Source organism: Micromonospora sp. NPDC005710, assembly GCF_040630995.1.
Taxonomy (GTDB): domain Bacteria; phylum Actinomycetota; class Actinomycetes; order Mycobacteriales; family Micromonosporaceae; genus Micromonospora.
Genome location: NZ_JBEXYP010000033.1, coordinates 1 through 48366 on the forward strand (window position 1 = coordinate 1; position 48366 = coordinate 48366).

General features: G+C 69.3%; 40 protein-coding genes and 2 pseudogenes. 27 read left to right on the forward strand and 15 right to left on the reverse strand.

What is annotated here, in order from left to right:
• Window positions 1-588, forward strand: a pseudogene (locus tag ABZ406_RS28980) (RICIN domain-containing protein); the annotation flags it as partial.
• Window positions 589-1102: 514 nt separating this feature from the next.
• Complete coding sequence (locus tag ABZ406_RS28985) at window positions 1103-2407, forward strand: RICIN domain-containing protein (RefSeq protein ID WP_357768357.1); 1305 nt, start codon at window positions 1103-1105, stop codon at window positions 2405-2407.
• Between the two features lie 72 nt (window positions 2408-2479).
• Here the strand turns inward: ABZ406_RS28985 and ABZ406_RS28990 are convergent, their stop codons facing one another.
• Window positions 2480-3250 (reverse strand): FadR/GntR family transcriptional regulator, encoded by a 771-nt coding sequence (locus ABZ406_RS28990; protein ID WP_357768360.1) that lies wholly within the window; start codon window positions 3248-3250, stop codon window positions 2480-2482.
• Between the two features lie 250 nt (window positions 3251-3500).
• Here ABZ406_RS28990 and ABZ406_RS28995 point away from each other — a divergent pair, with 250 nt between their 5' ends.
• The 8 genes from ABZ406_RS28995 (at window position 3501) to ABZ406_RS29030 (ending at window position 11453) form a co-directional block, all read left to right on the forward strand.
• On the forward strand, window positions 3501-4658 hold the full coding sequence (locus tag ABZ406_RS28995) for an extracellular solute-binding protein (protein ID WP_357768363.1): 1158 nt from the start codon (window positions 3501-3503) through the stop codon (window positions 4656-4658).
• Between the two features lie 10 nt (window positions 4659-4668).
• Window positions 4669-5643 (forward strand): sugar ABC transporter permease, encoded by a 975-nt coding sequence (locus tag ABZ406_RS29000; protein WP_357768366.1) that lies wholly within the window; start codon window positions 4669-4671, stop codon window positions 5641-5643.
• On the forward strand, window positions 5643-6470 hold the full coding sequence (locus ABZ406_RS29005; RefSeq protein ID WP_357768368.1) for a carbohydrate ABC transporter permease: 828 nt from the start codon (window positions 5643-5645) through the stop codon (window positions 6468-6470). Before ABZ406_RS29000 ends, ABZ406_RS29005 begins: the two co-directional genes overlap by 1 nt.
• Window position 6471: 1 nt before the next feature.
• Window positions 6472-7695, forward strand: a complete 1224-nt coding sequence (locus tag ABZ406_RS29010; protein ID WP_357768371.1) for a mandelate racemase/muconate lactonizing enzyme family protein — start codon at window positions 6472-6474, stop codon at window positions 7693-7695.
• 104 nt (window positions 7696-7799) lie between these two features.
• On the forward strand, window positions 7800-8825 hold the full coding sequence (locus ABZ406_RS29015) for an alcohol dehydrogenase catalytic domain-containing protein (RefSeq protein WP_357768374.1): 1026 nt from the start codon (window positions 7800-7802) through the stop codon (window positions 8823-8825).
• On the forward strand, window positions 8822-9583 hold the full coding sequence (gene kduD / locus ABZ406_RS29020; RefSeq protein ID WP_357768376.1) for a 2-dehydro-3-deoxy-D-gluconate 5-dehydrogenase KduD: 762 nt from the start codon (window positions 8822-8824) through the stop codon (window positions 9581-9583). The genes ABZ406_RS29015 and kduD overlap by 4 nt, the downstream gene beginning before the upstream one ends.
• Window positions 9580-10452, forward strand: coding sequence for an amidohydrolase family protein (locus ABZ406_RS29025; RefSeq protein WP_357768379.1), 873 nt, complete (start codon window positions 9580-9582; stop codon window positions 10450-10452). The genes kduD and ABZ406_RS29025 overlap by 4 nt, the downstream gene beginning before the upstream one ends.
• Window positions 10452-11453, forward strand: a complete 1002-nt coding sequence (locus ABZ406_RS29030) for an aldo/keto reductase (protein ID WP_357768382.1) — start codon at window positions 10452-10454, stop codon at window positions 11451-11453. The genes ABZ406_RS29025 and ABZ406_RS29030 overlap by 1 nt, the downstream gene beginning before the upstream one ends.
• A gap of 89 nt (window positions 11454-11542) precedes the next feature.
• Here the strand turns inward: ABZ406_RS29030 and ABZ406_RS29035 are convergent, their stop codons facing one another.
• Window positions 11543-15091, reverse strand: a complete 3549-nt coding sequence (locus tag ABZ406_RS29035) for a ThuA domain-containing protein (protein ID WP_357768385.1) — start codon at window positions 15089-15091, stop codon at window positions 11543-11545.
• 524 nt (window positions 15092-15615) lie between these two features.
• On the opposite strand from ABZ406_RS29035, the gene ABZ406_RS29040 reads away from it, so the two are divergent.
• From ABZ406_RS29040 to ABZ406_RS29065, 6 genes are all read left to right on the forward strand, one after another.
• Complete coding sequence (locus ABZ406_RS29040; protein WP_357768388.1) at window positions 15616-17127, forward strand: sugar ABC transporter ATP-binding protein; 1512 nt, start codon at window positions 15616-15618, stop codon at window positions 17125-17127.
• A complete protein-coding gene (locus ABZ406_RS29045) occupies window positions 17124-18095 on the forward strand; it encodes an ABC transporter permease (protein ID WP_357768391.1) in 972 nt (323 codons plus the stop codon). The genes ABZ406_RS29040 and ABZ406_RS29045 overlap by 4 nt, the downstream gene beginning before the upstream one ends.
• Before the next feature lie 2 nt (window positions 18096-18097).
• Window positions 18098-19081: an ABC transporter permease gene (locus ABZ406_RS29050; protein WP_357768394.1), complete on the forward strand. Its 984-nt coding sequence runs from the start codon at window positions 18098-18100 to the stop codon at window positions 19079-19081.
• Between the two features lie 13 nt (window positions 19082-19094).
• Window positions 19095-20279, forward strand: coding sequence for a substrate-binding domain-containing protein (locus tag ABZ406_RS29055; protein WP_357768397.1), 1185 nt, complete (start codon window positions 19095-19097; stop codon window positions 20277-20279).
• A gap of 6 nt (window positions 20280-20285) precedes the next feature.
• A complete protein-coding gene (locus ABZ406_RS29060; protein WP_357768400.1) occupies window positions 20286-21137 on the forward strand; it encodes a sugar phosphate isomerase/epimerase family protein in 852 nt (283 codons plus the stop codon).
• Between the two features lie 81 nt (window positions 21138-21218).
• The gene (locus ABZ406_RS29065) at window positions 21219-23612 is read left to right on the forward strand and encodes an RICIN domain-containing protein (RefSeq protein ID WP_357768403.1); all 2394 of its coding nucleotides are present in this window, start codon (window positions 21219-21221) and stop codon (window positions 23610-23612) included.
• A 63-nt stretch (window positions 23613-23675) separates the two neighbouring features.
• Here the strand turns inward: ABZ406_RS29065 and ABZ406_RS29070 are convergent.
• Together ABZ406_RS29070 and ABZ406_RS29075 are read right to left on the reverse strand one after the other, a co-directional pair.
• Window positions 23676-24632: pseudogene (locus ABZ406_RS29070) on the reverse strand (family 43 glycosylhydrolase); the annotation flags it as partial.
• Window positions 24633-24689: 57 nt separating this feature from the next.
• Entirely contained in the window at window positions 24690-25715 is a 1026-nt protein-coding gene (locus tag ABZ406_RS29075; RefSeq protein ID WP_357768406.1) for a LacI family DNA-binding transcriptional regulator, read from the reverse strand.
• A gap of 368 nt (window positions 25716-26083) precedes the next feature.
• Here ABZ406_RS29075 and ABZ406_RS29080 point away from each other — a divergent pair, with 368 nt between their 5' ends.
• The 5 genes from ABZ406_RS29080 (at window position 26084) to ABZ406_RS29100 (ending at window position 32227) form a co-directional block, all read left to right on the forward strand.
• Window positions 26084-27439 carry an extracellular solute-binding protein gene (locus tag ABZ406_RS29080; protein ID WP_357768409.1) on the forward strand — a complete coding sequence of 452 codons (1356 nt, stop codon included), beginning with the start codon at window positions 26084-26086 and terminating at the stop codon, window positions 27437-27439.
• A complete protein-coding gene (locus ABZ406_RS29085; RefSeq protein ID WP_357768412.1) occupies window positions 27436-28389 on the forward strand; it encodes a sugar ABC transporter permease in 954 nt (317 codons plus the stop codon). Before ABZ406_RS29080 ends, ABZ406_RS29085 begins: the two co-directional genes overlap by 4 nt.
• Window positions 28386-29210, forward strand: coding sequence for a carbohydrate ABC transporter permease (locus ABZ406_RS29090; protein WP_357768415.1), 825 nt, complete (start codon window positions 28386-28388; stop codon window positions 29208-29210). Before ABZ406_RS29085 ends, ABZ406_RS29090 begins: the two co-directional genes overlap by 4 nt.
• Before the next feature lie 3 nt (window positions 29211-29213).
• Complete coding sequence (locus ABZ406_RS29095) at window positions 29214-30368, forward strand: serine hydrolase domain-containing protein (RefSeq protein ID WP_357768418.1); 1155 nt, start codon at window positions 29214-29216, stop codon at window positions 30366-30368.
• 308 nt (window positions 30369-30676) lie between these two features.
• Window positions 30677-32227 carry a pectate lyase gene (locus ABZ406_RS29100; protein WP_357768421.1) on the forward strand — a complete coding sequence of 517 codons (1551 nt, stop codon included), beginning with the start codon at window positions 30677-30679 and terminating at the stop codon, window positions 32225-32227.
• Window positions 32228-32343: 116 nt separating this feature from the next.
• Here the strand turns inward: ABZ406_RS29100 and ABZ406_RS29105 are convergent, their stop codons facing one another.
• From ABZ406_RS29105 to ABZ406_RS29120, 4 genes are all read right to left on the reverse strand, one after another.
• Window positions 32344-33654: a radical SAM protein gene (locus tag ABZ406_RS29105; protein WP_357768424.1), complete on the reverse strand. Its 1311-nt coding sequence runs from the start codon at window positions 33652-33654 to the stop codon at window positions 32344-32346.
• Window positions 33655-33716: 62 nt separating this feature from the next.
• Entirely contained in the window at window positions 33717-34121 is a 405-nt protein-coding gene (gene sodN, locus ABZ406_RS29110) for a superoxide dismutase, Ni (RefSeq protein ID WP_357768427.1), read from the reverse strand.
• Between the two features lie 85 nt (window positions 34122-34206).
• Window positions 34207-35019: an inositol monophosphatase family protein gene (locus tag ABZ406_RS29115; RefSeq protein WP_357768430.1), complete on the reverse strand. Its 813-nt coding sequence runs from the start codon at window positions 35017-35019 to the stop codon at window positions 34207-34209.
• A gap of 21 nt (window positions 35020-35040) precedes the next feature.
• The gene (locus tag ABZ406_RS29120) at window positions 35041-35490 is read right to left on the reverse strand and encodes a hypothetical protein (RefSeq protein WP_357768433.1); all 450 of its coding nucleotides are present in this window, start codon (window positions 35488-35490) and stop codon (window positions 35041-35043) included.
• 289 nt (window positions 35491-35779) lie between these two features.
• Here ABZ406_RS29120 and ABZ406_RS29125 point away from each other — a divergent pair, with 289 nt between their 5' ends.
• Entirely contained in the window at window positions 35780-36541 is a 762-nt protein-coding gene (locus ABZ406_RS29125) for a GNAT family N-acetyltransferase (RefSeq protein ID WP_357768436.1), read from the forward strand.
• Between the two features lie 23 nt (window positions 36542-36564).
• A complete protein-coding gene (locus tag ABZ406_RS29130) occupies window positions 36565-37293 on the forward strand; it encodes a tetratricopeptide repeat protein (protein ID WP_357768439.1) in 729 nt (242 codons plus the stop codon).
• On the opposite strand, the gene ABZ406_RS29135 is transcribed toward ABZ406_RS29130, so the two are convergent.
• Genes ABZ406_RS29135 through ABZ406_RS29145 form a run of 3 tightly spaced genes read right to left on the reverse strand, consistent with a single transcriptional unit; the run spans window position 37290 to window position 40105 of the window.
• Window positions 37290-38009 carry an NADPH-dependent F420 reductase gene (locus tag ABZ406_RS29135; RefSeq protein WP_357768442.1) on the reverse strand — a complete coding sequence of 240 codons (720 nt, stop codon included), beginning with the start codon at window positions 38007-38009 and terminating at the stop codon, window positions 37290-37292. The two genes, ABZ406_RS29130 and ABZ406_RS29135, sit on opposite strands and share 4 nt — an antisense overlap.
• A gap of 25 nt (window positions 38010-38034) precedes the next feature.
• A complete protein-coding gene (locus tag ABZ406_RS29140) occupies window positions 38035-39063 on the reverse strand; it encodes an LLM class flavin-dependent oxidoreductase (RefSeq protein WP_357768444.1) in 1029 nt (342 codons plus the stop codon).
• Window positions 39056-40105, reverse strand: coding sequence for an LLM class flavin-dependent oxidoreductase (locus tag ABZ406_RS29145; protein WP_357768449.1), 1050 nt, complete (start codon window positions 40103-40105; stop codon window positions 39056-39058). Before ABZ406_RS29145 ends, ABZ406_RS29140 begins: the two co-directional genes overlap by 8 nt.
• Window positions 40106-40179: 74 nt before the next feature.
• On the opposite strand from ABZ406_RS29145, the gene ABZ406_RS29150 reads away from it, so the two are divergent.
• On the forward strand, window positions 40180-40692 hold the full coding sequence (locus ABZ406_RS29150) for a MarR family transcriptional regulator (protein ID WP_357768452.1): 513 nt from the start codon (window positions 40180-40182) through the stop codon (window positions 40690-40692).
• A 200-nt stretch (window positions 40693-40892) separates the two neighbouring features.
• The gene (locus ABZ406_RS29155; protein WP_357768465.1) at window positions 40893-42761 is read left to right on the forward strand and encodes an ATP-binding cassette domain-containing protein; all 1869 of its coding nucleotides are present in this window, start codon (window positions 40893-40895) and stop codon (window positions 42759-42761) included.
• A gap of 9 nt (window positions 42762-42770) precedes the next feature.
• On the opposite strand, the gene ABZ406_RS29160 is transcribed toward ABZ406_RS29155, so the two are convergent.
• Together ABZ406_RS29160 and ABZ406_RS29165 are read right to left on the reverse strand one after the other, a co-directional pair.
• A complete protein-coding gene (locus tag ABZ406_RS29160) occupies window positions 42771-43274 on the reverse strand; it encodes a nitroreductase family deazaflavin-dependent oxidoreductase (RefSeq protein ID WP_357768455.1) in 504 nt (167 codons plus the stop codon).
• 181 nt (window positions 43275-43455) lie between these two features.
• A complete protein-coding gene (locus ABZ406_RS29165; RefSeq protein WP_357768458.1) occupies window positions 43456-44019 on the reverse strand; it encodes a hypothetical protein in 564 nt (187 codons plus the stop codon).
• Between ABZ406_RS29165 and ABZ406_RS29170 the strand changes: the two genes are divergently transcribed.
• Both ABZ406_RS29170 and argS read left to right on the forward strand, forming a co-directional pair.
• Window positions 43982-44467 carry a hypothetical protein gene (locus tag ABZ406_RS29170; RefSeq protein ID WP_357768461.1) on the forward strand — a complete coding sequence of 162 codons (486 nt, stop codon included), beginning with the start codon at window positions 43982-43984 and terminating at the stop codon, window positions 44465-44467. The two genes, ABZ406_RS29165 and ABZ406_RS29170, sit on opposite strands and share 38 nt — an antisense overlap.
• A 122-nt stretch (window positions 44468-44589) precedes the next feature.
• Window positions 44590-46308, forward strand: a complete 1719-nt coding sequence (gene argS / locus ABZ406_RS29175; protein WP_357768468.1) for an arginine--tRNA ligase — start codon at window positions 44590-44592, stop codon at window positions 46306-46308.
• A 21-nt stretch (window positions 46309-46329) separates the two neighbouring features.
• Here argS and ABZ406_RS29180 read toward each other — a convergent pair whose 3' ends face one another.
• Both ABZ406_RS29180 and ABZ406_RS29185 read right to left on the reverse strand, forming a co-directional pair.
• Entirely contained in the window at window positions 46330-46671 is a 342-nt protein-coding gene (locus ABZ406_RS29180; protein ID WP_030333934.1) for a metalloregulator ArsR/SmtB family transcription factor, read from the reverse strand.
• 202 nt (window positions 46672-46873) lie between these two features.
• Window positions 46874-48067, reverse strand: coding sequence for an endo-1,4-beta-xylanase (locus ABZ406_RS29185; RefSeq protein WP_357768463.1), 1194 nt, complete (start codon window positions 48065-48067; stop codon window positions 46874-46876).
• Window positions 48068-48366: the final 299 nt, after the last annotated feature.

The following is a 48366-nucleotide window of genomic DNA, read 5'->3' on the forward strand; positions in this document are numbered from 1 at the left end:
ATCACCACCTGGGGCGTCCGCGACTGTGACTCGTGGCGTGGCTCGGACAACGCGCTGTTGTTCGACTGCAACGGCAACAAGAAGGCCGCGTACACCGCCGTCCTGGACGCCCTCAATGGTGGCTCGACCCCGCCCACCACGCCACCCCCGGGCTCCGGGGTGGACACCAGTGCCTGGTACGTGTTGTTGAACCGGAACAGTGGCAAGGCACTCGACGTGTACGCGTCGGCCACCAACGACGGGGCGCGGATCAGCCAGTGGACGCGCAACAACGGCGTCAACCAGCAGTGGCAGTTCGTCGACTCGGGGAGTGGCTTCTACCGCGTGAGGGCGCGCAACTCCAGCAAGGTGCTCGACGTCAGCGGCTTCTCGACCGCCGACGGCGGTGCGATTGTGCAGTGGGCCGACCTCAACGGAACGAACCAGCAGTTCCGGCTCGCCGAGTCCGACGGCGGCTACGTGCGGCTGATCAACCGCAACAGCAGCAAGGCCGTCGAGGTGCAGGGCTCGTCCACCGCCGACGGCGGGAACGTCGTCCAGTACGCCGACTGGGGCGGCACCAACCAGCAGTGGCAACTGGTCCGGATCGGCTAGGGACCGCCGCGATCGAACCGAGGGACAGGGAGCTGCCGGCCGATCGGCATCCGGCCGGTGCCCACCCCGGCGAGGTGTGACGACGGCGGCCCGCCCCCTTCCCGGGGTGGGCCGCCGTGGCCGTCGAGTTGCCGCTCACGGTGAGCGCGCGCATCGACAACAATCATTTGACGTATGACGTATCACCCGCTAATTTTCACCCCGCGGGCCACCCGGCCAACGGGAGCCACGACGTCGCACCGCGCGGTTCTGCGCGGGCCTGCCACGAGCCCGGATCGTGCCAGCGCCATCCGACGTACGCCGCTGGCAGCGGTTCGCCCGCGCACGACCCAGACGTGCTGACGCCACCACCACGACGCCGGCACGCACGCCAGGGCACGCGCGGGCGTTCCGCTCGTGGCGACCCCGATCGAAGGAGTTCACCATGAAAGCCCTCGATGAGGCTCGTCCCGCCTCTCGACCGAGACCTCGCTTACGGTCAGGGTTGGCCGCAGCGGCGGCCGCGGTCATGGCAGCCAGCACGCTCGTCGCGGTGAACGCGGCGCCAGCGGCGGCGGCGACAGTGGACACCAACGCCTCCTACGTGCTGGTCAACCGCAACAGCGGCAAGGCGCTCGACCTGTACGCGTCGGCCACCAACGACGGGGCGCGGATCAGCCAGTGGACGCGCAACAACGGCCTCAACCAGCAGTGGCAGTTCGTCGACTCCGGGGGTGGCTACTACCGGATCAAGTCGCGGCTCTCGGGCAAGGTGCTCGACGTCAGCGGCTTCTCGACCGCCGACGGCGGTGCGATCGTGCAGTGGGCCGACCTCAACGGGACGAACCAGCAGTTCCGGCTCGCCGACTCGGACGGCGGGTACGTGCGGCTGATCAACCGCAACAGCAGTAAGGCCGTCGAGGTGCAGGGCTCGTCCACCGCCGACGGTGGGAACGTCGTCCAGTACGCCGACTGGGGCGGCACCAACCAGCAGTGGCAACTCGTCGCCATCGACGGCGGCACCAACCCGCCGCCGTCGGGTGGTAGTGGGTGCGGCAAGGCGCCGACGCTTGCCAGCGGCACGCACACGATCCAGAGCAACGGCAAGAGTCGAACCTTCATCCTGCGGGTGCCCGCCAACTACAACAACAGCAACCCCTACCGGTTGATCTTCGCGTTCCACTGGCGGGGCGGCACCATGCAGGAGATCTCCTCCGGTGGCACCAGCGGGACCGCGTGGTCCTACTACGGGCAGCAGGAGCAGTCGAACAACAGCGCGATCCTGGTCGCGCCCCAGGGATTCGGCAACGGCTGGGGCAACTCCGGCGGTGAGGACATCACCTTCGTCGACGACATGATCAGCCGGATCGAGAGCAGCCTCTGCGTCAACCCGAGGCAGCGGTTCGCGCTCGGCTTCAGCTGGGGTGGCGGCATGAGCTACGCCGTGGCCTGCGCACGGGCCACCGTCTTCCGGGCCGTCGCGGTCATCTCCGGCGCGCAGATCAGCGGGTGCAGCGGCGGTACGCAGCCGATCGCCTACTTCGGGCTGCACGGCATCACCGACAACGTCCTGAACATCTCCCAGGGCAGGGCGCTGCGCGACACGTTCGTCCGGAACAACGGTTGCACCGCGCAGAGCCCGCGTGAGCCGGCCGGCGGCAGCCGTACGCACATCACGACCACCTACTCGGGTTGCCGGTCTGGTTACCCGGTGCAGTGGGCCGCGTACGACAACGGCCACATGCCCGGCCCGGTCGACGGCACCTACGCCGAGAGCGGCATCACGACCTGGACCAAGGGTGAGATCTGGAGGTTCTTCGCCCAGTTCTCGTGACACCTGTCGGCAGTGATCGGCGGCGCCCGCTCCCGTACCCCGGGGGTGGGCGCCGTTGGCCGCCGGGGGCGGTCAGCGTTCCAGGCGGACGGGGCTCCCCGAGCCACTGCGGCGGACCAGCCAGGCCTCGGTGATGTGGGTGAACATCGCCTCGGCGGCGCCGTTGGGGTCGTGGGCGGCGATGCGTTCGTAGATGCGTCGGTGCCCCTGGTTGGAGGCCACGCACAATGCCCGTTCGGTCCGCCCCATGTACCGGGCGGTGTTGATGACCTGACTCTCCAGGGCGCGGACGACACCACGGGCGATGCGGTTCCCGGACGCCTGCATGATCGTGTCGTGGAAGGCGCGGTCGTAATCGTGGTAGGTGACGTGGTCGTCGACGAGCTCGTCCATCCGGTCCACCATCGCCCGCAGTTGATCGATTGTCGCGGCGTCGGCGAGGCGTGCGGCGACATTCGCCATGTCGGACTCCAGCACCCGTCGGGTGACCACCAGGTCGTCGAGGATGGCGAGACTGTCGTCCACCGCGATGGTGGCCGCGAGGACCAGCTCGTCGAGCATGTCCCACTGTGACGGCGGGGTGACCAGAGTGCCGGCGCCCTGGCGAACCTGCACCAGCCCCTTCTCCTGAAGGATCTTCACTGCTTCCCGGACGACGGTCCGGCTCACGCCGAAGGTCTCGCAGAGGATCGGCTCGGGGGGAAGGGACGACCCGGACGGGTGTGTGCCCCGGACGATGCGCTCCACCAGTTCGGCGGTGACCGCCCTGGCGAGGTTTGCCGGCCGACGCACCCAAGCCGGGGTCGCCGGGCTGTTCAGGGCTGTCTCCTGCGGTGGCGTCATGTCCCCTCCGAATGGCTCGCCGTGGCACGACGTCTGGGCCAGTGTACGGCCGACTGTTGACGTCACACGTCATACGAGTTACCTTCCGGTCAACATTTGGCTCGCGGGGCACCCGCCGGCCACCCCTATATAGAGGTGACAATCGATGAGACAGCGCGCGTTATGGTCGGCCGTCCTCGTTGTGGGCCTGGCCCTGGCTGGTTGCGGAAGTGCTAGCGATTCGGGTAAGTCAACCAGCTCGGACGGCAAATTGGTCGTCTGGGACTGGAAGTCCGGCGAGCCGTTCGCCAAATCCTATCTGGACAAGGCCAAGGCCGACTTCAAGAAGAAGCACGCGGACGTCGAGGTCGAGTTCGTCGCGCAGCCCTTCGACCAGTACTACACACTGCTCGGTGCGGCGATCCAGTCCGGCAAGGGCCCGGACGTCATGCTGTTCAACGGTGGTGGCCAGATCCGCGACCGGGTGGACGCGCTGGTGCCCCTCGACGACTACGTCGCCGAGGACAAGCAGCGGCTGGCCGGCTGGGAGGCATTCGCCAAGGACGGCAAGACCTACGCCTCCCCGGTGACGCTCCAGGGCTACCCCATCTACTACAACAGGGAAATCTACCGGAAGGCGAACCTCGACCCGGCGAGCCCGGCCACCACGTGGGACAAGTTCGTCGCCGACTGCGCCGCCATCGCCAAGGCCGGCTCCAAGTGCTTCGCACTCGGCAACAAAGAGGGCGTCGGCATCCAGTTCTGGATGTCCAGCCTGGGCTCGACCACCCTCACCGCCGCGGAGTACGACGCCTGGATCGCCGGCAAGCGCGACTGGAACTCGCCAAACGTCAAGCGGATCTTCCAGACCTGGAAGGAGGCCGGCGACAAGAAGATGAACAGCGACGGGGCCAACTCGACCGCGATGTTCAACGACTCCTTCGCGCTCTTCCAGTCCGGCAAGGCCGCGCACGTCATGGGTCTGATGTCGGACGTCGGGCACTGGCAGGACTTCAACGAGTTCCTGACCGCGGAGAAGCTCGGCGTCATGAAGGCCCCGGTCGTCACCGCCGGCACCACCCCGAGCCTCCCGTACGACGGTGGCATCGGCTACGCGGTCGCCAAGTGGACGAAGGACCCGAAGGTGGCCGCCGACCTGGCGCGCTCGCTGAGTTCGGCCGACGCGTTGAAGGCGTTCTACGCCGACGCCGGCGCGATCGCCGCCGACACCACCATCGACGTGTCGCAGAACGGTCCGGCCGTCTCCACGATCGTCAGCGAGCTGAAGAGCGGCAAGCCGGCTCTGCACGTGGCGCTCTCCTCGAAGACGCTCGACCTGATGGGCCGGCTGTCCCAGCAACTGCTCAGCGGCTCGATCACCGTCGACGAGGTGGTGAAGCAGTTGGCCGCTTCCGACCAGGCGGGCTGACCTCGTGCCAATGGGAAACACGCAACCGTCGGTCCGTTCGGCTTCGGCCGGACGGACCGGCGGGGCGGCGACAATCCCCGCCGCGCACCGCGGTGGCGCCCACCCCCGTCGCACCCGCGGCGGTCTGCGGGCCGAACGCTACGCCCCCTACATCCTGGTGGCCCCGGCCGTCCTGATCATCGTGCTGCTGCGGCTCTACCCGTTGCTCCTCGGCGTCAACTTCTCCTTCACCGGTGACGGCGCGCAGAACGGGACGGCTGTCGGCTTCGGCAACTACCGCGAGCTGTTCGGCGACCCGCTGTTCCGGACCGCGCTGAGCAACGTCGGGCTGCTGGTGCTGCTGCTGCCGGTGGCAGTGGCGATCCCCGGTCTGCTCGCGACGTTCATCTACCTCCGGGTGCCGGGCCACCGCTTCTACCGCAGCGTCTACTTCTTCCCGGCGGTGCTCTCACCGGTCATCGTCGGTGCGATCTTCAACCTGCTGCTCGCCTTCGACGGCCCGCTCAACGCCGTGCTCGGGTCGGTCGGTGTCGGTCCGGTGGACTGGCTCGGGGACCCGGACATCGCGATGTTCATGGTGGCGGGTGTGCACATCTGGGCCACCTTCGGGATGGCGCTGGTGGTTTTCCTCGCCGGCTTCGCCACGCTGGACGCCGCGCTCCTGGACGCCGCCCGGGTGGACGGGGCGTCGCTGCGCCAGGTCGTCTGGCACGTGATCATCCCAGCCCTCTCGCGCACCATCCAGTTCGTCTTCGTGACCACGATGATCGGGATGCTGACCTCGATGTTCGGGCTGCTCTTCGTGATGACGAGCGGTGGGCCGGAAGGGTCGACGTACCTGCCGGAGTTCTACATCTGGAAGCAGCAGGGTCAGATGAACCGTCCGGCTCTCGCGTCGGCCGCCTCGACGATCCTCTTCATGATCATGCTCGTCGTGGGGCTGTTGCAGATCAAGCTGCTCGATCGATCCGGAAAGGAGGACTGATGTCTCGCCTCCACCTGGGACGGTGGTTGGTAGCCATCCCCATGTCGCTGCTCGCCCTGGCGACGATCTACCCCCTACTGTTCACCGCCAACGTGGCGATGAAGACCCGGCGTGACTACATCCTCGACCGGTTCGGCCTGACCGACGCCCTGCGGTGGGAGAACATCAGCACGGCGTGGACCAGCGTCGGCATGGGCCGCTACTTCGTCAACTCGCTGTTCGTGGTGACGGCGTCGGTGCTCCTGCTGCTGCTGTTCGGGTCGATGGCCGGCTTCGCCCTGAGCCAGCTCCGGTTCCGCGGCTCGTCGGCGCTGTTTCTGGGCTGCCTCGCGGGGCTGTTCATCCCGTTCCAGGTGATCATGGTGCCGCTCGCCCGGATCATGGCCGACACCGCGCTCATCGACACGTACCCGGGTCTCATCCTGGTCTACGTGGCCCAGTTCCTGCCCTTCACGGTGTTCCTCATGACGAGCTACTACAAGGGCATCCCACCGGAGATCGTCGACGCCGCGCGGATCGACGGCAGCACCGTGTACGGCGTTTACCGCCGGATCATGCTGCCACTGGGCACCCCGGCGCTGCTGTCGGTCGGCATCCTCAACGCCCTGTTCTGCTGGAACGACGTTCTCATGGCGTTGGTGATGATGCCGTCGGCCGACCACCGCACGCTCATGATCGGGGTGACCTCGTTGCGGGGGCAGTACTCCGACAACATCCCCACCTTCGCCTCCGGGGTGCTGATCGCCGCGATACCCGTCCTCCTGGTCTACCTGTTCCTCCAGCGCCAAATTGCCGACGGTGTAGCCGCCGGTTCCACGAAGGGTTGACATGCGGATCACGGGATATCGGACGCTCTCCACGGTCCAGGAATGGGGCCGACCGGTCGGCGACGCCAACGGTGTGTTCGCCGATGGGGTCGTCCCGGTCTCGATCGTCATCGTCGACACCGACGAGGGCATCTCGGGCGTCGGCCTCGGGCCGCACGTCGAGATCGAGCGGATCTTCCCCGCCATCGAGGGCGAGGATCCACGGGCCGTGACGTCCCTGTACGACCGCATGTTGCGGCACACCTTCAAGGCGGGCCACGCCGGGCCGGTGTTCGGCACCATCGGGGCTCTGGACACCGCCCTCTGGGACATCAAGGCGCAGGTCGCCGGCGAGCCACTGTGGCGGCTGCTCGGCGGACGGGACCGGCGGGTCACCGCCTACGCGTCCGGGCTGGACATCGGGCTCACCGACGACGAACTCGTCGCCGAGTACGAGGTCTACGCGAGCCGCGGCCTACGGGCGGCCAAGCTCAAGGGCGGCCTCGACATCGAGCGCGACCGGCACCGTCTCAGCCTGGTCAAGGACGTCCTTACCGAGGCCGGACACGGCCGGCGGCCAGGGCTCATGCTCGACGTCAACGAGGCGTGGACCCGCAAGCAGGCCGTGCGGCATGTCTGCGAGCTGGAACGCACCCTGGACCTGATCTGGATCGAGGAGCCGGTCCGGCGCTGGGACGCCGAGGGTCTCGCTCTGGTCAGCCGGGGCGTGTCCGCGTCGGTCGCCACCGGTGAGAACCTCACCGGGCTCGAACAGTTCCGTCCGCTGATCGCCGCGGGCGCCGTCGACATCGTCCAGATGGCGGCCGTCTGGGGGGTCACCCACTTCCTGCGGGCGTCCGCCCTGGCGCACGCCCACGACCTGCCGGTCAGCCCGATCGGCAACAGCCCGGTCGGGTTGCTGCACGCCGCGACCTCGGTGCCGAACCACCTGACCAGCGAGTTGCAGGATCTGCACGCACCGGTCGGTGTCTCCATCGACCTGCACGTCGAGGACGGTGCCTTCATCCTCGGCGACTCACCCGGGCTGGGGGTCCGGGTGGACGAGGAGCGGATCCGGGCGATCAACAGTCGCCCGCAGGCCCCGACGGCCGACAGCCCCAACGTCCGGCCGGAGCGGGCCGGACGGCGCCTGCTGGCCGGGGTCGACGGGGTGATCCCCACCCGCCAGGTGCCGGTCGTGCCGTTGAACTCCCGCAACGAGGTGTCCCCGACAGTGTCGCACTGAGCTGACCACAGAACAGGATGGCGTGGGTGCATCGCGGCCGCGGTGCACCCACGACCATGCCCGGTCGGCACGACCGACGTACCGACCGTCGAGACGGAGGAACGATGAAGGCAGTCGTCTACCGGGGAGCGCGAAACCTCGGAATCGAGAACCGTGATCCGGAGCCACCGGGCCGCGGACAGGTACGGATCGAGGTCGCGTACACCGGGATCTGCGGTACGGATCTGCACATCTACCACGGGGACATGGACGCCCGGGTCGGTGACTCCGCCATCATCGGGCACGAGATGTCCGGGCGGATCGCGGCCGTCGGTGAGGGCGTGACCGGCTGGAACGTCGGTCAACCCGTGACCGTGATGCCGACCCGACCCTGTGGACGGTGCGCGGCCTGCCAGCGGGGCAACTCCCACGTCTGCCACGCGATGAACTTCCTCGGCATCGACTCGCCGGGTGCCATGCAGTCCTCCTGGACCGTGCCGGTGGAACTGGTCCTGCCGCTTCCGGAGGACCTGCCGCTCGACCACGCGGCGCTCGTCGAGCCGGTCGCGGTGGCGGTGCACGACGTACGCCGGGGCAACGTGACAGCCGACGACCAGGTGGTGGTGGTCGGCGGTGGCCCGGTCGGCGTCCTCATCGCCACCGTCGCGCGGGGCCGTGGTGCCCGGGTGCTCCTGGTCGAGCCGGACCCGTTCCGGCGCGAGGTGGCGGAGGGCATTGGGATCGAGACCGTCGACCCCCGGGCGACCGACGTCGTGGCGCTGGTCAACGACCGCACCGATGGCGCGGGCGCGGACATCGCCTTCGAGGTGTCCGGCGCCCCGGCCGGCGTGACCACGGCTGTCGACGTCCTCACCACTCGCGGGCGGCTGGTCATGGTGGCGATCCACCCTCAGCCCCGGGAGGTCAACCTGCACCGGTTCTTCTGGCGTGAACTGGAACTCCTCGGTGCCCGGTTGTATCAGCGTGACGACATGGTGGAGGCGATCCGGTTGGTCGCCTCGGGTGCGATCCCGGCCCAGCAGTTGATCTCCCGGGTCGAGCCGGTCGAGGCGGCCGGTGCGGCCTTCGCGGCACTGGAGGGTGGCGGCGTGATGAAGGTGCTGCTCGATGTGCGGGAGGTCAACCGATGACGGCCCTGTTCGACCTGTCCGGACGGACCGCCGTCGTGACCGGAGCGCGACGCGGTATCGGCCTCGCCATGGCCGAGGCCCTGGCCCTGGCCGGTGCCGACATCGTGGGCGTCTCCGCTCACCTGGAGGCCGAGGGCAGCGAGGTCGAACGTCGGGTCCGGGCGACCGGCCGCCGGTTCACCGCCCTGCGGGCGGACCTCGGCGACCGGGCGGCCGTGCACGGGTTGGCTCGCGACATCACCGCACTCGGGCCGGTCGACATCCTGGTGAACAACGGCGGCACCATCGCACGCACCCCGGCCGTGGAGCACCCGGACGAGATGTGGGACCACGTCATCGAGGTGAACCTCAGCAGCCAGTTCATCCTCAGCCGGGAGATCGGCCGGACCATGGTCGAGCGCGGCCGAGGGAAGATCATCTTCACCGCGTCGCTGCTGAGCTTCCAGGGCGGCATCACCGTCCCCGGGTACGCCGCGTCGAAGTCGGGGGTGGCCGGCCTGACCAAGGCGTTGGCCAACGAGTGGGCGGCCCACGGGGTGAACGTGAACGCCATCGCGCCCGGCTACATCGCCACCGACAACACCCAGGCGCTGCGCGACGACCCCGACCGCAACCAGGCGATCCTCGGCCGGATCCCGGCCGGGCGGTGGGGCCGGGCCGACGACCTCGGCGGTGCCACGGTGTTCCTGGCGTCGACCGCGTCGGACTACGTCAACGGGGTCGTACTGCCCGTCGACGGCGGATGGCTGGGCCGATGACCGCCGCACCGGAGCCCGGACGCACCGGAATCGTCGACGCGCACCACCACCTCTGGACCCGCGCCCGGCACCCGCAGCCGTGGATCGACCCGGTGACCATGGCGGCCATCGACGCCGACTTCGAACCCGCCGATCTCGCGCCGCTGGCCCGGTCGGCCGGGGTCACCGCGACAGTGGTGGTGCAGTCCATCGCGTCCGAGACCGAGACGGTGGACCTGCTGGGCGTGGCAGCCGAGGCCACCGTGATCAGTGGGGTCGTCGGCTGGGTGGACCTGACCGCCGAGGACGTCACCGAGCGCCTGGACGAACTCCAGGCCGCCCGGGGCGGGGAACACCTCGTCGGCATCCGCCACCTCGTGCAGTCCGAGCCCGACCCGGCGTACCTGGACCGCCCCGACGTCCGTCGGGGCATCGCGGCGGTGGGCGCCGCCGGCCTCGTCTTCGACCTGCTGGTACGCCAGCACCAACTCCCCATGGCCGCGCGTCTCACGCGCGACCTGCCCGAGGTGAGCTTCGTCCTCGACCACCTGGCGAAGCCCGCCATCGGTCAACCGGAGATGGCCGAGTGGAGCCGGGACCTGCGGTCGTTGGCCGCCTCACCCAACACCACGGCGAAGATCTCCGGGCTGGTGACGGAGGTGCCGCTCGCGCACTGGACTCCCGAGGACCTTCGACCCGCCGTCGAGGACGCCCTCGACGTGTTCGGGCCGGACCGGCTGATGTTCGGCTCGGACTGGCCGGTCTGCCTGCTGGCGAGTTCGTACCAGCGCTGGGTCGACACCCTGGCCGAGCTGCTGGACGGCCAGGACGGCACGGAGTCGGTCTGGGGCGGGACCGCTCGCCGCGTCTACGGGCTGGCGGGGTCCTGATGACGCGCGAACTGCCGCGCCGCCCGACGGTACGGCTCACCGAGCTGGGGTTCGGCGCGGCTCAGGGTGGCAACCTCTACCGGACCACGACGGACGAGGAGTTCGCCTCGGCTGTCGACGCCGCGTGGGACGCGGGCGTCAGGTACTTCGACACCGCGCCGCACTACGGTCTCGGTCTGTCCGAGCGCCGCCTCGGCGCCGCGCTGCGCCAACGGCCGCGCGACGAGTACGTGGTGTCGACGAAGGTCGGACGACTTCTGGTGCCGTCGCCTCAGGACGCGCACCTGCGGGACTCCGACGGGTTCGACGTGCCAGCGACCCACCGGCGGGTGTGGGACTTCAGCCGCGACGGAGTGCTCCGCTCGATCGAGGCCAGCCTGGAACGGACCGGGCTGGACCGGCTCGACATCGTCTACCTGCACGACCCGGACGACCACTGGGAGCAGGCCGCGAACGAGGCCGTCCCCGCCCTGATCGACCTGCGGGACCAGGGCGTCGTCGGTGCCATCGGCGCCGGCATGAACCAGTCCGCGATGCTGGCCCGGTTCGTGCGGGAGACCGACGTCGACGTGATGATGTGCGCCGGGCGGTACACCCTGCTCGAACAGGGCGCCGTCGTCGACCTGTTGCCGGCGGCGGAGAACCGGGGAGTGGGTGTGGTCATCGCCGGCGTCTACAATTCGGGGCTGCTCTCCCGCGACCGGCCGCCCGCCGACGCCGTCTACAACTACGAGCAGGCCCCGGCGGAGTTGATCGAGCGGGCGCGGCGGATCGCCGCGGTCTGCGAGACGTACGGGGTGACCCTGCCGCAGGCGGCGCTCGCCTTCGTCCGCCGACACCCGGCCGTGGTGTCGACGGTGGTCGGCGTTCGCACCGAGACGCAGATGACCGAGACGGTGCGGCGCTCTGATGTCGCCGTGCCGGACGAGCTGTGGGGTGCGCTGGCGGCGGCCGGCCTGCTCGCCGCGCCGCCCGGCCGGCCTCCCTCCGGTCCTGTCTGACCAACGATGACGTCCCGGCCGGGACCGGCTCCGATCTCTCGGAAACCGGCCCCGACCGGGACGTCAGCTGTTACCGCGACAGCCGCAGGTCAGACTGCGGTGAAGCGCCACTGCTGGTTGGTCGCGCTGCTGCAGGTCCACTGCAACACCCGGGCGCCGTCGGCGGTGGAAGCGCCGTTGACGTCCAGGCAGAGCCCGCTCAGCGCACTCTTCACCGTGTACACGCCGGAGGTTCCGGTCGCGGTGGCGGTGAACTTCTGCTGGTTGCCGTTGTTGCAGGTGGCCTGCTGCAGGAAGGCACCCGCCGCGGTGGAGCTACCGATCACCTCCACGCACTTGCCGCTGTGCAGTGCCTTCAGGTAGAGCGCGCCGTTGCCGGCGTCGACGGCCTGCCACTTCTGGTTGTTGCCACCGGTGGAGGCCCACTGGGTGATCTGGGCGCCGTCGGCGGTGGAGACCCCGCTGACGTCCATCAGCTTGCTGCTGTGCTGTGCCGTGACCGTGTAGGTCTTGCCCGCCAGACCACCGCCGGTGCCGCTGCCGGGCGTCCCGACACCGTTGCCACCGAAGGTGTGCGAGTCCAGATCGAACGAGTTGCTGCTGTTCTTGAACACCATGTAGAGCGTGTGCGTCCCGCCGAGGGCGGCGACGCTCACCGGTGTCGTGGACTGGTAGTTGTCCCAGCCACCAGTACTCGGCACCGTGGTGGTGGCCAGCAGGGTGCCGGTCGGCGAGTCGGCCCGCAGCTCGATCGAGCCGCCGCCGGAGGGCGACGACAGCCGGTAACTGACAGTCGAGATCCCCGACAGGTTCATCGGGCTGAACGCGATCCAGTCGTTGCTGGAGATGTCACCGACGCGCTTGGTGCTCTCCGCCGCGGACTGGTCGACGACCCGGATGCCGGACTGGCTGCTGAAGTACTCGGACTGCTTGTGCTTCGGTTGCAGGATCGCCTGGGCGGTGCCGGTGAGCGGGGACCCGCCACCCGAGCCGCCGTTGTCGGTGTACCGCGCGTTCAACACGTAGAACAGGTTGGCGCCATCCGGGTGCCCGCCGAGCAGGTCGGTGGAGATGGTGCCCGAGCAACCTGGGTATTCGGTGGTCTCGTGCGCGTGGTCGTCGTGACCCAGCGCCGGGTTGAGGAACACCTTCGAGCAGTCGACAGTTCCGCCGTCCGGGTCGGTCACGGTGATCTGGTACGACACCTTGTCACCGAACGTCAGCATGCCGCCGTTGCCCGGTGTGGTGATGGTGACCACCGGGGCGCTGTTGCCGACGGTGATCGGGACGTTGGCGAAGCCGGTCTTACCGGTGCTGTCGGTGACCTTCAACTGGGCGGTGTAGTTGCCGTTGGAGGTGTACACCTTCGACGGGTTGGCCGCCGTGGAGGTGGTGCCGTCGCCGAACGTCCACAGGTAGCTCAGCGTGTTGCCGTCCGGGTCGGACGTGCCCGCGCTGCTGAACTGGACGGTCAGCGGTGAGCTGCCGCTGGTGGGCGTGCCGGTGGCCTTGACGATCGGGGACCGGCCGCCCTGGATGTAGTCGATCCGGTAGAGCCCGGAGTCGCTGTTGCCGCCGCCGAAGTTGGTGCCCCACTCCAGCAGGTAGAGCGAGCCGTCCTTGCCGAACTCCATGTCCATCGGCTTGTTGAACCCGGTGCCGGGCAGGAACGGGTTGGTGCGGGTGACCGCCGTGGAGGAGTCGAAGTGCACCTCCTTGATGTAGTTGCGCGCCCACTCGTAGAAGAAGTGCACCCCGTCGTAGTAGGGCGGGAACTTCGTCGCGGACGGGTTCGACGCGTCGTACCGGTAGACCGGGCCACCCATCGGCGCGGAGCCGCCGGAGCCAAGCTCCGGGAAGGTTGTCGAGGCGGGGTAGCCATACCAGATGTTGGGCATGACGACCGGCTTCAGGCTGGTCAGGCCGGTGTTGTTCGGCGAGTTGTTGACCGGTGCCGAGCAGTTGAACTTCGAGCCGACGACGCCGGTGTCCGGGTTGAACGGCGCGTAGGGCTGGTTGTTGCCGTGGCAGAACGGCCAGCCGTAGTTGCCGGGCGTTTTGATCACGTTGAGTTCGACCAGGCCCTCGGGGCCCCGGTTGGTGGTGGGCGGGTTGCGGTCCGGCCCGTAGTCGGCCAGGTAGACCCAACCGTTGGCCGGGTCGATCGAGAAGCGGAACGGGTTGCGGAAGCCCATCGCGTAGATTTCCGGCTTGGTCTGCGCGGTGCCCTGCGGGTAGAGGTTGCCGCTCGGGATGGTGTAGCTGCCGCTGGCTCCGGGCCGGATACGTAGCAGCTTGCCGCGCAGGTCGTTGGTGTTACCCGCGCTGCGCGCGGCATCCAGGTTGGACTTGCCCGACCGCCAGTCCAGCGGGGCGTAGCCCTGCCAGTTGGGGTCGAGGTTGGGCGGCGTGTCGTCGCCGGTGCCGATGTAGAGGTTGCCGTCCGGGCCGAACTTGATGTAGCCGCCGGTGTGCCCGGGCTCGGGGAAGGTGCGGTCCCGGTACGCCGGGATGTCGATGATCGTCACGCCGCTCGACGTGTTCAGCGTGTCACCGCTGACCGTGTAGCGGGAGACCCGGTTGACGTCGGTGCTGCTGCTGGACGGCGAGTGGTACAGGTAGATGTACCCGTTCGTGGCGAAGTTGGGGTCCAGCGCCATGCCGGTGAGACCGTCCTCACCGCCGGTGTAGACGCTGAGGGTGCCGGCGGTGACGGTGCTGTTGGTGGAGGGCTTGAAGATCTTCACCTGGCCGCCGCGCTGGACGTAGAACACGCGGCCGTCCGGGGCCACGCCCAGCGCCATCGGGTCGACGGTGTTGTCGTCGAGGGTGCGCTTCTCGAAGTTGCCCCACACGGTGCCGCCACAGTCTCCGGCGGCGTTACCGGCGGCCCACTTGATGCCACCGAGCACGTGGTTCTGGAAGTTCGTCTCGCTGTAGGAGCCGATCGCGTGGCCCATCGCGGTGGCCCACACCCGCCCGCCGCCGGTGTCGCGGCACCAGGAGATCGGGTGGTCCGCGCCCATCGCCCGCGATCCCGGGTTGTAGGTGCGCTCGTCGGCGGTCACCAGCACGTGCACCTTGCCCCGCGGGTTGGCGTCGAAGTTGTACCACTCCTCGCTGCGGGTCCACCGGTCCGGCAGGCTGGCCGTCGACGGGTGCTTCTTGTCGGCGACGATGGCGGTGCCCTGGAGCACGCCGGGGGAGTGCTCGGGCATGTGGGCGCCGCCGTTGATGGTCTGGTCCCACCACGGGTACTCGGACTCGATGCCCATGTCGAGGGCGTTGTGGATGCCGACGATGCCCTTGCCGCTGGCCAGGTAGCCCTCCACCGCCTGCCGCTGCGCGGTCGAGGTCCAGACCATGCCGGAGGTCTGGAGCATGACGATCACATCGAAGGTGGCCAGGTTGCTGGCGGTGAAGACGCTCGAGTCCTCGGTCGCCACCACCTCGAAGTTGTTAGCTGCCGCCTGCTGTTGGATCATGCTGATCCCGGCGGCGATCGAGTCGTGCCGGTAGCCGGTGGTCTTGCTGAACACCAGGGCACGGAAGGCCGGTGCCGCCGATGCGGGTGGAGCGAGTCCGAGCGCCAGCAACAGGCCGGCGATCACTGAGATGAGCAATGTGTTGCGACGCATGCCGTCTCCTAGGGTTGGGCGGGCGTAGGGATTGCGACCACGGGCCCGACGACGCGGCAGGTTGACCCTGGACACGTGAGGGGACACGGGCGCGCTGGTCTGTCCTCATGCCGTTCGCCGCAACGGCAGTCAGACCTGCGAGACGTCACACAGTGTGATGGTGGCTGTGGTGCTCGTCCCGTGGTCCACGAGGCCAGGATGAGCTAGCAATCGACGACTGTCAATCTAGTGGGTAACGTCCGACGTCCTGCCCGGTGGACGGCGTCCGTGCCCTGGCTCCCTCGCTGCGGTCCCGCCTGTCGACCCCGGCCCGACCTGCCGGTCGGGCTTGATCGAGGATTGCGGACCCGCATCCAAACATCTATCTTCATACGTGTGATGTTTCGTCGGTGTCAAGGAAATGTTTGCGCCGCAAGAACGTAAGTCTCTGCTGTTGCCACGAAAGTTTGATGTTCAGCGCCTCGAAGCCGCCGTAGTGTGGCATTTAAACTCATCGATCATTACTGTCTGTGAGGGCCATCGGAATGTCAGATCCACCGCCGACGCCGCTTCTCACCCTTCGGGGCATCGGCAAGTCCTTCCTCGGAGTCCGCGTGCTCGACGATGTCGACCTCGACGTCGTGCCCGGAGAGGTGCACGCCGTGGTCGGCGAGAACGGTGCCGGGAAGTCGACCCTCATGAAGATCGTCTCGGGCGGTCACGCCCCCGACGGGGGCACTGTCGAGTTCGCCGGTGCGTCACGCACGTTCCGTGGTCCGCGCGACGCGCAGCGGGCCGGCATCGGGATCATCCACCAGGAGTTCAACCTGCTCCCGGAACGCACCGTCGCGGAGAACGTCTACCTGGGGCACGAGCCGGTGCGTCGCGGGCTCGTCGACCGTAGGGACATGCTCGAGCGCACCACGCGGCTGCTCGCCTCGATCGGTGAGACCGCGTTGCCGGCCGACGCGCGGGTGGGGCAGTTGGGCGTCGCGCAGCAGCAGGTCGTCGAGATCGCCAAGGCGCTCGCCCTGGACGCGCGGTTGCTCATCATGGACGAGCCGACCGCAGCGCTCGCCGACCACGAGGTCGAGCTGCTCTACGGGCTGGTGCGCCGACTCCAGGAGCGGGGCATCGGGCTGCTGTACGTCTCGCACCGCCTCGCCGAGGTTTTCGACCTGTCCGGTCGTATCACGGTGCTCAAGGACGGCCGCCGTGTCACCACTGTGGACACTGCCGCCACCACCGCCGACGAGTTGGTGCGGCACATGGTTGGCCGGGAACTGTCCAGCTACTACCCGGACCGGGCCGCCCCCGAGGACCGGGGCCCGGTGCGGCTCAACCTTCGCGACGCGGGGAACCGGAAGCTGCGAGACGTCAACCTCCAGTTGCGCGCCGGCGAGGTGCTCGGCATCGGCGGCCTACAGGGCTCCGGGCGTTCGGCGCTGGCCCGTGCGATCTTCGGGGTGTCACCGTTCACCACCGGCGACGTCACTCTCGACGACCGGCCGATCCGACTGCGCTCACCCCGCACCGCGATGCGGGCCGGCGTCGCCTACGTGACCGAGGACCGCAAGGGCGAGGGGATCGTCCCCCGGCAGTCGGTGCTCGACAACGCGCTGCTCGCCAGCCGGGCCGTGTTCGCCGCCCGGTCCGGCCGGGCCGCGAGGACCGCCCGGGTCCGCGAGCTGCTGGCCGCCGTGGAGGTTCGCGGCGCCGGCGACGACCAGGAGATCCGCTTCCTGTCCGGGGGCAACCAGCAGAAGGTCGTGCTGGCCCGGTGGCTCGCGCTCACCCCGCGGATCCTGCTCTTCGACGAGCCGACCCGGGGAATCGACGTGGGCGCGAAGTCCGCCATCCACGATCTCGTCCGCCGCCTCGCCCGGGAGGGCGCGGCCGTGCTGATGATCTCGTCTGATCTACCGGAGCTGCTGGGAATGAGTGACCGGATCGTCGTGATGCGGGACGGTCACGTCGCTGGCGAGCTGCCCGCCGGCGCGACCGAGGAAGAGGTCGTCGCGTTGGCGGTCGGCGCCGTGCGGGAGCCGGTCCAGTGAGCGCGCTGTCGCTGCTGCCGGCCCGACGTTCCGTACCCGGCGTCTTCGTGGCCCTGACCCTTACCCTCACCATCGGGTGGTTGGTCGTCCTTCTCGACGGCGGCCAGCTCTTCAACCAGTCCACCACGGTGAGTCTGCTGCACGTCGCCGCCGGCCTCGGGTTGGTCGCGGTGGGCCAGACCCTGGTCATCCTGGGCGGCTCGCTCGACCTCTCGGTGGCGTTCGTGATCAGCCTCAGCACCCTGGTCGCGGCCGAGACGATGAACGGCAGTGACGGCGCGGTGCTGCCGGCGATCGGCCTGGTGCTCGTCGTCAGCGCCGGCGTCGGGCTGCTCAACGGGCTCCTCGTCACCAGGTTCCGGGTCAACGCGTTCATCGCGACCCTCGGCGTCGGGCTGCTGCTCAAGGGTTACCTCGACAACGGCTACGACGGTCCGGCCGGCACCACGGCGCCGTCGCTCGTGCAGTCGCTCGGCTACCAGCGGGTCGGGCCGGTGCCGGTGTCGTTCCTGCTGCTGATCGTTGTCACCGCAGCGGCCTGGTTCGCGCTCTCGCGGACCCGCTTCGGCCACCACCTGGTCGCGGTCGGCGGGGATCCGGAGGTGGCCCGGCTGTCCGGTGTCCGCAACGACCGGGTCCTCGTCACCGCTCACGTCCTGTGCTCGATGTGCGCGGGGCTCGCCGGCATCTACCTCGCCAGTCGCCTCGGCTCGGGTGCCCCGCGCGTCGGCACCGAGGGCCTCTACGACCTGGAGTCGATCGCCGCGGTGGTGATCGGTGGGACCGCCCTCGCCGGTGGGCGCGGCGGCGTCATCGGCACTGTCGGCGGGGTGTTGCTGCTCGCCAGCATCGACGCCATCTTCAACCAGCTCGAGGTCGACGCCTTCTTCAAGCAGGTGATCCGGGGCGTCATCATCATCGCCGCGGTCGCCGTCTACGCCCGCCGGGCCATGCGAAAGGCGGCGTAGCCATGCAGACCGTCCAGCCTCGTTCCCTGCCGCTGCGTCTGCCGCGGGTGCGTCCCGGTGGTGTCCTGCCGATCCTCGCGATCCTCGCGGTGCTGCTGGTGCTCGTCGGCATCCGCCAGCCCGACTTCCTGGCTCCGTCGTCGCTGATGTCCTTCCTCGGTCGTTCGGCGCCGATCATCCTGCTCGCCGCCGGCCAGTACTTCGTGATCGTGTCCGGCGAGTTCGACCTGTCCGTCGGGTCGCTGGTCACCGCGCAGGTGGTGGTCGCCGCCCGGCTGATCGACAGCGACCCGGCGCGTACCTGGCCGGTGGTGGTGCTCCTGCTCGTGTTCGGCGCACTGGTCGGGCTGGTCAACGGTCTGATCACCACGCGGCTGCGGGTGCCGTCGTTCATCACCACCCTCGGCATGTTCCTGATCCTCGTCGGCGCGGTCTACCTGTGGTCCGACGGTGCCCCGAAGGGTGGGCTCTCCGAGGAGTTCCGGCGGTTCGGCCGGCGGGCCTTCGAGGACGTGCCGGTGCTGGGGCGCGTGCCGTACGCGCTGCTGGTCCTCGTGGTCCTGGCGGTGGCGGCGGTCCTGCTGATGCGGTCCGACTTCGGCCGGACGCTCGTCGCCGTCGGCGACAACCCGCGCACCGCCGAGTTGAGCGGCGTACGCGTGTGGCGTACCCGGACCTTCGCCTTCATCCTCAGCGGGCTCGCGGCGGCGGTGGCGGCGATTCTCCTGGGCGGCTACAGCGGCGTGTCGTTCCAGGCCGGCGCCGGCCTGGAGTTCGGCGCGATCACCGCCGTCGTCCTCGGCGGGGTGGCGCTCGGCGGGGGTCGCGGCGCCGTCGTCGGGGCGATGCTCGGCGCGCTGACCCTCGAACTGCTCTTCGCCCTCATGAATTTCTACGGCGTCTCCGGCGCCCTCAGATCGGCCGTCCAGGGCGGGATCATCCTGCTCGCCGTGGCGGTCTCGGCATCGCGTTCTTCGTCGAGATAAAGGGGAAACCATAGTGCGACGTTCCGTGGCGGCACTTGCCGCTGTCACAGTGCTGTCCCTCGCGGCCTGTTCCACCGACGAACCCGCCGCGGGCCCGTCGGGGAGTTCATCCTCCGCCGCCGGGTCCGGCACCGGGGACCAGTCCAAGTTCTTCGTGCAAGCCGACTACGACGCCGAGCTCGCGCTGCTCGACGCCGCGCCGACGGGCCCGGCCGACAAGCCGTGGGAGCAGGTGCTCAACCCGACGATGGTCGACACCGCCAAGTTCAAGAAGAACGGCCCACACAAGATCTGCTTCTCGAACGCGGCGCTCAACAACCCGTGGCGGCAGGTCGGGTTCAAGACCATGCAGGCAGAGGTCGAGGCGCAAAAGAGCCGCATCAAGGAGTTCGTGCACGTCGACGCCGAGGGCAAGGACCAGAAGCAGATCGCTGACATCAACGACCTGCTCGGCAAGGGCTGCGACGCGCTCATCGTCTCGCCGAACACCACCGCCACACTCACTCCGGCCGTCGAGGCCGCCTGCAAGGCCGGGCTTCCGGTCGTCGTCTTCGACCGTGGTGTCAACACGAAGTGCCCGGTGACGTTCATCAACCCCATCGGCGGTTACGGGTTCGGCCACGTCGGGGCCGAGTTCGTCAGCCAGAAGATGAAGCCCGGCGGCAAGGTCCTCGCCCTGCGGATCCTGCCCGGCGTCGACGTCCTGGAGACCCGCTGGTCGGCGGCGAAGGTGGCGTTCGACAAGGCGAAGGTCGACGTGGTCGGCGTCGAGTTCACCGATGGTGACCCGGCCAAGACCAAGAAGATTGTCGACGACTACATCCAGCGGTACGGCACTATCGACGGGGTCTGGATGGACGCCGGAGCGGTGGCCGTCGCGGCGGTCGAGGCGTTCCAGGACGCGGGCAAGCCCGTTCCACCGATGAACGGTGAGGACCAGCTCGACTTCCTGAAGATCTGGAAGGACAAGCAGCTCACCGCGATCGCGCCGACCTACCCGACCTACCAGTGGCGTACGCCGATCATCGCGGCGCTGCGGATCCTCGACGGCCAGCAGGTGTCCAGCCCGTGGAAGCTGCCGCAGCCGACGGTCACGCAGGACAACCTGGACACGTACCTCGACGCGAACATGCCGCCGCTGCACTACGCCATGTGCGGCTGCACCGACCTGCCCGGTTACCCGCAGCGCTGGAAGTAGGGCCTGATGTACGCCATCGGCGTCAACCCCTGGGTCTGGGCCTCACCTGTCGACGACAGGGCCCTGGCCGAGCTGATCCCGCGGATCGCCGGGTTCGGCTTCGACGCTGTCGAGTTGCCGATCGAGCAACCCGGCGACTGGGACCCGATCCGTACCCGGGACCTGCTGGCGGCGCACGGCCTCGTCGCCGCGGGTGTCTGCGCGGTCACCCCGCCGGGGAGGGACCTGGTCGACGCCGCTCCGGCGGTCGTCGAGTCGACGGTGGCGTACCTCAAGGGCTGCGTGGCGAGCGCGGCGGCCGTCGGCGCTCCGTGCGTCGGCGGCCCCGCGTACGCCTCGGTCGGCCGTACCTGGCGGATGTCGCCGACAGCTCGTGCGGCCTGCTACGCGGATTTCCGACGGGCAGTGGCCCCGGTGGCGGAGCAGGCCGGCGAAATGGGCGTGAGCATCGGTGTCGAGGCGTTGAACCGCTACGAGACGAGCGTCGTCAACACGATCGAGCAGACGCTGGAGCTGATCGACGGGTTACCGCCGAGCGTCGGCATCATGATCGATACCTACCACATGAACATCGAGGAGGCCGACCCCTACGCGGCCCTCGCCGTCGCCGGCCCACACATCAAGCACGTCCAGGTCAGCGGCACCAACCGGGGCGCCCCCGGTGCTGACCACTTCGACTGGCCCCGCTTCTTCACCGTCCTGCGGGACACCGGCTACCAGGGCGCGATCTGCATCGAGTCGTTCACAGCGGAGAACGACGCCATCGCCACCGCCGCGGCGATCTGGCGCCCGTTGGCCCCCTCGCAGGACCGTCTCGCCACGGACGGCCTGCGCTATCTCCGGGAGATCCTCGGATGACCGTGCCGACCAGCCATCCCCCGCGCTGGTCGAGGCAGTCCCACCACCCCCAGCTCGTTCTCACGTCAGGAGCACCGTCCCGTGTCCTCGTACATCCCATCGCTGCGCCGACTGCTGGCCGGCGCTGCCGCGGCAGCGGTGACCGCGCTGGTCGCGGTAACCGCCTCGGCGTCCCCGGCCATCGCGGCCACCACCACCCTCTACGCGTCGCCCTCGGGCACCGGCACCACGTGTTCCGCCAGCCAACCGTGTTCACTGAGTGCCGCGCAGACCGCGGTGCGGGCGATCAACAGCACGATGTCCGGTGACATCGTCGTGGAGTTGGCAAACGGCGCGTACCGACTGTCGTCACCGATGCGACTGACCGCCGCCGACTCGGGCAACAACGGCTATCAGGTGATCTGGCGCGCGGCCTCGGGCGCACGTCCGACGATCACCGGCGCCCGGGCGGTCACCGGCTGGTCGCTCGTCGACTCGGGGAAGAACATCTGGCGGGCCAGCGTCCCCGCCGGGCTCGACTCCCGCCAGCTCTACGTCAACGGGGCCATCGCCACGCGGGCGCGGACCGCCGTGAACCGTTCCGACTTCACCTTCACCACGTCCGGCATGCGGTTCAGCAACAGCGCGCTCACCTACCTCAACAACCTCGGCAACCAGAGCCGGGTCGAGGTGGAGAGCGTCGGCTCGTTCACCGACCGGTACTCGCCGGTGCAGAGCATCAGCGGGAACTTCCTGACGATGCAGCAGCCGGCCTGGAACAACAACACCTTCGGCTTCGACACCCTCTCCCGCCCGCACCGCGCCGGCCCGTTCTACCTGGCCAACGCGTACGAGTTCCTGGACTCCGCGGGGGAGTGGTATCTCAACCCGGGAAGCGGTCAGCTCAACTACATTCCCCTCGCCGGGCAGAGCATGAGTTCGGTGAGCGTGGAGCTGCCGCAGTTGCAGTCCCTGGTCAACGTCGGTGGCACCCTCGACGCGCCAGCGCACCACATCTCGTTCAGCGGGGTCACCTTCACCGGCACCAGCTGGCTCGGCCCCAGCAGCAGCAACGGTTTCGCCGACCAGCAGACCGGGGCGCACATCGTCGGTTCCTGGGCGCGTCCGTCCGACGCGCTGACCTCCTGCCAGGAGGGCTGCCCGCTCTTCGAGGCCACCCGGCCGAGCTGGGCCCAGATGCCGGCCGCCGTGCAGGTGTCCGCCGCCAACACGATCAGCTTCAGTGACTCCCAGTTCGTCAACCTCGGGCAGACGGCCATCGGCATCGGCAACGACGCCAACGCCCACGCCAGCGGTGTCGGTCTGGGCGCCAGCAACGTCACAGTCACCCGTTCCGAGATCGCCCGCAACTCCGCGGGTGGCGTCGTGGTCGGTGGCGTCCGCGCCGACGCCCACCACCCGAGCGACCAGCGGATGGTCAACCGCAACATCACCATCAGCGACAACCGGGTGCACGATCTCGGTCTGGAGTACCGGGGTGTCGTCTCGATCCTGACCACCTACGTGAACACCTCGCTGGTCTCGCACAACGAGGTCTACAACATGCCGTACACCGGTCTGTCGGTCGGCTACGGCTGGGGCGCCAACGACGCCGGCGGCAGCCAGCACTACGCGAACCGCGGCCTGTACAACTACCAGCCGCGCTACACCACGGCGACGACCGCGGCCAACAACCAGGTCGTCGGCAACTACGTGCACGACGTCATGCAGCAGATGACCGACGGAGGGTGCATCTACACGCTGTCGGCGAACCCCGGCGGGTCCATCACCCAGAACTACTGCCTGCGGACCAACGGCTGGTTCGGGCTCTACTTCGACGAGGGTTCCCGCTACTACACCGCCCGCAACAACGTGTTCTCCTCCACCGGCACCTGGGCCACCGCGAACTACTACTACGCGGAGAACATGGGCAACTTCACCGTCACCAACAACTGGTCGACCAGCAGCGGCACGAACGTGACGAACGGCGACCGCGGCAACGTCGTCAACAGCAACGTCACGGTCAGCAACGGCAATTGGCCGTCGGGCGCGCAGACGGTGATCAACACGGCTGGTGTGCAGAGCGGCGGCAGCACCAACCCGACGAACGTGCAGATCGTGGGCGCCCAGTCGGGCCGCTGCGTCGAGATCGGCAACTCCAGCACCACGAACGGCACGCAGGCCCAGATCTGGGACTGCATCAGTAACGCCACCAACCAGCGGTGGACCCACACCACCGGCCGGCAGCTCATGGTCTACGGCACCAAGTGCCTGGACGCCTCCGGCCAGGGCACCACGAACGGCACCACTGTGGTGATCTGGGACTGCAACGGCGGCACCAACCAGCAGTGGAACGTCAACGCCAACGGCACGATCACCGGCGTGCAGTCGGGTCTCTGCCTGGACGCCAACGCCGCCGCGACGGCCAACGGCACGAAGTTGATCCTCTGGTCCTGCTCCGGCGGCACCAACCAGCAGTGGCAGTTGCGCAGCTGATCCAGGAGCTGGGCACCGACAGGTCCGGGCCGGGGCGAGACGCCTCGACCCGGACCTGTCCGGTTACCGCTCTTCGACGACGGTCAGCCCGGTCGCGGCGTCGTAGCGGACCGGGATGGGGTCGGTGAGTTCCCCGACGAACGTCTCGTCGACGTGGTCGAGGAAACCGATGAGGGACCAGTCGTCGGCGGGCCCGGGGACCAGCCGGGGCGCGTACAGGTGCGGGTGCGTGAACGGCTGGGCGGACGCGATGTCCCACGGGCCGACAGTGCTCTCGCCGGTCGCCACCCAGATCCGGTGGTCGTCGCGCCGGGCACTGCCGGTGGCCTCGGTGGAGAAGAGCAGCATCGGCTGCCCGTCGAGGACCGCGACCTGGGGCACCTCGAGGTGACCGAAGCCGGCCGGTGCCGACAGCGGCGGCGCGACGGTCCAGGTGAGAAGGTCGGTGGAGGTGGCGTGGCCGACGACGCCACGGGTGTTCGCCGGCCCGGTGTTGGCGCGCGCGGTGACAAGCATGTGCCAACCCTCGCCGTCGGGGTCGGGAAACACCCAGGGGTCACGCCACGCCTGCTCGTACCAGAGGTTCTTGTCCAGCAGTTCGTACCAGGTGGGGTCGGCCTGGACGATCGGTTCGGTGCCGTGCCGGTGCCAGTTCATGAGGTCGTCGGAGACGGCCAGTCCGATGCGTTGGACCAGCCCGTCCTCGGCGCGACCGACGCCGGTGTAGAACAGGTACCACCGTCCGTCCGGACCGCGGACCGTGCAGCCCGTCCAGGTCGCCAGGTCGTCCCAAGCAGGCGCGTCGGCGGGCACCACGGCGTCGGCGACCAGGCGCCACGAGCGCAGGTCCGTCGAGACGGCGTGGCCGATGGTCGCCCGGCGGTGACGGCGGTGCGGGTCGTGCAGGGCGCGGGACGCGCGGAGGAAGAACACGTGCCAGAGGCCGTTGTCGTCCCGCGCGTACCAGCTGTCCCACACCCAGTGGTCGGGTAGACGAAGCATGGTCGGAAACCTAGCACTAAACCGTTTTAGCGCCCCTCAGGGCCAGCCCTGAGGGGCGGCTGGGAGGGGTGGTGGTCAGCCGGCCGGGGGTGCGAGGGACCGGCGTCGACGCAGGGGCATCGCCACGAGCGACGACTCGGCGGCGCTCTCGTCCAGAAGCAGTTCGACAGCTCGCCGCCCCATCTGCTCGTGTGGCAGCGCCGTGGTGGCCAGACTGGGACGCAACCAGGCGGCGATCGGATCGTCGTCGAACGAGATGACCGAGATGTCCTCCGGGACGCTGAGCCCGGCCTCGCCGAGCGCCTGGTAGGCGCCGAAGGCAAGCCGGTCGTTCATGCAGATGATCGCGCTGGGTCGCTTCGGCTTGCCCAGCAGGCCCCGCATGGCGGCGTAACCGTGCTCGGGCAACCACTCGGTGCAGAAACACTCGGCAAGCAGGCTGACCTGCGCCTCGTCCAGCGTCTGCCGGATGCCGCGCAGGCGGGCGCGGGCGGCGAGCGAGACCTCGGGGTCGTCCTCCTTGAGTCGGTTGCGGCCGATGAGCGCTATCGCGTCGCGGTGCCCGAGCTCCAACAGCGCGGCGGCGACCGAGCGGCCGGCACCCTCGTCGTCCGGGACCACGCTCGGCAGACCGTCGGGGCTGGTGGCATTGAGCAGGACCACCGGGCCACCGAGGATGGCCGCGGGCACCGCCAGCCGTCGGGTCGCCATCGCGGCGTAGATCACCCCGTCGACCTGCCGGTCCAGGACGGCCTCGATGGCGTACTGCTCGAAGGTGGCGTCCCCCTGCGTCTCGGTGATGAGCAGGACGTGGTCCCGTTCGCGGGCCGCGTCGAGGGCTCCGCGGATGAGGTCACCGGCGAAGCGGGTGGTGGCCACGATGTCGGAGACGAAGGCGATGGTGGCCGTCTTGCGGGTGCGGAGGCTGCGCGCGGCGAGGTTGGGCCGGTAACCGAGTTCCTCGGCGGCGGCGAACACCCGCTGGTGCGCCTCGGCCGAGAGCCGGGTGCCCTCCCTGCCGTTGAGCACCATCGACGCGGCGGTCTTGGACAGCCCGGCCTTTCGCGCGACGTCGGCGAGTGTTGCTCTGTTGCGGCCCATCAGTCCTCCGAATCAGGCGCGGTGCCACGGGCGCCGCTCCTGCCCATCATGATGCGTCGTCGTCCGGAATCCAGCGCCGGTCGCGTCGGCGTGGTGTGAACCCGACGTTTCCGCACCGTTGCCAAGTTGTCCTTGACAGCTCCCCGTGCCACGCGCATGCTCTGCTAAATCAGTTTAGCGACCACTTCTGGTGCGTCCAGAGGCGCCTGCGGTGGCCGTGCCGGGTTCTGCTGACCGGTACGGATGCCGCACCCGGGAGACAGGTCACGGCGTACGTGTCGTGGCCGCCGCCCGGTCACTGTGGTCCCGGTGGAACCGTCGCGCGGCCGTGGGTCGCGGGACGTGTGGAGATGTCGAGGAGTCATAAAATGACGGATTTGTTGACAAAGTTTCCGCGACGGAGAACGGTGCTCCTCGCGTCGCTGCTGGCGGTCGGGATGGCCGCGACGGCCTGCAGTGCGCCGGGCGAGGACAGGTCGTCGAGCCAGAAGTCCGATGCCGCCGTCAAGACGGAGTTGGGGACCGACCCGGTCACCCTGGAGATGTACGCGGAGACCGGCTTCCCGCTGGCCAAGGCGCTGGCCGACGAGTTCTCCAAGCAGCACTCGAACGTCAAGTTCAACATCCGCGAGGACCAGTTCACGGTGATCGTGGAGAACGCGCCCCGGGTGATGGCCTCGGACAACTCGCCGGACATCATCCGGCTCCCGACGATGGTCGACCTGGTCAAGGACGACCTGCTCAAGAACCTCGACCCTTACTTCACCGCGTACGGCTGGGACAAGTTCCCCGCCTCGCAGCTCATGCAACTGCGCGTCGGCGAGAACACCCGGGGCACCGGCTCGCTGTACGGGATGGGGCTCGGCTACAGCGTCACCGGCGTCTTCTACAACAAGAAGCTGGCCAGCCAGATCGGCATGACCCAACCGCCGGCCACTGTCGCCGAGTTCGAGGAGCTGTTGGCCAAGGCGAAGACCGGCGGGGTCCAGCCGATCATGCAGTTCAACAAGAACACCGCGGGCATCAACTTCCCGCACCAGGCGCTGCAGAACCAGTTCGGCGACCCGACCCAGGTCGCCGACTGGATCTTCCAGAAGTCGGGGGCCACCTTCGACACCCCGGCCGCCCTGAAGGCCACCCAGACCATCCAGAAGTGGGCGCAGGCCGGCTACTTCACCAAGGATGCCAACGCCCTGGACTACGCGGGCATGGTGGGGGAGTTCCAGAAGGGCAACGGCCTGTTCATGTTCAACGGTGACTGGGAGTCGGCCAACCTCGACAAGTCGATGCCCGCCAACGTGGGCTTCTTCCTGTTCCCCACCGAGTCCGCCGGTGGTAAGCACGTGGCGATGTCCGCCCCCAACACCTTCGGCGTCTCCGCCAAGGCCAAGAACCCGGACGCCGCCGCGTACTTCCTGAACTGGGTGCACACCAACGCCAAGGCCCGCGAGATCTCGGTGACGGTCGGCGGCTCCAGCCCTGGCGGCCCGAGTGACCTGCCGGTGCCGAGCGCCGCCCCGAACACGGTGCTGGCCGAAACCCTGAAGGCGTCGCAGCAGCTCGGCGCGGAGAACGGCGCGGTGGACTTCACCGCCAACGCGACAGGCGGCATCTTCGCTGCCGCGATCACCCCGGAGATGCAGAAGCTGATCGCCGGCCAGCAGACGCCCGAGGGGTACGTGAAGGCGGTCCAGGCCGAGTACCAGAAGGAACTGTCCCGATGACGTCTGCCCTCGGCAGCGCACCAACCGGGCAGGACGACAGTCGCGCCCGCCCCACCCCCACGCGGGCCCACCGATTCCGGTGGGCCCGCGCGGCCGGGACCGGCTGGTTGTACGTCCTGCCCGCCCTGGTGATGTACGCGGTGTTCGTCCTGCGCCCGCTCGTCCTGACGCTCCAGTACTCGCTCTACGACTGGAACGGGATCGGGGTGGCGCGCTGGGTGGGCCTGGACAACTACCTCACCGTCTTCACCGACAGCGACCTGCTGAAGATCATCGGCAACGCCATGATCCTGATCGTCTTCTTCAGCTTCATCCCGGTCGCGCTCGGGCTGTTGGTGGCGAGCATGGTTCGCCGGATCACCACCGGCGCGTTCGGCACCATCGTCCGCACCATCCTGTTCCTGCCGCAGGTCATTCCTCTGGTGGCGGCGGGCATCGCGTGGAGCTGGCTGCTCTCGTCGAACGGTCTGGTCAACCAGGCGCTGCGCGCGGTCGGGCTGGGTGGCGTGGCGCGCGCCTGGCTCGGCGACTTCGACACGGCGCTGCCCGCGGTCGGCGTCATCGGCGCCTGGGTCCTGCTCGGCCTCTGCACGATCCTGCTGGTCACCGGCATGAGCAAGATCGATCCGGCGCTGTACGAGGCCGCCCGACTGGACGGTGCCGGGCCGGTCCGCGAGTTCCTCGCCGTGACCCTGCCCAGCCTGCGCCAGGAGATCGGTGTCTGCCTCACCGTGACGATCATCGCGGCGCTGGCGAGCTTCGACATCGTCTACATCTCCACGAGCGGCGGCCCCGGCCTGCAGACCACGGTGCCGGGCCTGGAGATCTACCGGCTGGCCTTCTCGCAGCGACAGGTGGGGCTCGCCTCGGCGCTCGCTGTCGTACTCATGGTGCTGGTGCTGGTGTGTGTGCTGCCGATCCAGCGCCTGAGCCGAGGGGACAAGTCATGAACCTGAGCCGACGCGAACAGGTGACCGGCCGGGTCTTCCTGATCGCCCTGATCGTCGTCACACTGCTGCCGTTCGTGAGCATGCTGTCGGCGGCGTTGCAGCCCCGGGGCACAGTCCCCAACGGGCTCGAGTGGCCGTCCGACCCGCAGTGGGGCAACTTCGCGGATGCCTTCACCGCCGCGAACATGGGTGCCCTGCTGCGTTCCAGCCTGCTCATCGTGGTCGGTGTCGTGCCGGTGTCGGTGCTCATCGCGACAATGGCCGGCTTCGGGCTCGGTCAGTTGCGGGTGCCCGGTGGTCGACTCGTCTTCGGTCTCTTCCTGCTGGGTCTGACCCTGCCGTTCGAGGCAGTGGTCACGCCGCTCTACTACCAGATGCAGGACCTCGGCCTGCTCAACACCCGCTGGGCCATCATCCTGCCGCTGATCGGGCTGTACATGCCGTTCGCGGTGTTCTGGATGCGGGCGCACTTCACCAACGTGCCCGTCGAGTTGTCCGAGGCGGCCCGGGTGGACGGCAGCAGCACGTGGCAGTTGTTCTGGCGGGTCCAGGTGCCGCTCGCCCGGCCGGCGATCGCCTCGCTGACGATCCTGATGTTCCTCTGGACCTGGAACCAGTTCCTGCTCGCCATCGTCCTGGTCGACGACGCCACCAAACGCACCATGGCCGGGGCCCTCGGCGCGTTCCAGGGCCAGTGGGGCACCGATCTGGTGCTGCTGTGCGCCGGGTCGCTGCTGATCCTCACCCCGACCCTCATCGTGTTCCTGATCTTCCAACGACAGTTCATCAAGGCCCTGATCCAGGGGTCAGTGAAGGGGTAGGTAGTGATCACACAGCCGCAGATCCACGGCGACGTCGACGATCGCTACGGGCGCGTCGCCGACGTCTTCCGCGACAACTTCACCTCCCGCGCGGAGGTCGGCGCCGCGGTCACCGTCTACGTGCGCGGCCGCAAGGTCGTCGACCTGTACGGCGGGGTGGCCGACACCCGTACCGGGCGGCCCTGGGACGCGCGGACGCCGGCCGTCGTCTTCTCCTGCACCAAGGGAATCCTGGCGATCTGCGCCTATCTGCTGGTCCAACAGGGCCGGCTGGACCTCGACGCGCCAGTGACGCGCTACTGGCCGGAGTTCGGACAGCACGGCAAGACGGGCATCCCGGTGCGCTGGCTGCTCACGCACCAGGCCGGTCTGCCCGCTGTGGACCGCTCCCTGACCCTCGACGAGGTTCTGGCGTGGGATCCGGTCATCACGGCGCTCGAGGAGCAGGCGCCGTTGTGGGAGCCGGGCACGGCGCACGGCTACCACTCGATGACCTACGGCTGGCTCGTCGGAGAGGTGATCCACCGCATCACCGGCCAACTGCCCGGGGCGTTCTTCGCCGACACCCTCGCGGGCCCGCTCGGCCTGCACACCTGGCTGGGGCTCCCGGCCGCCGAGAGCGACACTGTCGCCTGGAACCTGGCTCCGGCCCCGGACCCCGACCCGTTCGTGGACGCGGTCGCCGAGCGGGGCATCACCATGGGGGGCGCCTTCGCGTTCCCCGCCGACGACGACGGCCTGGTGAGCTTCAACGACGACGCCATCCGGGCCGCCGGTGTGCCCGGCGCGGGCGCGGTGAGCACCGCCGAGGGCCTCGCGCGTCTCTACGCGGCGTGTGTGTCGGATCTCCGGGGTGGGCCGCTGCTCACGGCGGCGTCGGTGGACGACGCGGTGGTGGTTCGCTCCCGTGGCCAGCAGCGGCACGGCCCACCGGACACCGGGCAGCGCTGGGGCACCGGCTTCCTGCTGCACTCGCCGCCGGCCCGACCCCTGCTGGGTGAGCGCAGCTTCGGCCACGACGGCGCGGGCGGGAACCTGGCCTTCGCCGACGCCGAACATCAGGTGGGGTTCGGTTACGTGGTCAACCAGATGCGCGGGATGGGCGACGAGCGCGCCAATCTCCTGGCCGCCGCCGTCCGCACCTGCCTCACCACCTGAGGCGCCGCCGGCTCGACGCCCGACCGTGAGCACTGCAACAAACCTGCAAGCCTCAGCTATTGCCTTCAGGGAAAACGCTTTCCTACGATTGCGTTACATCGATGTTGCAATTAACGGTCGGGCGAGCGGCGTCACCAGGAGCACCTCACCCGTGCCGCACATCCCTGCTCTTGCCAGGGCGCGAGAGACCTCGATGAGAATCACGCGATTGACTGTCGCCAATCCCTGAATGACGTCCGTAGGCAGCCGTGGTCGCGATGTCCGTCGAGGCGAAGCCTGGCACGAGACGAATGCGAAGGTGAGGCGACATGAGACGACCAGTCGCGTTGCGACGGCAGGCAGTGCTGGCTGCGGCGGGCATGGTGATCGCGGTCGGGGTGACCCTACCGACCCCGGAGGCTGCGGCGGCGGTGGGCAGCGCCACCGGCTACGCCACCCAGAACGGCGGAACCACCGGCGGCGCGGGCGGGCAGACCGTACGAGTCAGCACGGGCACGGCGATCCACGCGGCGCTGTGCGGTCGGACGAGCAGCAGCACCCCGATCACCATCGAGGTCACCGGGACCATCAACCACGGCAACACCAGCAAGGTCTCCGGGTCGAGCTGCAACACCGCCGCGGGCGTGATCGAGCTCAAGCAGATCAGCAACGTCACCATCATCGGGGTCGGCAGCGCCGTCTTCGACCAGGTCGGCATCCACATCCGCGACTCCAGCAACATCGTCATCCAGAACGTCACAGTGCGGAACGTCAAGAAGTCGGGCTCACCCACCTCGAACGGCGGGGACGCCATCGGGATGGAGAGCACGGTCCGCAACGTCTGGGTGGATCACGTCACCCTGGAGGCCTCCGGCGGCGAGTCCGAGGGGTACGACGGGCTCTTCGACATGAAGGACAACACCCAGTACGTCACGCTGTCCTACAGCATCCTGCGCAACTCCGGTCGTGGCGGTCTCGTCGGGTCCAGTGAGAGCGACGTGTCGAACGGCTTCATCACGTACCACCACAACCTCTACGAGAACATCGACTCCCGCACCCCGCTCCTGCGCGGCGGGGTCGCGCACATCTACAACAACCACTACGTGAGCCTGCGCGAGTCCGGGATCAACTCCCGGGCCGGGGCCAGGGCCAAGGTGGAGAACAACTACTTCCGCGACTCCAAGGACGTCCTGGGCACCTTTTACACCAACGAGCGCGGCTACTGGCAGGTCGCCGGCAACATCTTCGACAACGTGACCTGGTCCAACGCCGGCAGCGAGAACTACCCCGCCGGCCCCAACCCGACCTCGACCACCACCGTCGGCATCCCGTACCCGTACAGCCTCGACGGGGCGAGCTGTGTGCCGGACATCGTCCGGCAGACGGTCGGCGCCAACACGGGCCTCAGGGTGTCGAACGGCAGTTGCTCGCCGCAGACCCCGCCGCCCACCACCCCGCCGCCGACGACACCGCCGCCCACGACACCCCCACCGACCACCCCTCCGCCGACCGGCGGAACCAACCTCAGCCTCGGCGCCGGCGCCGACGGCTCCAGCAAGGCCAGCGGAACCAGCTACGGCAACGTGCGCGACGGCAACCTGAGCACCTACTGGTCGCCGGCCGGGTCGACCGGCACGATCTCGATCAAGTGGGGCTCCGCGACCCAGGTGTCTCGGGTGGTGATCCGCGAGCCGTCCGGCACCCAGGGGTCCATCGGGTCCTGGCAGCTGATCAACAACGACAACGGTGCCGTCCTGGCCGCCGGCAGCGGGGCCGGTTCGATCAGCTTCTCGTCGACGGCGACGACCAAGCTCAACTTCACGATCAACAGCTCCGGCGGTACGCCACGAGTCGGTGAGTTCGAGACGTACGCCAGCTAGCCGATCGTCCGGTTTCCCGGCGGATGCGGTGTCGAGCGGTACCCCTCAGCGGAATGTTCCACTGAGGGGTACCGCTCTTCGGCGGATCGGCACGGACGGCCAGCCGGGCGCGTCCCTCACGAGTCCGTGGACGGCAGGGTGTCCATGAAGGAGCTGACGGAGAAGACCGCTCGACCGGGCCCGGCGGGGCCGTACCCGGGCGGGCTGGACAGGCCGTGGGCGTCCATCGTCGCCCGGTAGGCCTCCAGCAGGCGGACGTGGTATTCGAGCGGCGCGCCTTGCGGGTTCGTTCGGCCCAGCGGTGTGGTGGGCTCCGGGCACCAGGTGGTGAACCGGGGTGTGATCCCCCGGGACATGAAGTAGTCGAGCCCCTCGGTGGTGGAGTCGATCGCCTCGTCGACGCTCGTGAAGCCGTGCGGGGCGGCCATCTCGACGCCCGCCACGAAGTTCGGGATCACGTTGCGCGGGCCGAACACCTCGGCGGAGTCGAGGATGCGGCGGTGCCACTCCTCCCGGCCGACGTACCGCTCCTTGCCCGGGCAGTACAACTCGAACAACCGCTTGTCCCACACCTCGTAGTTGGGGTGGTAGATGCGGATCCCGTAGTCGTGGAACCGCTGCACGTCGGCTCGGGGCAGCGCCTGGGCCACGACCTTGCCGATCCACCGCCCCGGAAAACGCTCCTCGATCGCCTGCGCGTACCGGCCGTAGAAGTCGGCCTCGGCCAGCCCGTCCACCTGCGAGGTGATGCTGCCACCGGTGAGCGTGTACGCCTGCGACGCGCGATCGACGTCGTGTCGGTCGATGATCTCCAGAGCCTCGAGGACCTCGTCGACGGGCTTGACCCCCGTGTAGGGCCGGCCGGCCTGCTTGTGCTGCCGCCAGTTGTGGTTGATGTCGCAGTACTGGCACTCCTCCTTGGCGCCGAAGTACTGGCAGACCCGGAACGCGGTGAGGTAGATCAGATAGCCCCACTGGATCGTCGGGGCGACCTCCATCACCGACTTGCCGTTGGCCAGCGTGTGCCGGTAGTACGCCGGCATGGGAGGCAGCCCGACGTCGGCGATCGGCCGTCCGTCCAGGAACAGTCGCAGTCGACCGTCGCCGTCGGTGCCGACGCGGTACGGCGAGCTGGGATTGGTGCGGACCGAGACGACGGTACGACGCAGCTCGTACGGGCCTCCGGTGAGCACGATCTCCTCCGGCGGCCGGCGTAGCGCCGCCGTCCCCAACTCCGGCAGTGTCCGGTGGTCGAAGGAGAAGATGAAGTACGACTTCGGCTTGACGTCGCCGTGCTCGTTGTCGGTGAGTGCCGTGTCGTCGAAGGCGAGCCCGCCCCGCAGCAGGTCCTCCTTGAGGACCGCCTCCCGGGGCACGTGGGGGAAACGGCTCATCAACTCTTCGACGAGGTCGGTGCGCGACTCCATGCGGTTCCCTCCGAACGCGGTACGCCGAACCGGGTGGCCGGTGCCACCCGGTCACCGGCTGATCAACCCTGCTTCGTCTCCCAGAAGATCTTCGAGATCTCCTCGATCTTGCCGAGGAGCTGGTCGGCGACCGCCGGGTCCGCGGCACCCTTCGCGCCGCCGGCACCTGCCAGCTTCGTCGCCTCGTTGAACAGGCCGTGCAGCTGGGGGTACTTCTCGAAGTGCGGCTGCTTGAAGTAGTCGGTCCACAGGACCCAGAGGTGGTGCTTGACCAGATCGGCGCGCTGCTCCTTGATGAGCAGCGCGCGGGTGCGAAACTCGCTGTCGTCGCTGGCCTGGTACTTCACGGCGATCGCCTTGACCGACTCGGCCTCGATGCGGGCCTGCGCCGGGTCGTAGACGCCGCAGGGCAGATCACAGTGCGCGCTCGCGACGGTACGCGGGCGGAGAAGGCGGGACAGGTGCATGGGAATCCCTTCGACGGTGGTGCTCAGCTGACGCCCGTCCGGACGTGATCATCTTGGGACGCTAGGACCTCAACCGCACTTGATGTCAAGCCCGGGTCGATGACGAACGCTGTTTCTGAATGAGCGTCAGCAGGGCCGCATGCGTCCGCTCGTCGGCGGCCGCGACGAGACCGTCCCCACCGGCGTGCAGCGGCTCGCCGTCCAGCCCGGTGACCACGCAACCGGCCGCCTGGCAGAGCGCGATCCCGGCCGCGAAGTGGACGCTGTTCCGCAGGTCGTGGCGGTCCGTCACATAGGCGGCGCGGCGACCGGCGGCCACCCAGGCCACGGCCAGGCTCGTGGAGACGACCCGGGGCCGGAACTGTTCGAGGAAGCCCTCGTCCGTGAGCATGCGGGCGGCCAGGAAGACGGCCCGGTTGGGGAACGGCGGGTCGAGATTCAGGTCGACGAGCGACGATTCGGCCGACGGAACGAGTCGGACGTCCGTCCCCGCGCCCCGGACGTAAGCGGCGGTGCCGTCGGTCCAGAACACCTCGGCCGCGAACGGGTCCACCGAGGCCGCCACCGTGACGTCCGACCCGACGCGCAGAGCGACGTTCACCGAGGCCAGCATCGTCCGCGCGGCGAAGTTCAACGTGCCGCACAGCGGATCGACGAGCCACGTGCGCCCGTTGTCGCCAGTACCCGTGCGCCCGCTCTCCTCGCCCACCACCGCGTCGTCCGGACGCGCCGCGCCCAGGACGTCGATGACCGCCTGCTCGGCCTCGACGTCGGCGGCGGTGGCGAAGTCGCCGGCGGTCTTCATGACGCGCGTCAGTGCCGTGCCGTACCGGGAGCGGACGACTGCGGCTCCCGCTTCCGCCGCCTCGATGGCCAGCGCCTGGTCTGTGATCGACATGCCCGAACCATAGAAGGTCGGTCAGGAGACCGCCGTCCTCACCAGCTCGGTGATCTTCTTCTCCACCGCCGCGCTCCACCGCTGCAACGCGTACGCCACCGGCCAGAAATCCCCGTCGTCCAGGTTGGCCGGGTCCTGGAAGCCCACTGTCGAGTACCGGTAGTTGAACTTGCCGGAGTCCTGGAAGAAGACGACGATCTTGCCGTCCTCGTTCGCGTAGGCGGGCATCCCGTACCAGGTCTTCGGCGTCAGGTCCGGGGCGGCAGCGGTCACCGTCACGTGCACCCGCTCGGCGAGCGCGCGGTCCTCCGGCTCCATCTGCGCGATCCGGTCGAGGACAGCCTGCAACCCGTCCGCCTTCTTGGCGCCCTTCCTGCCCTCGGCGCGCAGCTCGGTCGCGCGCTCCTTCATGGCGGCCCGCTCCTCGGGGCTGAAGCCGTCGGACTCGGTCGTGCTGGTCTTCGCGGACATTGTCGGGCTCCCTCTCGTCGTCAGGCCCGGCGCGCTGCCGTCTGCCTGGGGAAAGGCTAGGCCGGGCGGCGCCGTGCCGGCTTCTCGATTCCTGATCGGTGTGCGACTCCCGCCGACCCGTTCGGCGGAGACGGCGCGGCCGGACCCTGGGGATGGGCCAGTGACGAATGCTTCCTGCCCGTGAGGTGCCGCAGCGGGGTGACCTGGGCCTCGCGACGGTGCTCACGGCCCCGGCCGCTGGCTAGGTTGTCGGACGAGGACGAGCGAGCGTTTCCGGGGGAGACCAGACATGAGCACCACCGCCGACCAGATGGCGACGGCGTACTTCGACGCCATCGGAAGGCTCTGCCGGGTGACCCCGAAGGGCTGGTACGCCGAGCGGGGCACCGCTCGGGCGGGGCTCACCCACGCCAACGTGCCGACGCTCAACGGGATCCTCGAGACGACCACCGAGCCGGACCTCGCCGCCATCGACGAGCTGGCGACCGAGGTCAGCCGGCAGACACCGCACTGGTCGATCATCATTCGCGGTGCGGCGAGCGACGAGGTCGCCGCACTCGCGGCCCGGCACGGGCTGCGCGCCCGCAGCGACCTCCCGCTGATGGCCTGCGCCACCGACGCCATCGTGTTCCGGGCCGGCTCGGCCCAGCAGGCGCCGGTCCGCCGGGTCGGAGCCGCCGAGAACGAGCGGTACACCGACACCCTCACCCGGAGTTTCGAGGCGCCTGAGGGTGCCTTCGGCCCGCTGATGGGAGGCGCGGTGCTCGACACCGACGCCATCACCGGGTACATCGCTGAGGAGTCCGGCAGCCCGGTCGGCACCGGGCTGGGCATTCGCACAGCCGGTGTGGTCGGGGTGTTCAACATCGCGGTCGTACCGTCCGCCCGGGGTCGTGGCCTGGGCCGGGCGCTCACCGAGGCGGCGCTTCGCGACGGTGTCGCCGCCGGGGCGGACGCCGCGTACCTGCACACCAGCGCGATGGGTCGGCCGCTCTACGAGGCGATGGGCTTCACGCTCGTGGAGACCTGGACCGTGTTCCAGACGAACTGACGGCCGGAAGAACGGGAAGAGCCATGACCTTCAGCGACGACGTCCGCTCGGCCTTCCGGCGCGGCGAGACCGACGCCGTGGTGCGGATGAGCGAGGCCGAGATCGAGCGGGCCCAGGCGGTCGGCGACCCGGCCGGCGAGGTGGAAGCCCGGTACAGCCTCGCCCGGGTCGCCATCCGCGGCGGCGACCTGCCGGGCGGTGCGGCACGAGCCCGGGAAGCTCTCGCGGTGGCGCTGCGCTCCGGGGACCGCTTCCTGGAGGAACGGCCGAGGCACGTGCTGGCCGCCGTGGCGCGGATGTCCGGTGACCTGCTCCGAGCCCGGGACCTGTACCGGGAGAGCATCGCGCTCAACGAGGCGCTCGGCCAGCCCGAGACGGTGAACTCCGAGGTGCACAACCTGGCGTTCTGCGAGTTGGGCCTGGGCAACCTGGACCAGGCGAGGACACTGTTCACCGAGAGCCGGGAGCGGGTCTTCCGCAACGGCTGGGCCGACTTCGTGCCGTACGTCTGCGTTGCCGGCGCCGCGCTCGCGACTGCCGAGGGGGACCACTCCCGCGCGGCCCGGATGATTGGGGTCGCGGACGCCGCGTTCGCGGCGCTCGGCCAGGTGCCGGACCCGGACGACGCCGCGGACCTCGCCCGGATGCGCGCTGCCGCGACCGAGGCGCTCGGCCCGAGCGACTTCGACGAGAAGTACGCCACGGGCCGACGCCTCGAACCGCGAGCGGCGTTCGACGTGGACACGCCCTAAGCAGCGGCCCCGGGTGAGGCCGAGGCCCGGGCAGCGGCGATGGTCATTCCCCGCTCCGACGACGGGAAGTGGTCGAGCATCGCGCGGATCTCGTCGGCGCTCACGTTGGCGCCGAACAACTCGCTGCCCGGTTCGAGTCGTACCCCCTCGGCCAGCGGGCCGGCGACGACCGGGTCGAAGCCGAGCGCGTCCACCAGCCCGCCGACCTCGGTGAGGGCGGCGCTGTCGTCGCCGGCGATCGCGATGGCCTTGCGGCCGGGCGCCCCCGCCGGCCGGGCCTCGTCCTCCAGGTCGTGATAGCCCATGTGATTGAACGCCTTCACGACGCGTGAAGCGGGCAGGAACGCCTGGACGGTCTCGCTCGACGAGGTACGCGGGTTGGTGAGGTCGTCGCGGATGCCGTCGATCTCCCACCAGTAGTTCATGGCGTCGACCACGAGCTTGCCGCGCAACGCCTCGGCGGGAACGCCGCGGTACTTGCCGAGGGGTAGGGCCAGGATGACGATGTCGGCGTCGGTCGCCGCGTCGACCGCCGTGGTGGCCTCGGCCCCCGGGGCGAGGACCTCGACGGTGAGGGCGATCTTCGCCGGGTCGCCGGAGCCGGCCACCCGCACCCGGTAGCCGGCGGCGACGGCGAGCCTGGCGAGCACAGTGCCCACCTTGCCGGCCCCGAGGATGCCGAGGGTCGGCGGCCGGCTCCGGTCGTTGTCGAACATGTCGTCCTCTCGCTGGGGGTGCTGATCAGGCCAGCAGGTCGCGGACCATGGGGATCACCTTCGCGCCGTAGAGCTCCACGGCGCGCATGCGGGCGCTCGCCGGTTGCGCGCCGGCCGAGTAGATGAGGTCGAACCGGCCGACGCCGAGGCTGCGGATCGCGCGGGCCATCCGGCGGGCCACCGTCTCCGGTGAACCGATGTAGAGCGAGCCGTTCTCCACCTCGGAGTCGAACTCCTGACGGCGGATCGGTGGCCAGCCCCGCAACTTGCCGATCCGGTCCCGCATGACGCGGTAGTGCGGCCAGTAGATTTCCTTGGCCTGCTCGTCGGTGTCGGCGATGAAGCCCGGCGAGTGCATCCCGACCGGGTGCGCGGTCGTACCGAGCTGGTCGGCCGCCCGGCGGTAGAGATCGATGTACGGCGCGAAGCGCTCCGGCGCGCCGCCGATGATCGCGAGCATGAGGGGCAGCCCGTACCGGGCGGTGCGGACCACCGACTGCGGCGAGCCACCCACCCCGACCCAGGTGTCCAGGTGACCGGACTCGGTCTTCGGGAACACGTCGGCGTTCTCCAACGGGGCGCGCAGGGTGCCGCTCCAGGTCACCGGCTTCTCGTCGAGCAACTTCACGAACAGTTCGATCTTCTCCTCGAACAGCGTGTCGTAGTCGCGCAGGTCGTAGCCGAAGAGGGGGAACGACTCGGTGAACGAGCCGCGACCGAGGATGACCTCGGCGCGGCCGTTCGACAACGCGTCCACAGTCGCGAAGCGCTGGAAGACCCGGACCGGGTCGTCCGAACTGAGCACTGTCACGCCGGAGGCCAGCCGGATCCGCGAGGTGCGGGTGGCGATTCCGGCCAGCACCGTCTCCGGCGTGGAGACCGAGTACTCCGGCCGGTGGTGCTCGCCGAGGGCGATGACGTCGACCCCGAGCTGGTCGGCGAGCACTGCCTCGTCGACGACCTGCCGGATCGCCGCCGCGTGGGAGACGAGCTTGCCGGCGTCGTCCTGTGGTACGTCGCCGAACGTGTCCAGGCCGAACAGCAGATCAGACATGGGTGGGCTCCTTCGCCAACAGCTCCCGGACCCGCGGCGCGACCTCACTGCCCAGCAGGTGGATGGTGCGCGCGCGTGCCTCGCGAGGCAGGTGCATGATGTCGTACTTCAGGTCGAAGCGGCTCAGCCGCAGGTCGCGGGCGACAGTGGCGATCTTCTGCGCCACCGTCTCGGGTGATCCGACGAAGAGCGCCCCGTGGTCGATTTCGGCCTCGTAGCGTGCGCGGTCCGGTTTGTAGAAGCCACGTTCGGCGGCCAGGGCCGCCACGACCGGCTGCCAGTACCGCCACCACGTCTCCACCGCCTCCTCGTCGGTGTCGGCGACAAGGCCGAGTGAGTGCTGCCCGATTGGCTGGAGGGTATGCCCGAATTGTTCGAGCGCCCTGGTGTACAGGTCGACGTGGCCGGCGAAGCGCTGCGGACGCCCACCGATGATCGCGAGCATCAGCGGGAGGCCGTGCCGGGCGGCGCGGATCACCGAGTTGGGGCTTCCGCCGACACCGATCCAGGTCGGGATGCCACCCGGCCGCATCCGGGGGTGCAGGAGTTGGCTGGTCAGCGGGCTTCGTACCGTGCCGGACCAGGTGACCGGTTCGTCCTGTTGGAGTCGCAGGAACAGGTCGAGCTTCTCCTCGAACAACCGCTCGTAGTCCGTCAGGTCGTAGCCGAACAGCGGAAACGACTCGGTCGCCGACGCGCGTCCGAGGACGATCTGGGCACGGCCGTCGGAGACGGCGTCCAGGGTCGAGAACTCGTGGTAGAGCCGGACCGGGTCGTTGGTGCTGAGCACGGTGACCGAGGTGCCGAGGCGAATTCGCTCGGTCGCCGTCGCGACCGCCGCCAACAGCACCGGTGTCGCCGAATCGTTGTGACCCTCGCGGTAGTGCTCACCGACGCTGAACACGTCGATTCCCGCCGAGTCGGCGAGCCGGGCCTCGTCCACGAGTAGCCGGACGGTCTCGGCGTCGCTCAGCACCCGGTCGCCGTCGGTGGCCACCTCCCCGAACGAGTTGAGCCCCAGCTCGAAGTCCGCAGCTACCATCGTCTCCTCCTAGCAGTTGACGTGTCAATGATGCTAACTTTGCGATTGACACGTCAATTCCCGGGGAGGGTGAGATGACGGAGGCCACACCCGGTCGACGGGGCGGACGCCAACTCCCCACGGCCGACGAGCTGCGGATCTGGCGCGACTTCATCGAGACGACGGCAGCGCTCAGCTCCCGGCTCGAATCCCGCCTGCAGAGCGACTCGTCGCTCTCCACCGGGGATTACGCAGTTCTCCTCGCCCTCTCCGAGGCGGAGGGGCAGGCGATGCGGTCGTCCGAGCTCGCCGCGCACATCGGGTGGGAACGGAGCCGGCTCTCCCACCACCTCGGGCGGATGGAGCGGCGCGGCCTGCTCCGCCGCCGGGAGTGCGCGACGGTCCCCCGTGGGGCGGAGGTGCTGCTGACGACGGCCGGAGCCGAGGCGTTCAAGGGAGCCACCTTTCCGCACCTGCGCACCATCAGGGAACTCTTCGTCGACGCTCTCACCCCGGATCAGGTTGTCGCGGCGGGCGAGATCGCCGCGGCGCTGCGGGCGCACCTCGACGTCCTGGGCAGTAGCCAGGCCATTCCTGACAGCGAGTGATCGATCAATTGCTAACGGCTACCCCCGGGTGGTCCAATCTTTCGGGAACCCGCCAATCCGCCTGCTCCGGCTGAGACGCGACGGCTGCCGCCCCGGGAGGTACGACCATGACCGATTCCGCCACCGCCGAGGCCCACCGCGTTCGACCTGGTCGTCAGGGCTCTGGGCGTACGGAGTCGGTGCTGCCGGAGCTGCGGGAGATGTGGTGGGAGACGGGGGTGCGGGCGAGGGCGGAGGCCGGTCTGTTCGCCGTCTTCGCCGAGCTGCCCAGGCTCGTCCGGACGGCTCTCGGCATCAGTTGGCGCGCGGATCGCCTCCGCACCGGTGTGGTGGCCGCAGCGACGGTCGGCGCGGGGGTGATGGCCGCCTTCGGCCTGCTGGCCACCCAGCGGGTGTTGGTGGAACTGTTCGCCGGTGGGCCGACCGCGGACAAGGTGCGGGCGGCCCTTCCCGCGCTGGCCGTGCTGGCGGCGACCGTCGCGCTCCGCGCGGGGATGGGCATCGCCACCGGGTACGCGCAGAACGGTTTGACGCCCCGGGTGAGCCGTGAGGTGGAGCGGGGCCTGTTCGAGGTGTCCACAGCGGTCCGGTTGGAGGCGTTCGACGCCGATGCGTTCGCCGATGACATGGAACGCGCCTCGCGCGGCACCGAGTCGACGATCGCGCTGGTGCAGGCGTCGATGAATCTGCTCGCCGGCCTCGCTGGGCTGCTCGCCGTGGCGGCTGCCGTCATCGTCATCCATCCGCTGCTGCTGCTGGCGTTGCTTGTCGCCACGGTGCCCAACGCGTGGGCGTCGTTGCGGGCCGGGCACCTGCGCTACCAGACGTACAACGCCGGCTCGGTGCGCCGTCGTCGACTGTGGTTGCTGCACAAACTGATGGCCGAACGGGCCTCGGCACCGGAGTTGCGCTCGTACGGGCTGCGCGGGTTCCTGCTCGACCAGTACGACCGGGTGATGCGGGTGGAGACCGACATCCAGCTCACCCTCGCCCGGCGGGTCACCACGACCACCACAGTCGGGGCGGTCATCGGGGGTCTCGCCACCGGCACCGTCTACGCCCTGCTGGGGTTGCTGCTCCTGGACGGGCAGATCCCGCTCGCCGCAGCGGCGACCTGCGTCATCGCTGTGCAGTCCGCACAGCGGTCCCTGGCCATCGCCACCTTCCAGGTCGACCACGTCTACACCCAGGGTCAGCACTTCGGCGACTACACGGGCTTCATGACCCGCGCCGACGCCTACCTCCCGGACCGGGCTGGGCCGACGGCCGCGGCCGACCCCGATCGGCTGCGCGAGTTGACAGTCAACGCGGTGAGTCTGCGCTACCCCGACCGGGACGACCTCGCCGTCGACGGCGTCACGTTGACGATCACCGCCGGGCAGACGGTCGCGTTCGTCGGCGAGAACGGCTCGGGCAAGACGACGCTCGCCGCGATGATCGCCAGCCTCCGCGCCCCCACCGAGGGCAGCATCGAGTGGAACGGCCTCCCGTTGTCGGACTGGGACGTCGACGGGCTGCGGGCCCGGATCGCGGTGGTGACGCAGGAATACCACAAGTGGCCGTTCACGGCGGCCACGAACATCGCCATCGGCGACGTCGACAGCGAGGCCCGGCAGGATCGCATCGAGACCGCCGCCGGCCGCGCGGTCGCCCACGACATGATCAACGAACTTCCGCACGGGTACGAGACGCTGCTCGACCGGACCTTCGCGCGCGGCCAGGACCTTTCCGGTGGGCAGTGGCAGCGCATCACCGCAGCTCGTGGGTTCCTGCGCGACGCCGAACTGCTGATCATGGATGAGCCGTCCTCCGCGCTCGACCCCCGGGCCGAGGACGCCCTGTTCCAGACCATCCGGGACCGCAGGGGACGTGCCACCACCATCCTCATCACGCACCGGCTCGCCAACGTCCGGCACGCCGACCGGATCTTCGTTCTGCACCACGGACGGCTCGTCGAAGCCGGCACACACGCCGACCTCGTCGCCACCGGCGGTCGGTACGCCGACCTGTTCGCCCTCCAGGCAGCCGGTTACGACGCGAACCTGGCCGAGGGCCACCAGCACACCTGAACCATCCAGTCAGACTCGTCTCCTGCCCGTTCCCGGAAGGTCGTCAGCCGGCCTGGGCTCCAGCACCACCACTGCGGTTTCTGACGATCGCCGCGCCGCGTGGGCGTCGAAGTTCTTGTCGGCCTCGCGCCAGCGTGGCCACAGCCGCGACCGCTCGGCCTCGGTGGCGACGCGGCCGCGCACCAGTCGCGGCCCGTCGACCAGGTCGACGGACGCGTCCGGGTGGGTCTGGAGGTTGAGCCACCAGGCGGGGGCACCCTCGCCCCAGCCGTTCATCGCCACGCCGACCAGGTTCGGGCCATCCTCGAAGTAGGCGAGGATGACGCTTCGCTGTTGACCGGTGCGGCGACCGACAGTGGTCAGCCGCAGAGTGCCCCAGCGGTGCTCGCGCGGTCGCCACAGCCCGACCCGGCTGCCGGTGACCCGGTACAGGCCCCGGTGCACCGACCAGGCCAGCCGAATGAACCACCGCGGCGGAAGCCACGGTGCCTTCGTGCCCTGACCATCCGACATGACGACCTCCTCCACCGACACCTGCTGGTGGCCCGGTGGGGCTGTCGTGTCCGACCGGTAACCCCCACTGTGGACCGAGGTTCCCAGTCTTGCGGCGCGGGCGCGGCTGGCGGCCTGTTGTCCATGATCCGACCGAGGCTCGGACCGATCGGTGGAAGCCCCACGTCGGCGACCGGCTGCGCTAGCGCGGCCATGCCTCGATGGTGCGCACGCCGTCCCGGACCACCCGATCCAGGATCGCCGGGTTGCCGCTGGCGCCCTCCCACCCCTCGTCGTTCAAGACGGTGACCGTGGTGTCGACGCGGGCCACGGCGATCTGGCTGGACGCGGTCCGGCCGGTGCGCTCGCCGTTCAGGTTCGTCTCGGGCCAGGTCCGGGTCAGCAGCAGCGCCTCGTTCCCGACGTCGGACAGAGTCCTGCTCGTGACGGTCACGCGGATGCTCGACTGGTCGTACGCGGGACAGGCCCGCACGGCGGCGCGGAGGCGGTCCAGGTAGGCCGACGCGCCAGAGCTGTCGAAGGTGAAGATGGTCTGGTGGATCATCCCCTGCGGCACGTTGCTCGAGGGCTCGCCGGCCTTCTGGTAGGTGACAGTCATCGCGGCGCTCGCGGTGACCTGCCGGCCGCCGGTGCCGAACTCGTTGGCACACAGCTTCGGCAGGGCCTGCTCGACGGGTGTCGTCCGTCGCGGAGACTTCCTCAGCTCGATGGGCAACTCGGCGAAGGCCGAGGTCGGAATGGTCACCCGGGTGCTCGCGCTCGGCGACGGTGAGTCGCTCGGAAGCGTCGACGCCGACGCCGACGCCGACGCCGACGCCGGCGCCGACGCGGTCGGCGGTGCCGAGGTCGCCGGGGCCGAGTCGACCGGGCCCTCCGGTGTGCTGCAGGCAGCGGTCAGTGCGATGGCGCCCAGCAGTGCGAGCGCGCGTCGCGTACGGGCGGTCGGCGGTGGCGTGTGTCGGCTCATGATCACCTTCCGTCGTCCCACGGTCCAGTTCTCTACCCTGCACCGACCGAAACGACCAGGCAGCGCCTCGGACATGGACCGGACAGCGGTAATTGATGTGCTCCGCCTCGGCCGCGCCGCTATGCTGCCCGGCATGACCAGCGTGATCGCCGCCTGCACCGGACCGTCGTGTGACGTCCAGGTTGCTGCGGGGCGACGCCGGCGATCCGTCGCCCGCCCGCGCTGACCTGTTCCCTGCGACCGGCGGATCGAGCCGCCGGTCGTTGCGCTGGCCGTCCTCGGTCCCGCCGCTTTCTCCCCGTTGACGGCTCGCGTGACAGCGTGAGTCCGAGCGAGAACGGCGTACTCATGGATCTTGAAAAGGTGTTGTCCGACCGGCTGGCACCGGCGTTCGCCGCGGTGGCCGGCGGCCCGGTGGACCCGCTCGTGCGGCGGTCTCCGCGTGCGGACTTCCAGTCCGACGCGGCTCTGGGGCTGGCCCGGCGGCTCGGCCGCCCGCCCCGGGACATCGCCGCAGCGGTGCTGACCCACGCGGCACTCGACGACCTCGGCGTGTCGGCGGAGGTCTCCGGGCCGGGTTTCCTCAACCTGGTGGTCAGCGACCGGGCCCTGGCGGACCTGGTCGGCGGGCTGGCCGTCGACGACCGGCTCGGTGTGCCGTCGACGGCGACGCCGCAGACCGTGGTGGTCGACTATTCGGCCCCCAACGTGGCGAAGGAGATGCACGTCGGGCACCTCCGGTCGACGGTGATCGGCGACGCTGCGGTGCGGCTGCTCGACTGGCTCGGGCACCGGGTGGTGCGGGTCAACCACCTGGGTGACTGGGGAACGCCGTTCGGCATGCTGATCGAGCACCTCATCGACCTTGGCGAGGCCGAAGCCGCGCAGAACCTGTCGATGGGGGATCTGGACACCTTCTACCGGGCGGCCCGAGTGAAGTTCGACGCCGACGAGGCGTTCCAGGAACGGTCCCGGCTGCGGGTGGTCGCGTTGCAGGGCGGCGACGAGCGGACCCGGCGGTTGTGGCGGCTGCTGGTGACGCAGTCCGAGCGGTACTTCCTGACCGTGTACGACCTGCTCGACGTGACGTTGTCCGCAGACGACTTCCGGGGCGAGAGCGCCTACAACGAGCTGCTCGCGGGCGTCGTCGACGACCTGGACCGGCGGGGGCTGCTGCTGCCGAGCGCAGGGGCCGACTGTGTCTTTCCGCCCGGCTTCACGGGCCGCGGCGGCGAGCCGTTGCCGCTGATCGTGCGCAAGAGCGACGGTGGATACGGCTACCCGGCCACCGACCTGGCTGCCCTGCGGCAGCGCGTCGGCGAGCTGGGTGCGACCCGGCTGCTGTACGTCGTTGGCCTACCGCAGCGGCAGCACTTCGCGATGGTGTTCGCCGTTGCCCGGGCAGCCGGTTGGCTCCATCCGCCGGCCCGGGCCGAGCATCTGGGCTTCGGGTCCATCCTCGGCACCGACGGGCGGATGCTGCGCAGCCGGGCCGGTGAGTCGGTGAAGCTCGTCGGGCTGTTGGAGGAGGCCGTCGCCCGCGCCACCGACCTGGCCCGGAGCAGGAACCCGGAACTGGACGCCGGGACCGCCGAGGAGATCGGTCGCGCGGTGGGCATCGGCGCGATCAAGTACGCCGACCTGTCAGTCGATCGGACGAAGGACTACGTCCTGGACTGGGAGCGGATGCTGGCGCTGGACGGGAACACCGCGCCCTACCTCCAGTACGCGTACGCCCGGATCCGGTCGGTGCTGCGGCGGGCCGGGACCGCCGTGCGGCCGGACGCGCCCATCCTGGTGGTGCAGCCGGCGGAGCGGGCGCTCGCGGTCGAGCTGCTCGGCTTCGCCGCGGTGGTCGGCGAGTTGGAGCGGAGTCTCGAGTTTCACCAGCTCGCCGGTTACCTGCACCGGCTCGCGACAGCGTTCAACGCGTTCTACGAGCACTGCCCGGTGTTGCGGGCCCCGGACGCGCTGCGGGACAGCCGGCTGCTGCTGGCCGAGCTGACCGCCCGGACCCTGCGGCAGGGGCTGGACCTGCTCGGCATCCGGACCGTGGAGCGGATGTGACGGGCCGGCCTCCCGGGCCGGTCAGCGGGCCCTCTTCGTCGCCCGCTTCCGGGGCGGCGTCAACAGGTCGGCGATCTGCGCGATCGCGGCGGGCACCAGGCGGTAGTACGCCCAGACACCGCGCTTGTCGCGTTCGAGCAGGCCGGCCTCGGTGAGGATCCGTAGGTGATGACTCACCGTCGGCTGGGAGAGATTGAGCGCCGAGGTGAGGTCACTGACTGACGCCTCACCTTCCGGCGCGGACTGGATCAGGCTGAGCAACCGGAGTCGCGCCGGATCGGCGAAGGCCTTCAGCACCCCCGCTAGCCGTTCGGCATCGGCCCGCTTGATGGGATCGCCGGTGAGCGGCGAGATCGCAGGCATGGCAGTTTTCGCAGTTCCCACGCCTGCCATAGTGACACCAACACCATCAATAAACCTGCAGAACCGGCACCAGTCCTCCGATGGCGTCCGGACGGCGGAGCGAAACCGCCGAACGTGAGCCGACAGTCGACGTCCGTGGCGGGCAGGTGGGCCGTGTGGAGCTTCGGGAAGCTCCACACGGCCCACCACGCCGGGGTACGCGTCAGCGGTGCGGCCGGGGTGCGACGCGGGGCAGGACGTACGGCGGCCCGGCGAAGATCAGGTCGGACTTCAACTCCTGGTACGCCCGCTTGGGCTGGTAGTTCTCGTCGTAGATGGTGGCCAGGCCCTCCGGCGGGTCGTCGAACCAGCCCGGCACCCACGAATGGTTGTCACTGAAACCCCAGACCGTGTACGACAGGCAGCTTCGCACGGCGAGGCACGCCTTCATCAGCACGCTGAAGTTGGCGGCCGACGCCTGGAGACGGGGGTTGATCTCCTCCGAGTTGCCCGCCTGCACGCCCGCCGTCAGCTGGCTGCGGACGTCGACCTCGGTGAACGCGGTCGCGACGCCGAGCCCCGCGAACCTCTTCAGCGCGGCGGTCACCTGGAGGGTGTCGAAGTTGCCGTACTGGGTGCCCAGGTGGCCCTGCGAGCCGACGCCGTCGATCGGCACGCCCTGGGCGCGCAGGCCCTTGGTCATGTCGTACACGAACTGGGTCTTGTCGTCCGCCGGGTTGCCCGAGCCGAACGCCTCGATGTTGTAGTCGTTGTAGAACAGCAGGGCCCTGGGATCGGCCGCCCGCGCCCAGCGGAACGCGTCGGCGATGTAGCCGGGCCCGAGGTTCTGCGCCCAGAAGCCCTTGTAGTGCAGTGTCGACGGGGTGTCCCACGGGTCGCTGACCGCCTCGTTGACGACGTCCCACTGCCAGACCTTGCCCTTGTAGCGGTTGACGACGGTGGTGATGTGCCGGCGCAGCAACTCGCGCAACTCCTGCTTGCTGATGGAGCCGTCGGCGACGCCGCTGGTCAGCCAGGCGGGCAGCTGGTTGTGCCAGACCAGCACATGGCCGCGCACGCTCTGTCGGTTGCGCTTGGCGAACTCGACGAACTGGTCGGCGGGCCCCCAGTTGTAGCTGCCGCGGGTCGGCTCCAGGCTCTCCCACTTCATCACGTTCTCGGCGGTGACCGAGGCGAACTCGGTGGAGGCCAGCCTGCGGTACTGCGGGTCGTTGGCGTCGTTGAGGGCATCCATGTTGACGGCGGTGCCGACGTGCAGGCCGTGGCGCAGGCCGAGGGTGGCGAGGCTCTGCGTCGTCGGGTCGTACGGCCGGCTCGCGGTGGCCGGCACCGTGTTCAGCGTCGCGACTGTCGCGACGGCGACCAGGCCGGCGGTCGACCACTGTCTCAGCTTCATGTGCCTTCCCTTCCAGACGGTCAGATGACAAACGTCGATCTAGGAGGTGAGGGTCCGGTGGTGGTGGCGGGTGGTGGCGTGGGTCGGGTCGGGTGATGCCGGTAGTTCCGGCCGGAAACCGGAAACCCGCTCGAAACGTTAAGCCGATCGATGTCTGGGCGTCAACGCCGAAAACTTCCGGAAATTCATCACATGACCTGCCCGGCCCCGACCGGCGAGCGTTCGAAACTTTCGGCGACCGGCGACGTTCTCTCGTCGCGGCGCACGCCGCAGGCGTCGTCGGCCACGTGGCCGACGAC

Excerpts from the sequence above, each read along its gene's own strand:
- ABZ406_RS29005 (WP_357768368.1), top strand. The coding sequence starts at position 5,643 with ATGTCTCGCCTCCACCTGGGACGGTGGTTGGTAGCCATCCCCATGTCG.
- ABZ406_RS29140 (WP_357768444.1), bottom strand. The coding sequence starts at position 39,063 with ATGTCTGATCTGCTGTTCGGCCTGGACACGTTCGGCGACGTACCACAG.
- ABZ406_RS29015 (WP_357768374.1), top strand. The coding sequence starts at position 7,800 with ATGAAGGCAGTCGTCTACCGGGGAGCGCGAAACCTCGGAATCGAGAAC.
- ABZ406_RS28990 (WP_357768360.1), bottom strand. The coding sequence starts at position 3,250 with ATGACGCCACCGCAGGAGACAGCCCTGAACAGCCCGGCGACCCCGGCT.
- ABZ406_RS29160 (WP_357768455.1), bottom strand. The coding sequence starts at position 43,274 with ATGTCGGATGGTCAGGGCACGAAGGCACCGTGGCTTCCGCCGCGGTGG.
- ABZ406_RS29085 (WP_357768412.1), top strand. The coding sequence starts at position 27,436 with ATGACGTCTGCCCTCGGCAGCGCACCAACCGGGCAGGACGACAGTCGC.
- ABZ406_RS29155 (WP_357768465.1), top strand. The coding sequence starts at position 40,893 with ATGTGGTGGGAGACGGGGGTGCGGGCGAGGGCGGAGGCCGGTCTGTTC.
- ABZ406_RS29180 (WP_030333934.1), bottom strand. The coding sequence starts at position 46,671 with ATGCCTGCGATCTCGCCGCTCACCGGCGATCCCATCAAGCGGGCCGAT.
- argS (WP_357768468.1), top strand. The coding sequence starts at position 44,590 with ATGGATCTTGAAAAGGTGTTGTCCGACCGGCTGGCACCGGCGTTCGCC.
- kduD (WP_357768376.1), top strand. The coding sequence starts at position 8,822 with ATGACGGCCCTGTTCGACCTGTCCGGACGGACCGCCGTCGTGACCGGA.
- ABZ406_RS29130 (WP_357768439.1), top strand. The coding sequence starts at position 36,565 with ATGACCTTCAGCGACGACGTCCGCTCGGCCTTCCGGCGCGGCGAGACC.
- ABZ406_RS29050 (WP_357768394.1), top strand. The coding sequence starts at position 18,098 with ATGCAGACCGTCCAGCCTCGTTCCCTGCCGCTGCGTCTGCCGCGGGTG.
- ABZ406_RS29075 (WP_357768406.1), bottom strand. The coding sequence starts at position 25,715 with ATGGGCCGCAACAGAGCAACACTCGCCGACGTCGCGCGAAAGGCCGGG.
- ABZ406_RS29145 (WP_357768449.1), bottom strand. The coding sequence starts at position 40,105 with ATGGTAGCTGCGGACTTCGAGCTGGGGCTCAACTCGTTCGGGGAGGTG.
- ABZ406_RS29035 (WP_357768385.1), bottom strand. The coding sequence starts at position 15,091 with ATGCGTCGCAACACATTGCTCATCTCAGTGATCGCCGGCCTGTTGCTG.
- ABZ406_RS29030 (WP_357768382.1), top strand. The coding sequence starts at position 10,452 with ATGACGCGCGAACTGCCGCGCCGCCCGACGGTACGGCTCACCGAGCTG.
- ABZ406_RS29080 (WP_357768409.1), top strand. The coding sequence starts at position 26,084 with ATGACGGATTTGTTGACAAAGTTTCCGCGACGGAGAACGGTGCTCCTC.
- ABZ406_RS29090 (WP_357768415.1), top strand. The coding sequence starts at position 28,386 with ATGAACCTGAGCCGACGCGAACAGGTGACCGGCCGGGTCTTCCTGATC.
- ABZ406_RS29000 (WP_357768366.1), top strand. The coding sequence starts at position 4,669 with ATGGGAAACACGCAACCGTCGGTCCGTTCGGCTTCGGCCGGACGGACC.
- sodN (WP_357768427.1), bottom strand. The coding sequence starts at position 34,121 with ATGCACCTGTCCCGCCTTCTCCGCCCGCGTACCGTCGCGAGCGCGCAC.
- ABZ406_RS28985 (WP_357768357.1), top strand. The coding sequence starts at position 1,103 with ATGGCAGCCAGCACGCTCGTCGCGGTGAACGCGGCGCCAGCGGCGGCG.
- ABZ406_RS29105 (WP_357768424.1), bottom strand. The coding sequence starts at position 33,654 with ATGGAGTCGCGCACCGACCTCGTCGAAGAGTTGATGAGCCGTTTCCCC.
- ABZ406_RS29025 (WP_357768379.1), top strand. The coding sequence starts at position 9,580 with ATGACCGCCGCACCGGAGCCCGGACGCACCGGAATCGTCGACGCGCAC.
- ABZ406_RS29135 (WP_357768442.1), bottom strand. The coding sequence starts at position 38,009 with ATGTTCGACAACGACCGGAGCCGGCCGCCGACCCTCGGCATCCTCGGG.
- ABZ406_RS29010 (WP_357768371.1), top strand. The coding sequence starts at position 6,472 with ATGCGGATCACGGGATATCGGACGCTCTCCACGGTCCAGGAATGGGGC.
- ABZ406_RS29060 (WP_357768400.1), top strand. The coding sequence starts at position 20,286 with ATGTACGCCATCGGCGTCAACCCCTGGGTCTGGGCCTCACCTGTCGAC.
- ABZ406_RS29120 (WP_357768433.1), bottom strand. The coding sequence starts at position 35,490 with ATGTCCGCGAAGACCAGCACGACCGAGTCCGACGGCTTCAGCCCCGAG.
- ABZ406_RS29185 (WP_357768463.1), bottom strand. The coding sequence starts at position 48,067 with ATGAAGCTGAGACAGTGGTCGACCGCCGGCCTGGTCGCCGTCGCGACA.
- ABZ406_RS29115 (WP_357768430.1), bottom strand. The coding sequence starts at position 35,019 with ATGTCGATCACAGACCAGGCGCTGGCCATCGAGGCGGCGGAAGCGGGA.
- ABZ406_RS29100 (WP_357768421.1), top strand. The coding sequence starts at position 30,677 with ATGAGACGACCAGTCGCGTTGCGACGGCAGGCAGTGCTGGCTGCGGCG.
- ABZ406_RS29150 (WP_357768452.1), top strand. The coding sequence starts at position 40,180 with ATGACGGAGGCCACACCCGGTCGACGGGGCGGACGCCAACTCCCCACG.
- ABZ406_RS29125 (WP_357768436.1), top strand. The coding sequence starts at position 35,780 with ATGAGCACCACCGCCGACCAGATGGCGACGGCGTACTTCGACGCCATC.
- ABZ406_RS29170 (WP_357768461.1), top strand. The coding sequence starts at position 43,982 with ATGGGCAACTCGGCGAAGGCCGAGGTCGGAATGGTCACCCGGGTGCTC.
- ABZ406_RS29040 (WP_357768388.1), top strand. The coding sequence starts at position 15,616 with ATGTCAGATCCACCGCCGACGCCGCTTCTCACCCTTCGGGGCATCGGC.